The following is a 57,671-nucleotide window of genomic DNA, read 5'->3' as shown; positions in this document are numbered from 1 at the left end:
TCCGGTTCCGGGCGCGAAGGCCGGATCGAGGCTGTCGACGTCGAAGCTCAGATAGGTCGGCCCGTCGCCGACGACCGTCCGGACGCGTTCGACGATGCCGTCGAGGCCGATGGCGTCCATCTCTTCGGCATGAATGACATGCATGCCGGATTCATAGGAGAACTCCCACAGATATTCCGACGAACCGCGGATGCCGATCTGGATCGTGCGTTCGGGATCGAGCACGCCGTCGAGGACCGCGTTGCGGAACGGTCCGCCATGGTGGAACTTCGTCTGGTCGAAGGCGCCACCCGTGTCGCAATGGGCATCGATATGGACCAGGCCTACCGGCCGGTCGCGTCCGACCGCCTTGAGGATCGGGTGGGTGATCGAATGATCGCCACCGACCGACAATGGTACGACGCCGGCATCCACGATCCGTTGGATATGCGCCTCGATATCCGCATGGCACGCCTCGAGCCGATAGCGGCTGGCGAACGGCACATCGCCGATGTCGGCAACGCGCAGATCGAAGGTCGGCGCGCATTCGAGGACGTGATTGTACGGCCCGATGCGCTCGATCGCGCGCAAGGCACGCGGCCCGAAGCGCGATCCGGGTCGGTTGGTCACGCCGAGATCCATCGGCATGCCGCTGATGGCGACTTCAAGATCGCCGAAATCGGGCGCGTCGGGCACGACTGCATGCAGGGGCGCATCGAGGAAGGTGGGCACGCCACTGTAGGGAGCCGAGCGCGTACCGCCTTCCGAGAAGAGCTTGTCGGCAACGGTACGGAACTTAGGATCGAGAACGCTCGCGCTATCGTTCCCATACCGCTGGCGCAACCCTTCCAGCGTATGTTTGTCCATGGCCATTCGATCCCGTCCTTTTCTACTCATCATTCGCAAGACGCAGTCAGCGACGAACCTATCACATGCGAGCAGTATTGCTCGATATCCGCCTCGTCTGTTGTCGATGATCCGATGGCTGCTCGCGATTTTCCCGTACCGTTTCGCCCGGAGACGACCGTCATAGGTCGATCGCGTGGGCAACACCTGTGAGCGCGGGAACGTCGTGATGGGCGGCGACGACGACGATGCGTTCGCGCAGATGCTCGGCCAAGCCCTTCAGGATGCGCTCGCCCTGGCCCGTGTCGAGGTGTTCTGCCGGCTCGTCGAGCAGAACGATAGGCTTCGTGGACAGCCAGGCACGGGCAAGATTGAGACGTTGCGCTTCACCGAGCGACAACGTGTCCTGACGCAGCCATGCGTCGAGGCCGCCGGCCGCCTTTATGCGCGCATCGAGTTCCGTCGCTTCGAGCGCTTGCCAAAGCAGCACGTCCGACTGATCGGTCGCGAAAAGATTGGCCCGCACGGTATCTTCGAGCACGGCGGCGTCATGGAGGACGAGCGTCGTCACGGCGCAGCGCGCATAGGCATCGAGGATGCCCCCGTCAAAGGCGAAGCGATCTTCACCGATCCAGCCGGCGATCTGCTTGAGAAGGCTCGTCTTGCCCGATCCGCTGGCGCCCTTGAGGATCGTTGGTACCCCTGCCGTCAGCGACAATGCCAGCGGTGCAGTACCGAGCGGCAGGCCGGCCGGCGAAAGCCGCTGCAAGCCCGCATGTCCGAGCCGGCATAAAGAGGCGGTGGTCGGCTCGGGCAAGACGCACACCGCTTCGTGTTTCGTTTCCGACCACAAGTCGAGCGCTTCAGCCGCGGCCTTCCGGCGCAGAAGCGCGACGACGATGCGTGACGCGCCGGTCACGCTCTCCCCGAAGGCCAGCCACGCGAAGGCAAGGAAGGCGGATGCCAGCAGCGCTCCGCCCCGCAGGCCGGCGAACCAGGTAGCGAGCATGGCACTCGCGCCGACCAACGGACCGGCAAGGGCGGAGAGCGTGTCGAGCGGCACTTGGGCACGGCGCAGGGCGCCCGTCGCGTGCTCACCCGTGTCGAGCGTGGCGAGGGCTTCGTGCGCGCAGGCCGCCCACTGCCCTTCCGCCTTCAGCGGCACGCCGGCGGCCAGCGCAGCGCCAAATTCCTGCGCACCGGCGTTTCGCTTCGCCCGTGCCGTGGCAAGCGCTGCCGTCCCTTCCCGCTTCAGCCGCCGCACAAGGAACGCCCCTGCCGCAAGGAGAACGCCGACCGGCACGAGCGCCAGCGGTGCGAGCCATGCCGTGGCGAGGATCAGCGCCGTAAACCCGACGGTCAGTGTGCGAAAGGGCAAGCCTGCGCGCAGGCGGGCGTAGTCCACGTCCTCGACATCGTCGAGATAGTCGGCGAGACGCGCCGGATCGCCGAGCTGCCAGCCGGCGCGGCGAACGCCCGGTGCGGCGGCCATGCATGAAAAGAGATCGACGCGTCGCGCCACCTGATCGCCGAGCGCGGCCCTGTGCCCCACCAGCCTTTCGCCGTAGCGCGCTGCGACGCGCCCGAGCGCGAAGAGGCGCACAAGCGCGGCGGGAATATGGAAGTTGAACGTCAGGGCCGCGGTGGTCAGGCCGGCGAGCGCCACCGATCCCAAAAACCAGGCCGAGAGCCCGCCGAGCAGCACGGCGCAGCCGAGCGCCGTAAAGGCGAAGGTCGTCGCCAGCCGCCAGTCGCGCCGGCGCGTCTCGAGCGATCGCGTGTTCATGCCGCGGCCTCCCGTTTCACCGTCCGGTCGAGATCGATGGTACGCATCGCCGCTGATGCAAGCGCGCGGTCGTGCGTCGCGACCACGACGCAGCGGGTCTGCGCGAGCGTGCAGAGTGCTTCGCGCACCCTCGCGGCCGTCGCGTCGTCGAGTTTGGCGGTCGGCTCGTCGGCAAGCACCGGCCGGTCCGCGATCAGCGCGCGGGCGACCGCGAGGCGGACCCGCTGCCCGCCGGACAGATTGCCGCCGCCGGCGGCCACATGTGCCGAAAGACCGCCCGGCAGAAGCCTATCGTCGGCAAGCCCGAGCGCATGGCCCACTTCCTCAATACGCGCGGGCGTCGCGGACGGGCACCGCCATGCCATCGCATCGGCGAGCGAGCCGGCCGGCACGAAACCATCGGTCGAGACCCACGTCGCGCCGGCAAGCGGTGGCGCGCCTTGCCCTGCTTGCGCGTCGGCGCCAGCCAGCCGGCGCAACAGCGTCGTCTTGCCGGAGCCGCTGGCACCGACGATCGCGACCAGCCCGCGTTCGGGTAGCGCGTGCAGGTCGCCTTCGATCGCTTCAATGTGCGGTTCAGTCGCCGGTTCGCGATCCATGAGCCGGTCGAGGGCCGCTGCGGCCGCAACCCCCTGCGCCTTCACATGGTAGAGTTCGGAAAAGCGGCGGAACGGCGCGAAATATTCCGGCGCGACCATGAGGATGAAGAGGCTTTGCCAGAACGCCAGACCGGAAAATCCGGGCAGCGAAACGAGGCCGAGGTGGCCGAGCCCCAGGAAGACGGCGAGCATGGCGATCGACAACGAGGCGAAGAAGTCGATCAGGCCGGCATTCACGAAGGCGATGGAAAGGACGCCCATCGTCCGGCCCGCATGGGCGTCGAGCCGGCGCGAGAGGGTGTCGCGCTCGCGCGCGAACGCGTGGTTGGCGAAGATCGTCGGCAGGGTGCGGATGCGGTCGGCGAACTGGCGTGCGAGATGGGCGAAGGCGCGTTCCTGATCGTCGGCGCGCCGGCGGATGGTGGCACCGACAAGCACGAAGAAGACGATCATCACCGGCGTCAGGCCCATCACGAGCAGCCCGGCCTGCCATGACACGAGCAAAAGCGCTGCCGCCGCGAGAAGCGGACCGAACCCCATCATCGTCATCGCCGCCTTGTGACCGACGGCAAGTGCGGCCACGGCGCCGGGGTGGCGTTGCAGGGCAACGATGGTCTCGCCCGCCGGCATCGCCTGCAGGCTGCGCGCGCCGAGGGTGGCGAGACGGTTGCCCGCCCTTTCCCGTAATGCGCAGGCAATGCGCGTTTCCGCGAACGCTTCGCGCCGTTCCGCACAAGCGCCGGCGACAGCGGAAGCGATGAAACTGCCGAGCGCGATCAGCGGCAACGCGGGATCAACTGGCGTGCCCATGACCAGCCGACCGACGGTCGCGGCGGCCATGGCGGCGAAGCCGATCCGAAAGACGGTGCGCGCGATCTGCAGGCCGACGAGGACGCGCAACGCGTTGCGCCCCAGCGCCTGCGCGAAGGGCAGCGCAGCGAAAGAGCCCGGAGGGCGATCGGTCCGGCACGGATCGGCTTCGGTGGCCGGGTTGTCCTGGAGTTCCGTTGTCATGGCGGCGTTGTGGCACCGCATTCGGCTTCCGGCATTGATCCAGATCAAACCGCCGGGCTGCGAGGGCCGGTAACAGGATGGCGAACGAGAAAGGACTCTTCGCCATGTTCGATCCGCTGCTCGTCGATCTGTCGCGTCTCCAGTTCGCGCTGACGGCCCTCTATCACTTCCTCTTCGTGCCGTTGACGCTCGGCCTTTCCGTCATGATCGCCATGATGGAGACGGTCTACGTCATGACCCGCCGGACGATCTGGCGCGACATGACGAAGTTCTGGGGCGTGCTCTTCGGCATCAATTTCGCCCTCGGTGTCGCCACCGGCATCACGATGGAATTCCAGTTCGGCATGAACTGGGCCTATTACTCGCACTATGTCGGCGACGTCTTCGGCGCGCCGCTCGCGATTGAAGGGCTGATGGCCTTCTTTCTGGAGGCGACCTTCGTCGGCCTCTTCTTCTTCGGCTGGGAGCGGCTTTCCGCCCGCGCCCACCTCGCCGTGACCTGGCTGACGGCGCTCGGAACGAACTTCTCCGCGCTGTGGATCCTGATCGCCAATGGTTGGATGCAGAACCCGGTCGGCTCGACCTTCAATCCGGACACGATGCGCATGGAAGTCACCGACTTCATGGCGGTCCTCTTCAACCCGGTGGCGCAGGCGAAGTTCGTCCACACGGTCTCCGCCGGCTATGTCTGCGGCGCGACCTTCGTACTCGCCGTCTCCGGCTGGTATCTTCTCCGCCACCGGCACGTCGCGCTCGCCAAACGCTCCTTCGTGATCGCGGCGGCATTCGGCCTCGCCTCCTCGCTTTCCGTCATCGTGCTCGGAGACGAGAGTGGCTACGCGCTGACCGACAACCAGAAGATGAAGCTCGCCGCCATCGAGGCGATGTGGGAAACGGAGGACGCGCCGGCTTCCTTTACCCTTTTCGGGCTGCCGAGCCTTACGAACCACGACACCGCCTACGGCATCCACATCCCGTGGATGATGGGCCTGATCGGAACCCGTTCGATCGACAAGCAGATTCCCGGCATCGACCAGCTCGTCGACAAGGCGAAAGGCCGCATCCGCAGCGGCATCGTTGCGTACGACGCGCTCGAAACGCTGAAGCAGAACGGCACCGACGCGGACGCGCGGTCCGCCTTCACCCGGCATTCGGGCGATCTCGGCTACGCGCTGCTGCTCAAGCGCTATCTTGAGGATCCGCGCCAGGCGAACGACCAGCAGATCGACCAGGCCGCATGGTCGGTCGTACCCGGCGTCGCCCCGCTTTTCTTCTCCTTCCGCATCATGGTGCTGTGCGCGATCGTGCTGCTCGCGGTATTCGCCATCTCGCTGTGGCACACGATGCGCGAGGAGGAAGCGCCGCGCTGGCTCTTCCGCATGGCGGTCCTCGCAGCACCCCTTCCGTGGATCGCCATCGAACTCGGTTGGTTCGTCGCGGAATTCGGACGCCAGCCCTGGATCATCGAGGGCGTGTTGCCGACCTTCCTCGCGACCTCCGCGCTCGGCGTGCCCGATCTGCTCCTGACCATCGCCGGCTTCACCCTCGTCTACAGCGTGCTCGCCGTCATCGAGGTGAAGCTGATGCTCGCCGCCATCCGCAAGGGGCCTGAAGTCGCCGGCGTGATCGAAGGCTGGCATCCGGGCACGGCCGAAGACGTGGCTCTTTCCCCGCAGGCCGGCGAATAGCGCCGAACAAAGAGGATCAAACCGATGATCGATTTTCTCTTCTCCTACGAAACGCTTCGCTTCATCTGGTGGGGCCTGCTCGGCACGCTCCTCGTCGGCTTCGCCGTCATGGACGGCTTCGACATGGGCGTCGGCGCCCTTCTGCCCTTCGTCGCAAGGACCGACATCGAGCGGCGCGTCGCGATCAACACCATCGGTCCGGTCTGGGAGGGCAACCAGGTCTGGTTCATCCTCGGCGGCGGCGCGATCTTCGCGGCCTGGCCGGCGCTCTATGCGTTGAGCTTCTCCGGCTTCTACCTGGCGATGTTCCTCGTGCTCTTCGCCCTTATCCTGCGCCCGGTCGGCTTCAAGTATCGCTCCAAGCGGGCGAGCCGCACCTGGCGCACGCGCTGGGACTGGGCACTCTTCGTCGGTGGCGCCGTGCCGGCACTCATCTTCGGGGTCGCCGTCGGCAACGCGCTGCAGGGCGTGCCCTTCCACCTGACGCCGGATCTGAGGCCGATCTACGACGGATCGTTCTTCGGCCTGCTCAACCCGGTCGCGCTCTATTGCGGCCTCGTCTCGCTCGCCATGCTCGTCATGCACGGCGCCGCCTGGCTCGCCTTCAAGGCGGACGGAACGGTCGGCGCGCGTGCCCGGACGATCGGCCCGAAGGCGGCGATCGTTTCGGCGGTCCTCTTCGCCGGCGGCGGGCTGCTCGTCTGGACTGGTCTACTAGGCGGCTATCGCGTCACCTCGCCAATCGTCTGGGATGGCCCCTCGAACCCGCTGCGCAAGAGCGTCGTCGCCGATGGCGGTGCGTGGCTCGCGAACTTTCAGGCCCATCCGGTCCTGTGGCTCGTGCCGGCACTCGGCATCCTCGCGCCGCTATCCGCCGCCGCGGGGTTCCGGGCCGGCCGGGAAGGTTTGACGTTCCTCGCCTCGAAGCTCGCCGTGGCGATGATCATCACCACCGCCGGCATCGCGATGTTCCCGTTCCTGTTGCCTTCGAGCACGGCACCGGACCACTCGCTCGCTGCCTTCGACGCCTCGTCGAGCCGCGCGACGCTGCGCACCATGCTGCTCGCCGTCGGCATCTTCCTGCCGATCATCCTCGCCTACACCGCCTGGGTCTACCGCGTGCTGTGGGGAAAGGTGAGCGAGAAGAGCATCGAGCAGGCCGGACACTCCGCCTACTGACACTTCTTCGAAAGGAGCACGAACCATGTGGTATTTCGCCTGGATCCTCGGCCTTGGGCTCGCCAGCACCGTCGGCATCCTCAACGCGCTTTGGTACGAGCTTCGCACGATGCGCGATCGCCCCGCCAACGAAACCGTCTCCCTGCCGACGCCTTGAGGGAGGACGCGCCATGGCGACGGTTGATCTCGACCACTCGGGACCCTGCGACCGGCATTACCAATGCCCGGTCGCAGGCGCCTGCGATCCGGCGCGCTTCGTTCCACGCACCGCCATTGCGCAGGCCTACGGTCATCATGGAACGATCCCGAATGCCGAAGCCTTCGGCTACATGCTGAGGGCGCTCTTCGAATCCCTGCGGCGGCACATGGCGGTGGAACGTCATATGATGCTCACTTCGGCGTAATACCGAAGGGCCCTGTACGATCTAACCGCCTGCCCGCGCGGCAAGCCTCGAAACGTCTTCGACGACGACGTGCCGGGTATTTTCGATGCGGATGACGCCTGCCGTCCGCAAACGCGTCAGCTGCCGGCTCACCGTCTCGATGGTGAGACCGAGAAAGTCCGCGATCTCGCCGCGCGACAGAGGAAGATCGAAAGCCTGAGAGCGGTCGGCGCCCTGCCCCTCCGTCGCGGCCGGATCGATATTCTGCGCGATCATGAGGAGGAAGCTTGCGACCTTCTCCGCGGCCGTCTTGCGACCGAGCGCCACCATCCAGTCGCGCGCCTCGTCGAGCTCGCGCAGGGTCTGCTGAAGCAGGCGATGTTCGAGGCCTGGCTGTTCGGCCATCATGCGCTCGAGCGTCCTGCGCGGAAACGAGCAGACCTCGACGCCGGTCGCGGCTTCCGCGCTGACGCTGCTTTCCGAACGAAACGGACGCCCGACGAAGTCCGGCGCGAACTGAAGCCCGACGATCTGCTGGCGTCCGTCCGAAAGCGTCTTGGTGAGCTTTACCACGCCGGAGAGAACGTTGGAGAACCGCTCCACCTCGTCCTCGTCGCCGACGAGCACCTTCCCGTCATCCGCCTTCTGCCGCATGGTACTGCGAGCGAGTTCGACGAGCTGATCATCGCTCAGCGCCCCGCACAGCCCGCGATGGCGCGCCTCGCACGAGGCGCACAGGACCGGAATGCCCTTCGTGTGGATGTCGTCGCGCATGGCGCCAATGTAGGCGGTATACGCTTCGCTGTCACACGGGATGCGCGAAAGGGCAGCATCCGATCGCCGAATCCATCAGCGGGAAGAGCAGTTCATACCTTGCCGCGCTGGGCCGGTCCCTTTCCCCGGAAAAAGCCCTGCTTTCTGCGGAATCGCGTCTTAGCCGGCCCGTCTTCGAGGACGGAATTCTAAAGCTCGTATCCCGGCTTCTTATAGAGGATATCGGACCGGCCGACGATTTCCGGATCGTAAACGGCTTCCTTCCAGCGCGCCTTCGGAAACTCCTCGATCGAGACCGAGATCTCGTCCTCGCCGTTTCCGAAGCATTCCGTAACGTCGTCGACGATTTTCCGGGCGAGACGGGCCTTGGCTTCTTCCGATTTGCCTTCGACGACCTTGACCATGACGTGCGGCATAACGGTTTCCTTTCGATGATTGGAGGCGGCATTCCCGCCGGAAACTATCCCGGCGTTAGCGGCAAACGCGTTTCCCGAGCGACCGGCGGCATGACGACCATCACCGCCAACACTCCGCGAACGCGCTGCGGACCTGCCAGGAACGGCAGCGGCGGTGGGCGAAACCGGTCTGCATGCTCGCTCGCCTCGATGCGGTTCGGCTGCGGTCGAGCCGGAACGCGGCGCCTGCGAGAGTGCTCGCCACCGTCAAAGCGGGCCGGTGCGTCGATGTACACCGGCCCCTTGCGTCGGTCGTCAGCCGTCATACTGCTCGTCGGTGACCTTCTCCATCCATGTGACGGGGCTGCCGTCGATCGCTTCCTGGATGGCGATGTGCGTCATCGCGATCTCCGGCGAGGCGCCGTGCCAGTGCTTCTCGCCGGCCGGGAACCAGACGATGTCGCCGGGGCGGATCTCCTCGATCGGACCGCCTTCGCGCTGGACGCGACCGAAGCCGGCGGTGACGATCAGCGTCTGGCCGGCGGGATGCGTGTGCCACGCCGTGCGCGCGCCGGGCTCGAAGGTGACCGACGCTCCGGCGACGCGGCCGGGATCTTCCGCCTGGAACAGCGGGTCGAGACGGACGGTACCGGTGAAATACTCTTCCGGCGGGCGGGCGGAGGTGCGTTCTTCGGGGCGGGTGATCTTCATGGGTCGTTCCTCATGGGTCGTTTTTTTCGGGGCCGTGCGTGGCGATACAGGAGACAACCTAAGGCGCCGCAGCCGCGCTGTTTAGAACCTCGTATCTTCAACAGTTATGAGCCGTACTCATGAAACCGGCCGATCCGTACGGAAGGCCGGGCACCGCAGCGCTCATGAACGCGCTTCACCTCTCTTATCGCAGTGGCCGACCGAACCCGCCGCAGGCCGCGCTTTTCTGCCTCGGCGATCGGCCGACAACTGATCCGCCCAAGGCCGTCGAGGCCGGTCGTCGATCGCCCCGTCTTCGAACCACCATCCGGTCATTCGCGATGGCGCAGCGCGTCGAGGATGACCTTGAAGGCGGGGGAGTGTTCGCGACGATGCGGATAGTAGAGGTAATAGCCCGGAAAAGGCGGGCTCCAGTCCTCAAGCACGGCGACCAGCCGTCCGGCCTCGATATGCGCGGCGACGAGATCCTCCGGCAAGTAGCCGATGCCATAGCCGTCGAGCGCGGCCTGGATGACCGGGCCGGTGGCGTTGAACGTCATCTGGCCGTCCACCTTCACCCGCAACTCGCGGCCGTCCTTCTCGAACTCCCAGGCGTAGAGCCCGCCATGGGTGGAAAGGCGCAGATTGATGCAGGCGTGGTCGGTCAGGTCCTGCGGCGTCTCGGGTGCATCCCGGCCTTCGAGATAACCCGGCGCGGCAACGGCGAGCATGCGGAAATCCGGCCCGACGCGCACGGCGATCATGCCTTCCGAAAGCTGTTCGCCGAGCCGAACGCCCGCATCGAAGCGCTCGGCGACGATGTCCGTCAGCGCGTAGTCTGTGACGATCTCGACCTTGAGGTCGGGATAGTCGCCGAGCACCGGCGCGAGCTTGGGCCAGACGAGCGTCTCGGCGGCGTAATCGGTCATCGTCAGCCGGATCGTGCCGGCCGGCCGGTCCTTCGCCTCGATGAGGGCGGTGAGCTCGCTCTCGATCTCGCCAAAATACGGCGCGATCCGCTCCATGATGCGTTCGCCTTCGGACGTCGGCGTCACCTTGCGCGTGGTGCGTGTGAGCAGGCGCAGGCCAAGCCGCTGTTCCAACCCGCGCACGGAATGGCTGAGCGCCGATTGGGAGACCCCGATCTGGGCAGCAGCCCGCGTGAAGCTGCCTTCCCGCGCGACGGCCACGAAAGACATCAGATCGATGACGTTCTCACGTAGCATTGATGAGACACCCTCATGAAACTTACCGATCGTAGCACTCGATGCTTGGCCGGAAACGTCCTATCGAAGCGACGAGACAGCCGCTCGTCACGTACGCCGCTCTACCCGGTCGAGCTCCGCAAGCACTTCGTCGGTGTGTTCACCGAGGCGCGGGGTGCCTTGCTTCGAAACGGCGCGACGCGCGACGGCGGATCAACCGTCACCGACGGACCGGCCTTCAGGAAGCCGCTTCGTGGCGACGCGTTTCTCCAGCCGTGCCTGATACTGCCGACCCGTTCAATACCGATTGAGGATGCCTTCGAGATATTCCTGTAGGCCGGATACCGGTTGCGGATCGAGCGTGCGGGCCCGCTCGGCGATCTCTTCGAAGGTCCGCTCGCCGGCAAGCGTCGCCTGCGCTTCGGCCGTGTCCCAACCGGCGTAGCGCTTTGCGAGCGGGCCTTCCAACGCGCCCTCTTCCAGCATGCGCGCGGCGCCGAGCAGGCCCTGCGCGCAAGCGTCCATCGAGGCGATATGAGCGTGGAGAAGATCGTCCGGATCGATCGACTGACGGCGGATTTTCGCGTCGAAGTTCAGCCCGCCCGTGGTGAAGCCGCCGTGCTTCAGCAGTTCGTGGAACACCAGCTTCAGTTCGCCGACATCCATGGCGAACTGGTCGGTGTCCCAGCCGAGAAGATCGTCGCCGCGATTGACGTCGAGCGAACCGAAGAGATCGTTGGCGAAGGCGTAGCGGATCTCGTGCTCGAAGGAATGCCCGGCGAGGATCGCATGGTTCTGTTCGAGGTTGACGCGCACTTCGCCGAGGAGGTCGTATTTCTGCAGGAAGGCGTGCACCGCCGCCGCGTCGAAATCGTACTGGTGCTTCGTGGGTTCGCGTGGCTTCGGCTCGATGAGGATCGGCCCTTCGAAGCCGATCTTGTGCTTGTAGTCGACGAGCATCGTGAAGAAGCGGCCGAGCTGATCGAGCTCGCGCTTCATGTCCGTATTCAGCAGCGTCTCGTAACCCTCGCGGCCGCCCCAACAAACGTAGTTCGCACCACCGAGACGGTGCGTGGCATCCAGCGCCGCCTTCACCTGCCCGACGGCGTAGGCGAAGACGTCCGGATCCGGGTTGGTCGCGGCACCGGCCATGTAGCGGCGATGCGAAAAGAGATTGGCCGTTCCCCAGAGCAGTTCGACCCTGGCGGTCTCCATCTTCTGCGCGAAGAGATCGGTGATGGCCTTCAGATTGTCGTTGAACTCGGCGAGCGAAGCGCCTTCCGGCGCGACGTCGGCATCGTGAAAGGTGAAGAACGGCACGTCGAGCAGGCGGAACATCTCGAAGGCGACATCGGCCTTGCTGCGGGCCATCGCCATGGCGTCGTCGCCGTGCATCCACGGGCGCAGGAACGTCTCGCCGCCGAACGGGTCGCCGCCCGGCCAGGTGAAGGAATGCCAGTAGCAGGCGGAAAACCGCAAATGGTCCTCCATGCGCCGGCCGGCGACTTCCCGGTCCTTGTCGTAATGGCGAAAGGCGAGCGCCGTGTCGCTGTCGGCGCTTTCGAACGCGATCGGCCGATCGATGCTGAAAAACCGGGAATCGGACATCGGGTCTCCTCCTTACCCTTGATATCGTGCCTCGGCGCGCCCGTCGGAAGGCTCGACGCCTACTGATCTACCTAGAACAAAAGCCGCGAAAAGACCATCGGCGGACGTCTTTCGGATGGCGCACGGGCTCCCCGCGCGAACATGCGCCATGCCGCGTCTTGCAGGCAGGCGCGTTCCGGCCTTGAGTCCCGGAGCTGGTCCAGCGTATGAAGCCGCCCTGCCACCCGTTCGCAGCGCGCATCGTCGTGCGCGCCGATGCGCACGATGCCGGAATCGAGGGACGCATGACCGATCCGACACGCCCCTGCCTTCTGGCGATCGGCGGTGCCCATGTCGACTATCGCGGCACCGTGGCCGGGGCGACCCGTCCGGGCGCCAGCAATCCCGGCACCTGGCGGGCGGAAGCCGGTGGTGGTGTCCTCAACGCCGCATCGAGCTTGGCCCGGCTCGGCCATTCGGTTCGCCTCGTCGCACCGCGCGGCGGCGATCCGGCCGGCGAGATCGTTGCCGAGGCAGCCGCTGCGGCAGGGATCCTCGATACACCTCTGACGTTTCTAGACCGCGCGACCCCGACCTATACGGCCATTCTCGGCGCCGACGGCGACCTCGTGGTGGGGCTCGCCGACATGGCGCTCTACGACCGTTTCGGCCCGAAACAGATCATGCGCCGCGACCTGCGCGATGCGATCGCGGCCGCCCCGGCGGTCGTGACGGATGCGAACCTTCCCGGCGAAACGCTGAAGGCGCTTGCCGCCGCTTGCGCCGGCGCGGACGTACCGTTATTCGCGATCGCCATCTCGCCGGCAAAGGTCGTCCGGTTGCGGCCGGTCCTTGGAAGCCTTTCGGGGCTCTTCATGAACGCCGCCGAGGCCCGAACGCTCGGCGATACTGGACAAACCGCACCCGGCGCGCTCGCCCGCATCCTTTCCGAGAAGGGCCTCGCGCGCGGGGTGATCACGTTCGGCAGCGAAGGCGCCTGCGCGTTCGACGGTGGCGGATGCTGGCACGTCCCGCCCGCACCTCTCGACCGGGTGGCGGACGTGACGGGGGCTGGCGATGCGCTTGCGGCCGGCTTCGTCCACGCGACGCTCGCCGGCTCCTCGACTGCCGAGGCGCTGCGCTTCGGCACCGCCGCGGCAGCCTTCGCCGTGTCCTCGCATGCCGCGGCACCGACGACCATAGACCGCATGGCGCTTGAAGGGGCCGACGATGCCGTTCCTCCCGCCGAACGCCTGTTTTGAAACGAGACTTCCCCTCCCTGCCGATCGATTGGACCTAATACCCGTGAGCGAAGAGACCGCGAATTTCCATGTTTCATGCGAGGTGAACGATGCCCTGCGCGCCGGCAAGCCGCTCGTCGCCCTCGAATCGACGATCATCACCCACGGCATGCCGTGGCCCGGCAATCTGGAGATGGCGCGCGGGGTCGAGGCTCTCATCCGCGAGGAAGGTGCCGTGCCGGCGACGATCGTCGTGATCGACGGTCGGCTGCATATCGGCCTGGGAGACGACGACCTCGCAGCACTCGCGCAGACGAAGGACGCCCTGAAGCTTTCGCGCGCCGACCTCGCCTACGCGATCGCCGAAGGCCGGACCGGCTCGACCACCGTCGCCGCGACGATGATCGCGGCCGAGATGGCAGGCATCCGCGTCTTCGCGACGGGGGGCATCGGCGGCGTCCACCGCGGTGCGGAGGAAAGCTTCGACATCTCCGCGGATATCGACGAACTGGCACGTACGCCCGTCCTCGTCGTATCGGCCGGTGCCAAGGCGCTTCTCGATATTCCGAAGACGCTCGAAGCGCTCGAGACCCGCGGCGTGCCGGTCGTCACCTGCGCGAGCGAGACCTTTCCGGCGTTCTGGTCGCGTGATTCCGGGCTGCCGAGCCCGCTGACCCTGCCGGATGCGCCGGCGATCGCACGTTTCCAGGCGACGCGTGAACGGCTCGGCATCGAAGGCGGCATGCTGGTCGCCAATCCGGTGGACGCGGCCGACGAGATCCCGCGCAGCGAGATGGAAGCGCATATTGCCGCTGCGCTCGATACGGCGAAGCGTCAGGGCATCGCGCGCAAGGAAGTGACGCCCTTCCTGCTGTCCGAAATCTATCGTCTGAGTGACGGTCGAAGCCTCGCGACGAACATCGCGCTGGTCCGCAGCAATGCGCGCCTTGCCGCACGGATCGCCGTGGCGCTCGCCGCCTGACGAAAGATGCCCGGACGAACCGGGCATCTTTCACGCTTGCACTGATCGTTCGCGTCTGTCGCCCTTCGGCTCAGCTTTCGCGCAGCGGCGCGATCTCGATCTCGACGCGACGGTTCTGGGCACGCCCGCTTTCGGTGTCGTTCGAGGCGATCGGCTGCGTTTCGCCGAAGCCGCGCACGTCGAGGCGCCGCGGATCGATGCCTTGGCTCGAAAGATAACTGCCGACCGACTGCGCCCGGCGCTGCGACAGATCGTAGTTGTAGGAATCCGAACCGGTCGAATCGGTGAAGCCGTAGACGTTCACCAGCGAACGGTCGAACTTCTGCAGCACCCGCGCGACCGAATTGAGCGTCGGATAGAAGCCGGACTGGATGTCCGCCTGGTCGGTCTGGAAGGTGATGTTCGACGGCATGTTGAGGATGATCCGGTCGCCCTCGCGCGTGACGGATACGCCCGTGCCGCGAAGCTCGGCGCGAAGCTGGTCCTCCTGCCGGTCCATGTAATTGCCGACCGCACCGCCGGCGAGCGCGCCGATGCCCGCACCGATCAGCGCATTGCGCCGGTCGTTGCCGCCGGCAAGCAGGCCGAGGCCCGCACCGGCAGCGGCGCCGAGTGCCGCGCCGCCGGCCGTGTTCGAAATCTTCTGCTGGCCCGTATAGGGGTCGGTCGTGCACGCGCCGAGCAGCGCGAGCGAAGTCGTCAGCGCGATGATCGACTTGTACCTGACCGGCTTCATGATGAGCGTGTTGAACGTGATCGGCTTGGACATGGGCAGATTTCCCTCGCTTTGTGACCCGGAACGCCTTTATCGCAACAATTGCGGCGGCTTGATGATGCTACTGGGGCAGGACTAGTCCAGGATCTCGCGCACCGATACCGCCAGCTGCTTCAGCGAGAACGGCTTGGCAAGAAAGCCGAATTCGGCGTCCGCAGGCAGGTTCTTCGCAAAGGCGTCCTCGGCATAGCCGGAAACGAAGATGAACTTCAGGTCCGGATAGTCCTTGCGCAACTCGCGCAGGAGGCTCGGGCCGTCCATTTCCGGCATGACGACGTCCGAAACGACGACGTCGACCTGGCCGTCGAGTTCGCGCATCACCTCCAGCGCCTCGACGCCCGACGTCGCCTCGTGCACGACGTAGCCGCGGGTTTCGAGCATGCGCTTGCCGCCGCGGCGCACCGCCTCTTCGTCCTCGACGAGCAGGACGACGGCCGAGCCGCCGGTGAGGTCCGTGGGCTCGTCGTCGGTGTCCGCAATGGTCGGCACCGTTTGTTGAGGGGAGCCCGCCGCTCCATCCTCGCCTTCCGGCAAGGCTTCCTCGATGTGACGGGGAAGGTAGATGGAAAAGGTCGTGCCGCGGCCGACCTGCGAATCCGGATAGATGTAGCCGCCCGACTGCTTGACGATGCCGTAGACCATCGAGAGGCCGAGCCCGGTGCCCTTGCCGACTTCCTTGGTGGTGAAGAACGGTTCGAAGATCTTTTCCAGGACCTCGGGCTCGATGCCGCTGCCCTCGTCCTCGACCTCGATCAGCACGTAGTCGGCTTCGGGCAGATCGCGCAGGCCGAGTTCGCGCACCTCTGCGGCCGGCCGGTTGCGCAGCCGGATGGTCAGCGTGCCGCCTTCGGGCATGGCGTCGCGTGCGTTGACCGAAAGGTTGATGACGACCTGCTCGAACTGGCCGATATCGGTCTTCACCGACCAGAGATCGCGGCCGTAGTCGATCACCAGGCGAACGTTCGTGCCCGTCAGCCGGTCGACGAGCATCCGCAGGTCGCCGATCACGTCCGTCATCTGCAGGACCGTCGGGCGCATCGTCTGCTTGCGCGAGAAGGCCAGCAACTGGCGCACGAGCACGGCCGCCCGGTTGGCGTTGCGCTTGATCTCCATCAGGTCGGCGAAGCTCGCGTCCGACGGGCGCAGGGACAACAGCAGATGATCGGCGGAAAGCAGGACGGCGGTCAGCACGTTGTTGAAATCGTGTGCGATGCCGCCGGCGAGCGTGCCGACCGCGTTCATCTTCTGCGTCTGCGCCATCTGGTTTTCGAGCGCCTTCTGCTCCGTCGTCTCGACGGCGTAGATGATCGCGGCCTCCTCCGGCTCGCTGCCGGCCCGGTCGATCACGGCGTTGACGTAGAAGCGCACGTGGCGCTCGTCGTTTCCGGGATGGCGCGCTTCGACGGGGGCGATCTCGCCCTGCCCGTCGCGGGCGGCGGCGAGCGCCGTCTCGAACGCGTCGAGGGAGGTGCGGCCGACGACGATCTCGAACTGCGCGCCGTTGTCCATCTCGTCGAGCGAGATGACGCCGGAAAACATCTTCAGGAACGGCGCGTTGGTGCGCAGGATCCGCCCGTCCGCGTCGACCGATGCGATCGCCATCGGCGTGTTGTTGAAAAAGCGCGTGAAGCGCATCTCCGCAGCGCTTCCGCCGGCCACCGCCGAGCCCGTCTCGCCGCGGCCGAGCACGATGGTGCGGCTTTCGCCGGGCGCCCCGTCCCGCGTCGCCGAAACCCGGTGGAGAAGCGTCACGGGCAGGCTCTGGCCGCTCGCCTTCAGCATGTCGAGGTCGAGCATGGCCGTGCGGTTGGCGCCGGGTTCGGCGCGCACGCTGTCGATCAGCGACATGCCCTCGCCGGCGACCAGTTCGTCGAGCGAGATCGCGCCGGGGCGGAAGCGGGCGAGGTCGATACCGAGCCAATCGGCGAGCGTCGCGTTCAGATAGACGATGTCGCCGCGCTCTCCGGCGGAGAAGAAGCCGGCCGGCGCGTGGTCGAGATAGTCGATCGCGTGCTGGAGTTCCTTGAAGAAGCGCTCCTGGTCTTCCCGCTCGCGCGTGATGTCGGAAAGCTGCCATGCGCGCAGCGGTTCGCCGCGACGGCCGGTCTCGAGCGGGCGCGCGCCGAGCCGATACCAGTGCGCGCCCTCGCCCCGCGCCTGGACGTCGAGCGAACGCATCAGGCGGAACTCTTCCTGGTCCGCCCTGCCGTCGCGAAGCGCATTCGTCAGGCGGTAGACCGCTTCCGTCGATTCCTTGAAGCGCGAGAGCATGCCTTCGACGGTCTGGAGTTCGCGCGCGTTCGAGGCGCCGGTCAGCCGTGCGTAGGCTTGGTTGGCGTAGATGACGCGATCGCCGGCATCGGTGATGACGATGCCGTCCGGGTGCGCGTCGAGATAGGCGCGTGCCAGCGGGTCGGACCCCGAATGCGGCATCACCTGGATGAAGCCGATGACGGCCGAGACGAGGAAGAAGATGCCCATCATGGCGAGCACGCCGAGGAGCGCGAGCATCGCCTCGTTGTCGAGCCGGTCCTGATAGACGATGAAGGCGCCTGCCGCGGCGATCAGGATGATCGCCAAGAGGACGAGGCGCGGCGCGGTACGCGGATGCGTGCCGCGATCGACGATCGGCTCGGGCCGTGCCGTGCCCTTCTGTGCGGTTTCACGCGCCATCAAGAGGCCCGCCGAAACCCTGGCGATCGGCGCGCAGGCGTACTGCCGGTCTTTCCGCAAATCGGAGCGGGCGAAGTTTCGAGTCCGGACATGGGCGCGCCGTGCACTCCGATTCGCGTTGGTCTGCCGTTCACCGTTATTCCCATTTTCGCACGCCGCTCACCACTGTGTAGCTTCGAAAATCTGTGCAATGACGCCAAAAAAGAGCCTCAAAGGCTCTGGAGGGTTTACGAAAGGCTTCATGGGCACCCCATGGGCACCCGGTGCAGGCGGCATTCGGGTCGCGCGATCCGGCGCTATGGAGACGGCATGTTCCCCGACCTCGACGCATCCCTCGGCATCAAGCTCGTCGCCGCGACCATCGTCGTCGGCCTCGCGCTCGTCGCCTTCGCACTCGCGGCGCGGGCCTGGCGCGGGCGCGTCGGGCCGGGGATTCGCCGCCGCGGCGGACGCGACCGGCAACCGCGCCTCGCCGTCGTCGATTCCGTTGCGGTCGACCAGCGACGCCGCCTTCTGCTGATTCGGCGCGACGACGTCGAGCATCTCGTCATGGTCGGCGGACCGGGCGACCTCATCGTCGAAAGCGGTATCCCTGCAGCGACGCATGCGGCCGACGACGAGATCGTCCCGGCGTCGCGCGAGCGGGTGGCGGATACCGACCGGCAGGCGCTGCCGGCGAATGGCGCGGCCCGGGATGAAAGCTTCCGTTCGGTCGCCGCATCGAGCGACGCATCGCAGCCGGAGGTTCGGGAACGAAGGACCGGTGAAAGGCGGGAGGCCGCGAACCGGGACGAGAACGCTTTTGAACCCGCCCCACTTCCCCAGGACGTCGCCGGCGTTCTCGAAAGCCAGCGCTCGCGTGTCTTCGGTTCGAACGAGGACGGATCGCACATGACGGACGCCCGGCCGGGCCATTCACCGGCTCCGGTGCATGCGCAGGCCTATGCGGAGACGGAAAGCTTCGGCTCGTCCGCAACGGATACGAGGCCGCGAGGACGGAACGAACCGGGAGACGAACGGCGCGAAAGGCAGGCGCCGGATCGCGCCTTCGAGGATGTTCTTTCCGACGCGAATGCACGCCAGGCGCGTGCGGGTTCCGCGCCGAACCCGAAACCGGAGGGACGCGAGCGCACCGCATCGAAGGGAACGGGCGACGAACGCGACGACGCCGTCGATGCCGAAATGTCGAAGCTGCTCGGCGAAATCACCAACCGCAGGTAGGGCGGACGAACGCCCCGCCCGCGCTCGGCATCATTCGTCGCGATAGACCTTCTCGCGTCGCTCGTGGCGTTCCTGCGCTTCCAGCGAAAGCGTGGCGATCGGCCGGGCGTCGAGGCGCTTGAGGCTGATCGGCTCGCCGGTCTCCTCGCAGTAGCCGTACGTCCCTTCCTCGATGCGCTGGAGCGCGGCGTCGATCTTGGCGATCAGCTTGCGCTGCCGGTCGCGGGCACGAAGCTCGATCGCCCGGTCGGTTTCGGAAGATGCGCGATCGGCGACGTCGGGATGGTTCGAGTTGTCGGTCGCGAGATGCCCGAGCGTTTCGCGTGCCTCACGCAGGATATCTTCCTTCCAGGCATAGAGCTTCGCACGGAAATACGCCCGCTGATCGGCGTTCATGAACTCCTCGTCGTCCGAGGGAATGTAGGAGGAAAGATCCCTGTTTTCAGCCAACACAACTCTCCCGCTCACACAGTTATCTTTTTTGGGCGGTGTATAATCTTCGCCCGGGTGCCTTACAAGCGCAAAAATGCGCCTTTCCCGTTGCCTGACGATCTCAGGTTTTCGGAATATCCCATTCTTTACGCTGATAAAAATATGACAGCTTCGTGATGGCGCGCGGATAGGCAGCAATGCCCGCTCTGGCTGCATTGCCGGAAGGGTTCGCCTTCTCAAAAGCGTCAACCGGGGCGCGCAGCGTGTCGCCGGCTCCTTTTCAGCGCGCCCGGGCGGTCTTATATGCGCGCGACCGTGTCGCACGATGCGGGTGCCCCGCCTTGCCGTTTGCCCCGATACCGGAGCCGCCCCCGAATTGCCTGCCTCGCTGACGAGTTTTTCCGACGACGCCCGGATCGCCTTCGACAACCTCGCCGACCGAACGGCGGGGCTCGTTCAACCGACCATGCGCCTTGGCGTCACGGGTCTTTCGCGCGCCGGCAAGACGGTCTTCATTGGCGCGCTGGCGCACAATCTGATCCATGGCGGGCGCCTGCCGATGTTCCGGGCGCAGCAGTCCGGGCGGATCGCCAGGGCCTATCTCGAACCGCAGCCCGACGACGCGGTACCGCGCTTCCAGTACGAGGATCACGTCTCGGCGCTCGTCGACAAGCGCATCTGGCCGGACTCCACACGCGCGATCTCCCAGTTTCGCCTGACCGTGGAATACGAGACGGCGCGCGCCTGGGGCCGGCTGCTTTCCGGCGGCAAGCTGTCGATCGACATCGTCGATTATCCCGGGGAATGGCTGCTCGACCTGCCGCTCCTCCGGCAGGACTTCCGGGCCTTCAGCGAGCAGGCGACGGCGCTCGCCCGTTCCTCCGCGCGGGCCGATCTTGCGGCCGACTGGCTCGCGCTCACGGGCCGGATCGATCCGAAGGAAGCGGAAAACGAAGGGCAGGCACGTGCACTCGCCGAAAGCTTCGCGGCCTATCTCGCCGCATGCAAAGCCGATTCGCGCGCACTCTCGACGTTGCCGCCCGGCCGGTTCCTGATGCCCGGCGACCTCGAAGGGTCGCCCGCCCTCACCTTCGCGCCGTTGCCCGATCTGCCTGCGGGCAAGGCACCGCGCGGCTCGCTCTGGGCGATGATGGAGCGACGCTTCGAAAGCTACAAGACCCATGTGGTGAAGCCGTTCTTCCGCAACCATTTCGCGCGGCTCGACCGGCAGATCGTCCTCGTCGACGCGCTTCAGGCGATGAACGCCGGCCACGAAGCCGTCGTCGACCTCGAACGCGCGCTCGCCGACATCCTCTCGTGCTTCCGTCCGGGACGGTCGAGCTGGCTCGCCTCGCTGCTTACGCGACGCATCGACCGGGTCCTGATCGGAGCGACGAAGGCCGATCACCTGCATCACGAAAGCCACGACCGGCTGGAGACGATCGTGCGGCGTCTGGTTCACCGTGCCGGCGAGCGGATCGATTTCGCCGGGGCCGACCTCGAGGTCATGGCGCTTGCCGCCGTGCGGGCGACGCGCGAATCGGAGATCGAACGCGACGGCGAGCGCCTGCCGCTCATCGTCGGAACACCGCTTGCCGGGGAGAAGATCGGCGGCGAGACGTTCGACGGCCATTCGCGGACCGGGGTCTTTCCCGGCGACCTTCCGGCAAATCCCGATTTCCTCTTCGCCGATCCTCACGGTGACGAACACGCGCCGCTCGTGCCCGATCTCAACTTCGTGCGCTTCCGCCCGCCCAAGCTCGAACGCACGGCCGAAGGCGCGACGCTTTCGCTGCCCCATATCCGGCTCGACCGCGCGCTCGAATTCCTGCTCGGAGACTGGCTGGCATGAGCGACGACCCGAACCGCCGGCGCCCCGCCGCCTTTCGCCTGGACGACACCGACCGCGACACGCGCGAGGCCGCGAACAAACCCGCGGCCGAAGCCGTACGGCCGGACGCCGAACGGCCCGAATATCATCCAGCGCGCCGGCCGATCGCGGTGGTGCCGCCGGAGATCGTCCCGGACGAGGACGACCCCTTCATCGGCTCGGACGAGGATGCGTTGTCGCCGGCTGCGCTCAGGACCCCACGCAAGCGTTTCTCCTTCGCCAAGCTCGCTGCCGGCGCCTTTTCGATCGTCGTATCGATCGCGGTCGGCCTTTGGATCGACGATCTGATCCGCACCCTCTTCGAGCGGGTACCGGCGCTCGCATGGGCGACGCTGGCGCTCGTCGCGATCGGCCTTGCCGCCCTCCTCGTCGCGATGGCACGCGAAGTGATCGCGATCTACCGACTGCGTGGCATCCAGGCGCTGAAGCGATCCGTGGAGGAGGCGACGCTGGAACGCTCGGCACGCAAGGCGCGCCGGGCGAGCGACGAGGTCGCGGCCCTGCTCGCCCATCGGCCGGAAACCGCTTCCGGTCGCGCGACGCTGCGTGATCTCGCCGACGAAGTGGTCGACGGCCCTGCCCTCATCGACCTCGCCGAGACCGAGCTTCTCACGCAGCTCGACCGCGTGGCGCGAAAGCGCATTCTCGAAACGGCCCGGCGCGTTTCGGTCGTCACCGCCGTCAGCCCGCGCGCCGTCCTCGACATTCTCTACGTCGCCTACGAGGCGGTTCGGCTCGTGCGTGCCATGGCGACGCTCTATGGCGGACGACCCGGCGCCTTCGGCATGGTGAAGCTGATGCGCGACACGATCGCCCATCTCGCCGTGACCGGATCGATCGCCATCGGCGACGGCATCGTGCAGCAGATCCTCGGCCACGGCGTCGCGGCGAAGCTGTCCTCGCGTCTCGGCGAAGGTGTGGTCAACGGCATGATGACGGCGCGCATCGGCATCGCGGCGATGGATCTCTGCCGGCCCATGCCGTTCCGTGCGCTGCGCCGTCCGAAGGTCGGCGAATTCATCGGCGATCTGGCGGCGAGCGCCGAGGCCGAGCGGGTGCGCGAGGAACGGCGCGCACGCCGTGGCGCAGGCCCACATGGCGATCGGCAATCAACCGGCCGTTAACCATTCCGGCCGATGCTTGCCCGCATCGACAAACGATCGGATGGATCCCATGCTGTCAGCGAAGCGGTTCGCAGCGGTCGGCCTTTGTGCGGCCGGCCTTCTGGCGCAAGGCCACGGCACTCCTGCGCATGCCGCCGGGACCCACGACACCGACGCCGCGTTCTTCGATGCCGTCGCCGGCACCTGGACCGGGCCCGGCCGCATCGTCGCAGGAAAGTACAAGGGAACGCGCTTTACCTGCTCCCTCGACGGCGACACGCTCGCCGACGGCCGCACCGGCATCGCCATGGGTGGCAAGTGCCGGGTCGGCCTGTTCGATCAGGACATGAAGGCCGTGATCATCCATGGAAGCAATGGCTACGAAGGCCAGTTCATGGGCGGCGGCGGCGATGACGGCCTCGACGTGATTTCCGGCCGGGTCGAGCCGGAAAAGGTGGTCGTCGGCATCAATCGGCGGGATCTCTACGGCGCCATGGTCGCAAGCCTCAAGGGTCCCGATACGCTGAACGTTACGGTTTCCGTCAAGGTCGGGCAGCAGATGGTTCCCGTCATCGGCATGACGCTCAAGCGCATCGGCGCCTCGCCCGCGCTTGCGAACCGGTAGGCGAAGTCCGGCCGACGAGGCGGCGTTCTATCCGTCGGACGCGCCCTTCCACCACTGCGCGTCGTCGCTTGCCGGTTCGATACCGGCGCGCTCCGCATGCTCCGCCCATTCGGCGACCGTCCGCCCATCGACCACGAGGTCCGGGGCGATCTCGGCGAGCGGAACGAGGACGAAGCCACGCTCCGTCATGCGCGGATGCGGGAGCGTGAGGCCGGACATGGCGAGCGCCGCATCTCCGTAGGTCAGCACGTCGATATCGATGGTCCGCGGTCCCCAGCGCTCGCCGCGAACCCGCTTTAGTGCCCGTTCGATCTCCAGGCACGCTTCGAGCAGCACGAGCGGTTCGAGGCGCGTTTCCAAGAGTGCGCAGGCGTTGACGAACCACGCCTGATCCGTTTTCCCCCAAGGGGGCGTACGATGAAGGCGCGATACGGCCGTGATCGCGCAGTCCGCGCGGGCATCGAGCATCGCAAGCGCGCGGGCCATCGCCGACGGCGGATCGCCGACATTGCCGCCGAGGCCGAGCGCGGCCTGCGTCCAGCCCGTCATCGGCGGCATTTCACGCGGAGCATTCCACCGTCACCGCGACATGGTCGAGGATGCCCGGTACCGGCGCGTTCGGCTTTCTGATGGTGACCTTCGCCCATGTCACCGGTTCGAAGGCGGCGCACAGGCCCCTGGCGATGTCGTGAGCGAGCGTTTCGATCAGCCGGCGGCGTTTGCCCGTCATGATGCGCTGGATCTCGGCGAAAGCCATCGCGTAGTCGAGCTTGCCTTCGATCGTATCGCTCGCAAGCCCGTCGCCGCATTCCACCGAAAGCTCGGCGTCGACGAAGAATCGCTGGCCGAGCACCTCTTCCTCGTCGTGCACGCCGTGGCGCGCGAAAAACACGCAGTTCGAAAGGGTGATCGTGTAGGTCGCCATCAGCTTTCGCCCTCGCCTTGGCACTCGAGAGCCGGTTCGTCGTCGGCGACGATCGCATCGGCAACGGCCAGCGCATCGCGGTTGGCCGCGACGTCGTGAACGCGAAAGATCGCCGCGCCGGCAAGCCGCAGCGCTACCGAAACGGCGGCCGTCGCCTGATCGCGCTCGCCGGCAGCGCGGCCGGTCAACGCGCCGAGAAAGCGCTTGCGCGAGGGGCCGACGAGAAGCGGCAGACCGAACCGGTGGAGTTCACCGAAACGACGCATCAGCGCGACGTTTTCCTTCGCGGTCTTGGCAAAACCGAAGCCCGGATCGAGGACGATCGCCGTATCCGCAAGGCCGGCGTTTCGCGCGATTTCCAGCGAGCGGTCGAGATAGGCGTACTGGTCCTCGACGACGTCGGCCATGCGTTCGCGCTCGCGCCCGTTGTGCATGACGACGCAGGCGGCCCCCATCGCAGCCGCGATCTCGGCGACCTGCGGGTCGCGCTGGAAGCCCCAGACGTCGTTGACGATGTGCGCGCCGGCCTCGATCGCGCGCCTTGCAGTCTCGCCGCGATAGGTATCGACGGAAATCGGCGTCGGCGTCTGCGCTGCGATGCCCTCGATTACCGGCAGGATGCGCGCCTGTTCCGCCTCGGCGGAGACCGGCTCGGCGCCCGGCCGGGTCGATTCGCCGCCGATATCGAGGATGTCGGCGCCCGCTTCCGCCATGCGCAGGGCCGCCTCGACGGCAGCCTCGGTCGTCGCGAAGCGCCCGCCGTCGGAAAAGGAGTCCGGCGTGGCGTTGACGATCCCCATGACGAGCGCCTTCGGCCCGAGCGTCAGCGTGCGCTCGTGCGCCAGATGCCAGATGCGTGGCGCGAAAACCTGCTCTTTCATGGTCGTCGTCCTTTACCCGTCGTGCCCACGATGCCCGAGCGTCAGGCCGTCTTAGCGCACGCCGAGCTTTTTCTGCAGCTTGGTCGAGGACGTGGTGTACTGAAAGACCACGCGCTCGTCGGGATGCACGATCCGCTTGGCGGCCTGGGTCATCAGCGCGGCCTCGTGGAAGCCCGAAAGAATGAGCTTCAGCTTGCCGGGGTACCAGTTGATGTCGCCGATCGCGAAGACGCCGGGCGTCGACGTCTCGAAGCGTTCGGTGTCGACGACGACGGTGTTCTCGTGGAGGTTCAGCCCCCAGTCGGCCACCGGCCCGAGCTTCATCGTCAGGCCGAAGAAGGGCAGCATGCGCGTGCACGGCAGGTCCATGGTGCCGTCGGCTGTCTTGATGGTCGCGGCGGTCAGCTGCCCGCCCTCGCCCTTCAGACCGGCGACCTGCCCCACCTGGAAGCCGATCACGCCACGCTCGTGCATGGCGTACATCTTGTTGACGTTGTCCGGTGCGGCGCGAAACTCGGGCCGGCGATGGACCAGCGTCAGCGAGCGTGCGACCGGCTGCAGGTTCAACGTCCAATCGAGCGCGGAATCGCCGCCGCCGACGACGAGCACATCCTCGTCCCGGAACGTCTCCATCTGGCGAACGGCATAAAAAACGGACGTTCCCTCATAGGCCTCGATGCCGGGAATCGGCGGGCGCTTCGGCTGGAACGAACCGCCGCCGGCTGCGACCACCACCACCTTGCATCGCAGACACTCGCCTGCATCCGTCTCGACCTCGAACCAGCCGTCCTCGCCCTTTTCGAGGCGCGTGACCATGCGGGCGAGATGGAACTGGGGATCGAAGGGCTCGATCTGCTCCTTCAACCGCTCCACGAGATCGAGGCCGCTGATCTCCGGATATGCGGGAATGTCGTAGATCGGTTTTTCGGGATAGAGCTCGGCACACTGCCCGCCGGGACGGTCAAGGATGTCGACCAGATGGCATTTCATGTCGAACAGGCCGAGTTCGAAGACGGCGAAGAGCCCGACGGGGCCCGCCCCGATGATGACCACGTCGGTTTCGACGGTTTCGCTCATGCTGCGCGTTCCCCTGTCGCCCGCACCCTCGTTCAGCCCTGCCGCTCGGGAACGGAGACGACGAGACCTTCGAGTTCGTCGGAAACCGCGATCTGGCAGGAAAGCCGCGACGTCGGGCGCACGTCGTAGGCGAAGTCGAGCATGTCCTCTTCCATCGCCTCCGGCTCGCCGACCACGTCGATCCAGCCCTCGTCCACATAGACGTGGCACGTCGCGCAGGCGCATGCGCCGCCGCACTCCGCCTCGATGCCCGGCACGTTGTTGCGGATGGCGTTTTCCATCACGGTCGAGCCGTTCTCCGCCGCAAGCTCGTGCCGCGTGCCGTCGAAGGCGACGATGGTGATCTTTGTCATGAAACTCCCCAGGTATCGGCAGGCCGATCCGCGGCTGACGACGCATGGTCGACGTGCATGACCGACGACCATGGCCAACGATCGGGGCCGACGATCAGGACCGGCGACCCCGCAGGGCGCCGACACATACACGTTCGGCCATGCGTGACAAGGCCCGCGCGGGCGGTCACGCGCGAGGATCGACCGGGGACGCGCGGACGATATCGGGAGCGCACGACGTTCAGGAGGTCGATTCGCCCGTCCGCTCGTCGATCGCCTGCACCACGGCGTTGAGATCGCGCTTGACCGCGTCGAGGGCGGCGGCATCGTGCGGGTTGTCCTCCAGCTCCGCCGCGGACTGGGCGAGCGCGAACGCGCCGACGCCGCGCGCGGCCCCCTTCAACCGGTGCGCCAGGGCACCGCGCTCCGGCCCGGCCGTGTTCTTGAGGCGCGTCATGCATTCGCGAGCCTCGTCGAGAAAGATGTTGAGAACGTCGCGTTCGAACGTCGCGTCGCCCATCGTCTGGCGTTGCAGATGGCGAAGGTCGAGCGGGCCGGCGGCCTTCTCGCCGCCGTCCTCTACCGCCGGAGCACGAAGCGCTTTCGGCAAATCGATCATGGTCCTGCCTTTAACTGGAAGCCGGTGCCCCATGCCGGGACGGCAACCTCTTCATATGGTTAACGCGCGGTAAATGTTCCGCCACTCACGCCTTTTTTCCACCACGCGCGCGGAAAGTCGTTCATAACGCGATAAGCATGCCGCGAGGCACTGGCTATGCGAATTGTCTCGCGTACCCTTCTGTGTCACTACGGAACGTAGCCTGCCGCGGGCGAAGTGCGTCGACACGCCTTCTCGCCTGAAATCACGGCTAAAAGCGGGCTGCCGCTCCCATAGAGCGCGGGATGACGAAGTACGAGGCGTAGATCCGAATGGCACCCAAGAAGGCGAGCAGATCGGTCGACGAGGAGGCTTTCCAGGCGCTGGAGAATGCCTTCAACGAAGGCGAGGCGCAGCGCGAACGCAGGGAGAGCGGCGAGTCCTCGGACGACCTGGAAGCGCAGGTCTCCGACGCCGCCCGCGAGCTTGCCGAAGCCGGGCGCAGCACGAATTCCGCGGAGGAGAAAGCCGAGGCCGAGCGCGAGACGGATGCCGGCGCCGCCGCACGCGAACGCACGAACAGGACTGCAGCCGCCTTCGCCGCGGCCAACGACGACGCCCGGGGCGTGCCGCCTCACCTTCTGAAGGCCTTCGAGTCGCGCAGCAGCCGCTGGCCCTTCCGCAACGCCTTCATCGTCTCGCTGCTGTGGATCGTCGGCGGCATCGGCCTCGCCAACCTCGTCGACCCCGGCATATGGCAGGTTTCCTCGTTGCAGGACCTCGCCTCCGCGCCGATGGCGATCGCGTTTGCCGTCGGGATCGTCGTGCCGATTCTCTGCTTCTTCGGGTTCGCGGCGATGATCGCGCGGGCTGCCGAGATGCGCTCCGCCGCCCGTTCGATGACGGAAGTCGCCATGCGGCTCACCGAGCCGGAAAACACCGGCGCCGAGCGCGTGGCGACCGTCGGCCAGGCGGTGCGCCGCGAAGTGGCGGCCATGAACGACGGCATCGAGCGCACCATCGCGCGGGCTTCCGAACTCGAAATGCTCGTGCAGTCAGAAGTCAACGCGCTCGAGCGCAGCTACAGCGACAACGAGATCCGCGTGCGCGGGCTCGTCGAAAAGCTCGGCGACGAACGCGAGGCCATCGTCACCCATGCCGAGCGCGTTCGCGCATCCATTTCGAGCGCCGGCGACCAGCTCCACGAACAGCTCGACGCGGCGTCGGACACCGTCGGCCAACGCCTCGAAATCTCCGGCGAAGCCTTCGCCTCGATGATGGACACGCGCGCCAGCGCCCTGTCGCAGACGAGCGAGACGCTCGGCCGGTCGATCGACGCGATCCTGACGGCACGCACCGAAGCGCTCCAGTCCTCGATCGACGAGACCGCCGAAACGCTCGGTGCCGTCTTCGACACGCGCGCCGAGGCGCTGAACCGTCAGCTTAACGATCGCGGCGAGACGCTGCTCGCCGCCTTCGAAACGCGCGCCTCCACCCTCGACGCCAACACGGAAAAGCTGAACGCGGCGCTGAACGAGCGTGCCCGGCAGCTGAACGAGACGCTGGTCGAGCGCACGCGCGAGATCAGCCGCAACCTGACCGAGGGCCAGGACGCGATCACCGGCGGGCTCGACGAGGCGCTCGCTCGGCTGAACGGGACGCTCGAGGAGCGCTCGGCAAGCTTCAGGCAGGTCATCAGCGACCATTCGGGCGAGATCGTCACCGAGCTCGACCTGCGTTCGGGCTTCTTCGAAGAGCGCCTCGACGCGACGATCCGCAGCGTGACATCGGCCTTTGACGAGCGGATCGCCGGCTTCGCATCGGCCTTCGACGCGCGCAGCGGCACCCTCGACGGGAAGCTCGCCGACGCGATGAGCCATATCGACCACAGCCTTTCCGGCGGCACGAGCGCGATCGAAGGGATCCTCTCCACCAATCTCGACCGCATCGGTTCCAGCATGCGCGAGGGGTCGAGCGATCTGGACCGGCGCCTCTCCGGCGGCCGCGAGCGCATCGAGGCGACCTTTGCCGAGCGCACGGACGCCGTTTCGAACACGCTGCGCGAGCGCCACGACGCGATCGCCGCCGAATTCGCCGGAGCGCAGGAGCGCATCGAGACGGGCGTTGCGACCCATGCGGGCCGGATCACGGAGGCGCTCGAAGGCGGCAGCCGTGCGATCGACACCGCAACCATAGCGGCCGGCGAACGCCTCGACGCGACGCTCAGCCAACATGCGGCCTCCTTCGCCCGCACGATGGACGACCGCCACGACGCGATCGCATCGGCCGTTTCGTCCGCGCACGAGCGTTTTTCGACGACGCTCGATGCCGAGGCCGCAGCGATGGCGCGTTCGCTCGAAACCCGCCACGAAGCGATCCAGTCGGTCGTCGAGGCCGGTCGCGGGCACATGGACGAAGCCCTTGCCCGCCACGCCGAAACGCTTTCGGCAACGCTGGATGCCGGCCACCGCGCCATCGAGACCAGCGTCAGCGCCGGTCACGAACGGTTCGCGAATACCGTCGGTGAAAACGCCGATGCCCTCCGGAACACCGTAGAAGGCGCGCATATCGCGATCGAAGAGGCGGTCTCCGGGGGACGCGACCGCATGGACGAGACACTTTCCAGACATACCGAGGCCTTGTCGGGCACGCTCGACGAGCGCCATCGGGCATTCGAGGCAACGGTATCGTCGAGCCACGACCGGTTCATGGAAACCGCCGACCGGCAGAGTTCCGCGCTCGCCGCCTCGATCGATGCCGGCCGCCAGACGATCGAGACGGCGATCGGTTCGGGCCACGACCACCTCACCGATACGCTCTCGCAGCATGCCGAAGCGATCGAACGCGCGATGAGCGCCGGCAACGCCGCGATCGGCGGCACGCTTCAGACGAACGCGCAGTCGATCGAAACCACCCTTTCCGACGGCTACGCGGCCATCGAGGGATCGCTCGGCGTTCGCGCCGACGCGTTGATCGGCGCCCTGGATGGCACGGAAGGCCGCCTGACGACACGTCTCGACGAAGGCGCGCGTGCGATCACGGCAGCGCTCGAAAGCGGACAGGCCCGTGTCGACAACGCCTTTTCGGGCCATACCGAAGCGCTCTCGCGCACGCTGGAAGGCGGCACGGAACGGCTCGAACATACGCTCGGCGAAAGCACGAGCCGCGTCAGCCGGACCTTCGAGACGGGCACCGGTCAGCTGACGGCCGTCTTCGCCGAACGCGAGACGACGATCACCACCATCATCGATTCCGGTCGCGGCGCGATCGACAGCGCGATCCGCACCGTCGAGGAAGGGCTCGGCACCACGCTCGGCCAGGGACGCGAACGCCTCGACGCGACGCTATCCGAACGTGCGGGCGAGATCGAAAGATCGAACGAAGCGGCGGCAACGCGCATCCTTTCCGGGCTCGACGAGCGCACGCAGCGCATCGACGAGCGGTTCGCGACCATGGACGGCGCGCTACGTGGCGGCCTCGAAAACGTCAATCGCACCATCGAGGGCAGCGCCGGCGATCTCGTCGGCCGCCTGCGCGACGCCGTCTCGCAGACTGCGATCGAGATCGACGCGCGCGCCGAGCGCATCGGCGACAGCCTGACTAGCGTCGGCACCGCCTTCGCCCGTTCGCTCGACGAGACGGGCGAACGCTTCGCCGGGACGCTGCAGGCACGCATCGAACTGCGCGGCGACGAGCTGACGGAGCGCGTCGATCGCATTGCCGGTCGCCTGGACCACAGCGTCGACGCCCTTTCCGAACGCGCGGAGACGACCGCAAGGACGCTTTCGCAGACCGGCGAAACGGTCGCCGCGCAACTGGCGTCGAGCAGCGAGCGCTTCTCGACGAGCATCGAGACGAGCCTGACGGAACGCGGCGACGCCCTCGCCGCACGCATCGAGACGATCGCCGAGCGCATGGACAGCTCCGCGGCAAACCTCGAAAACAGCGGCGGTGGCCTCGTCGAACGCGCCGAGACCGTTTCGGCGAGCCTCTCGCGCACCGGCGACGACTTCGCCGAACGCCTCGACCGTACGAGCGGCGATTTCGCACGCACGGTCGGCGAACGGGCCGAAGCGCACGAGCGCGCCCTCACCGAGCAGGCCGAAGCGCATGGCCGAGCGCTGAGCGAAAACGCGGACGCGCTGGCCAGACGCCTTGAGGAGAGCCGCGAAGCCTTCCATGCGCGGGCAAACGAGATCGGCGGCGTGCTCAGCGAAAGCGGAAACGCTTTCGCCCGCTCGATGGACGAAACCGGCACGCGCTTCGCCGACACGCTTTCCGACAGGCTTGACGAGCGCAGTCGCGATCTCGTGGCCCGCGTCGAAAGCGTCAGCGGCCGGCTCGACGAAACGTCGGCGAGCTTCGCGGCGCGCGCGAATGAAGCCGGTGAAGCACTTTCGGGCACGGGCGATGCCTTTGCCACGCGGATGGAGCGCACCGGCGAGAACTTCGCGCAGTCGCTCGACGCACGCATGGCCGAGCACAGCGCCGACCTGACGACACGCGCCGACACGCTTTCGAACGAGCTTGCCGCCACGCGCGACGCCTTTACCGCGCAGAGCGACGAACTTTCCCGCGCGCTCGGCGAAGCGCAGAGCCGCCTCGCCGAACAGGCCCGTTCGCTCGTCGGCGATCTCGACCGCGCCGAGACGACGCTCGACGCGCGCCACGCGGCGGTGCGCGACGCGCTCGACGAGCGCACGCGCGAACTGAATTCGATGCTCGCCAGCCGCTCGAAGGAGCTGACCGGCCTTATCGACGAACGCGCGCGTCCGCTCGTGGAACGCTTCGGCGAGGAAGGGGCCGAGGCCGCTCGCGAGATCGAACGGGCCGCATCGAGCCAGGCCGAACGGCTGCGCAGCGAGAATGCCGCGCTGATCGAGGCGATCTCGGCGCGCACGCAGGAAACGCTTTCCTCCATCGAGACGGCCGAAACCGGCCTTCGCGACCGCGTACTCGCCCTTCTCGAACAGCTCGGCGAATCGAACAGCTCCATCGCCTCGACCGTCGAGCAGGCGACGAGCGGCCTCGTCGCGATGCGCACCGAACTTAGCGAAGCGAGCGAGAATTTCGGACGTTCGACCGAGGCGGCAGCCGCGCGCATGGCCGAATCGACCGATGCGCTTGAAACCCGCGTCGACCGCCTTTCGGACGTTTCCGGCGGAGCCCTTTCGCAGGTTTCGCGGATCGCCGAGCGCTTCGACGAGCATTCCCACATGCTCGCCGCCGCCTCCGAACTCCTCGGCTCGACGCAGTCCGGGCTCGCCAGCACGCTCGAAGAACGCCGCGAAGCCCTCGATGCCCTCTCGCGCGGTCTGGTCGCGCGTTCCGAGGACGTGCAGCGGACGATGCACGCGCTCGAAGGCATCGTCGAAGAGGCGTTCGGCCAGGCCGAGACCCGTTCCGAACGGACCGTCGAACGTTTGCGCGGCGCCTTCGCCGAAAACCTGGACGATCTCGCACGTCTTGCCGAAAAGACGGGCGAACAGGGCGACGCCGCGGCCGGCCGCCTGCGCGAGACGGTCGCCAATGCCATGGGCGAGATCTCGCAGTCGCTCGAGGCGAACGAACAGCGCTCCGCCGAAGCCGCCGATGCGATGCGCGCGCGCTTCCGCACCGCGCTCGACGAAATGCTGGAGGCCTTCATCGGCGTGGAAAGCCGTGCCGACGCGGCCGGCGACACGCTGAAGGCGCGCTTCACGACGGTCTCGGAAGACCTTTCCAAGGTGCTTGCCGACGCCGACACACACTCGGCAGCTTCAGCGGCACGCCTGCGCGACGCCTTTGCCGGCGCCGTCGAGGAGATCGCGACGTCGGTTTCGCAGACGGAACTGCAGGCACGTTCGGCGGCAACCGACATCTGCGCCGTCCTCAACAACGCGCTCGAGGAGATCGAGGGAACGCTCGGCCGGACGGGCGAGCAGTCCGAGACGATCGCCCGTTCGGTCCGTCGCGACCTCGAAGGTGCCACGCAGGACTTCGAAGCCGCCCTCACCGCGACGGGCGAGAAATCCGCAACCGCGGCGGCCGATATCCGCGCCGTCCTCAACGAGGCGATCGACGATGCGGGTACGGCGCTCGCGACGACGGAACGCCGCTCCCTCACCTCGGCCGCCCGCATCCGCGAGGCGCTGAACGCGGCGATCGACGAGTTCGGCGAAGGGCTGACGAGCACCGAGGAACGCTGCGCCAGCGCCGGCGAGAACATGCGCACGGCGCTCACCTCGGTCGTGGAACAGCTCGGCCGGCAGATCGAGGATGCGGAAACGCGTTCGAGCGCGAGCGCGGAACGCGTGCGTGGAACGGTCGAGGCCGTCTCCGGCGAGATCCGCTCCATCCTCGACGACACAGAAAGCCTTTCGACGCGCAACACGCACCAGCTTCGCGAAGCGCTGCAGTCGACGGTTTCCGAACTCGACGAGATGCTGAAGGCAGCGCGCGAGCGGGCCGAAGGGGCCGCGGGCGAGCTGCAGGGCTCGGTGCGTACGGCGCTCGAAGACGCGATGCAGCGCTTCTCCACGGCGACGGAGACCATCCGCAAGTCGGCAGGCGAAATGCGCGAGGAACTCGACACGACCCGCGAGGAACTGCGTCGCGGTGCGTTCGATCTGCCCGAGGAGACGCGCGAGAGTGCCGGCGCCATGCGTCGGGCCGTCGCCGATCAGATCCAGGCGTTGAAGGATCTCTCGCGCATCGTCGACCAGTCCGCGGCATCGAGCGATCATGCGCCGGCGCCCGGGCGGCCCGAACCCGCTTCCGGCACACCGACGCAGGACACGAAGCCTACTCAGGCGCGGATCGACCAGGCGCCGACGTCTGGTGCTTCCGCATCGGCTCCCTTCAAGCCGAACACGGTGCGGGCGAGCGACCAGCGCGGTGGCTGGGTGAACGAGTTGCTGCGCGGAGCGTCCGCGACGCCGGACGATGCGGCATCGCCGGCAACGCAGAGCGACGGCGCATCCTCTGGCGCGTCTTCCCCCACCGCCGCACAGGCACCGGCGCAGAACACGGATCCACGCAACCCGAAACACGTAGTCGAATCGCTGAACTCGCTTTCTGTCGATATCGCTCGTGCCATCGATCACGAGGCATCGGTGGAGCTGTGGCGGCGCTATCAGCGCGGCGAGCGCGACGTGTTCACAAGGCGGCTCTACACGCTCAAGGGGCAGCAGACCTTCGATCGCATCAAGGAAAAGTACGAGCGCGAATCGGAGTTCCGGGAGGCCGTCGACCGCTACATCGCCGATTTCGAAAAGCTGATGGCCGACGTGCAGCGCCGCGAAAAGGATACTGCCGCCGCCGAAGCCTACCTCACCTCGGACACGGGCAAGGTCTACACGATGCTCGCCCACGCCAGCGGCCGCTTCCGCCGGCGGTAGAACACTTGCGGGACCACGGTTTCGCCGAATGACGGAAAGGCCCGCGACACCGGATGTCGCGGGCCTTTCTTCTTCACGGCATATGTCGGAGCGCAGGAGCGATCAGTGCCGAAGACGGATGCCACCTGAAGGAGGACGGCTTCGCCGCGGCAGTTTGCGATGTTTGGTCGATTGGATGGGAGGTCGATCGGTGACCGGTGTTGCCGTCAGGATCCTCCTACCCGTCGCTTCGAACAAGCGGCGTTCGGCTCGCACGCGCTACCGTCGAAAGACACCGGAGCATTCCAGCCAATACGGACGCGTTGCGATCGCCGATGCCTATTGGTTCATGGACGGGCGACCACGGTGCGCGCATCCGGACCCTGATCCAGCCGACTGGAGTGGTAACCGCAATTACCGAGGTGGCCGGCGCATTCGTGCGGGGAAAAGGTGTGGAACGGCAAGCCGATCCACCTCGATCTCGCGTCGACCGAGCACGCATCTGCCCCCTGAAGCAGCGTCTTCCACCGGCGGAGCCCTGTTCAATCGGATTGAGGTCCGGGCTGTTCGTCGGGGCCGGCGATGACGTCCGTAAAGCCGGAAGACGACGGCGCGTCAAGACGACCGTTTGGAGACGAAGAGCGTAAGCGGTTCGTCTTCGCGATACCGAGATGCATCTTTGACGAAGAGCGGCCGGCTCTACTTCGCTCGTGCGTTTTCGGCCGGCTCCATCGCCGTGAGATCGATACCTTCCGCAGGCACGTTTACCCCATCGAGCGATACCGCGGGGCTGCCGTCCTCGTTCCGCGTGACGACGATCCGGTGGGCCGTCCCGTCGTGGCGAAGTGTCGCCTCGAAGCCCGGCCAGGCCGTTGGGAGCGCCGGGCGGACGACGAGGCGGGTGCCGCGAAGCCGGATGCCGAGAAGTCCCTCGACGGCGGCGCGATAGAGCCATCCGGCCGATCCCGTGTACCAGGTCCAGCCGCCACGGCCGGAATGGGCGCCGTCGCCATAGATATCGGCGGCGACGACATAGGGCTCCACGCGGTACCGGTCGGCGGCCGCGCGGTCGCTCGCATGGGCGACGGGATTGAGCATCGAGAGGCAGCGATAGGCGTCGTCGCCGCGCCCGAGCTCGGCGAGCGCGTAGACGACCCACGTGGCCGCATGGGTGTATTGCCCGCCGTTTTCGCGCACTCCCGGCGGATAGGCGCGAATATAGCCCGGATCCGTATCGCCTTTGGAGAACGGCGGCGTGAACAGCCGCACGAGCGCGTGCTCGTCGTCGACCAGGTGTTCGAGCACCGCCTCCATCGCCGTGCGGGCGCGCTCGGGATCGCCACCACCCGAAAGGACGCTCCACGACTGGGCGATCGAATCGATGGCGCACTCGTCGTTTTCGGAGGCGCCGAGCGGCGTACCGTCGTCGAAGAAACCACGGCGATACCATGCCCCGTCCCAGCCATCGGCCTCGAGCGCACTGCGCAGTGCGGCGGCATGGTCTTGCCACCGCGCGGCACGTTCCGTGTCCGCCTCGGCTTCGGCAAAGGGCAGGAATGCCGTCAGCGCGTGAAGCAGGAACCAGCCGAGCCAGACACTTTCTCCCTCGCCGCCGATACCGACGCGGTTCATGCCGTCGTTCCAGTCGCCGCCGAGGAAGAGCGGCAGGCCGTGCGGTCCGGTGCGCGCAACCGCAAGGTCGAGCGCGCGGGCGGCATGCTCGTAGACCGAGGCGGCATCCTCACCGGTATCCGGCTTGAAGAAGGCGTCGTTTTCACCTTCGGAAAGCGCTGACCCGTGAAGGAACGGCAGACGTTCGGCGAGGATCGAGCGGTCGCCTGTCGCCTCGCAGTACTCGGCGATCGCATAGGCGAGCCACACGACGTCGTCGGCAATGCGCGTGCGCACCCCCGCACCGCTTTCCGGCAGCCACCAATGCTGGACGTCACCTTCGACGAACTGGCGCCCAGCCGCGTTGAGGATCTGCCGTCGGGCGAGAGAGGGATCGTGAAGGGTGAGCGCAAGCGTATCCTGCAGCTGGTCGCGGAAACCGTAGGCGCCGCTCGCCTGGTAGAATCCGGTCCGCGCCAGGAGGCGGCAGGAAAGGTTCTGGTAGACGAGCCAGCCGTTCAGCAGATGGTCGAGCGCGCGATCCGGCGTGCGCACCTGAAGCGTGTCGGTGAACGAACGCCAATGCGCGTCGATGGCTGCGAGTGCCTTTTCGCCGTCGCCGGCGCGGTGGGTGTTCGCGAGCGCGACCGCCTGCGCCTCGTCCGCGCCGTCGCCGAGCACGAAACGCACCTCGCGCGTTTGCCCGGCTGCAATGGTGACGTCCACCGCTATTGCGGCGCACGGGTCGCCATCGACGGCAACGCCGTTCGAAAGCGCGCGGCCCGACAGGACGGCGTCCGGCCGGCGGCTGTCGCCCCGGCCGATGAAGGAACGTCGATCGCTCGTGAAGGAGGAAAGAGGCTCGCTGGCGGCGAGGAAGGCCGTGCGCTCGCTATTGGCAAGATCGAACCGGTTCGCCGCCACCATCACTTCGCCCTCGGCCATGGCCGGCAGCACGAATGGCGCGGCGAAGGCGCGGCGGCTGCCGAGCACCCATTCGGCGTAGGCGTAGACGCGCAGCCGTCGTTCGCGCGTTCCGTGGTTGGTGAGCCGAAGGCGCGAGATCTTCACCGGGTCCTCGGGCGCGACGAACTGGGTCAGCGCGATGGCGATGTCGCCGTGCCGGCTCGTGAAGGTCGTGGCTCCCCTCGCGTGGCTCGCCTCGTAGACGATGCCGTCGTCCTTCTGTGCGAAGCCGGCGCAGGGCGGGAGAAGCGCGCCCGTCTGCCGGTCGACGATATGGATCGCCTCCCCGGGCCGGTCGGTGACGGGGTCGTTCGACCAAGGCGTCAACTGATGGTCGCGGGAATTGCCGCTCCAGGTGAACCCGCCGCCTTCCGCGCATACGTGAAAGCCGAATGCGGCGTTGCTGACGACGTTGATCCAGGGAGCCGGCGTAAAGGTGCCGCCGGCAAGACGCACGACGTAGCGCCGTCCGTCGTCGGCAAAACCACCGTAACCGTTCCAGAATTCGAGATCATCGTGCGGAATGGAGGTCGCTGTCGAACCCTGGCGCGCGGTCGAAGGTAGCGCCGGACGACGGGGCTGTGCCGCCTTCCGCGGTGCCAGGCCCCTGCCTGCCTTCGTGCCGCGCTCCACCAGGGCGACGGCGCGCACGAGCTGCTCGGCAAGCTGACCGTTGCGGGTGTGAAGCACGACCCTTGCCGCGGCGAGCAACGCGCCGTGCGTGCGTGCATCCATCAGGTCGCGGCGCAGCGCGAAGATGTGCCGGCCCGAAAGATGCGCGCGGCTTCGCGCTTTCGCGGCATCGCATGCCGCGTCGATTTCCTGCTGCAGTTCCTGCACGTAGGACGTGGGCTTTTCGTTCAGCACGACGAAATCGGTGATCAGCCCGCGCTCTGCCAGATATTCCTGTGCGAGCAGCGAACGCTCGACGATTTCCATGTCGACCGAATCGTTGATTCTCAGAAGCACGATCGGGCAATCGCCGGAGATCGAAAGCGGCCATAGCGCGCTCTGCGGAGCGAGACCGGCGCGCACGATCTTTTCCTCCGCACGAAGCTGCAGGTCCGGGTAAAGCAGGTAGCGCGCGAGGTCCTGGAAGACCGCCGCCTCCTGCGAGGAGATGCCGAGATAGCGAAGCTGCACCTGCGAGCGGGTCCAGGCGTGCACGGCTTCGTCGCGGTAGCTGCCGGCGTATCGGTAGCGCTCGATGGCGCGCTCCGTCGTCGCCCGGTCCGGTGCGGCGAGCGTCCAGAAGACGAGGCCGGCCTTCTTGCCCGGCGGAATGCGAACGACGCGGCGTAGCGAGAAGATCGGATCCAGCGTGAAACCGTCCGTGCCGGAAAGGGTGGCGCCCGGATCGAATGCGGCGGCGTCGGGCAGCGAGCGCCCCCTGCCGATGAAGCGCCGGCGGTCGGTCTCGGCAGTGGTCTCACGCCCGCCTTCGGGCGCAACCGCGTCGATCACCATATGGGCGACGTGCATGTCCGGATCGTCGGCGCTGCGCTTGCGCCGCCACGCATGGATGACGTCGCCGCGCGGACCGATCTCGGTCCCTACGAACATCTTGGCGAAGGCCGGATGTGCCGTGTCCGCCTCGGGCGGGCCGACGACCACCTCCATGTACGACGTGACCTCGACGGTACGCTCGACTTCGCTGTCGTTGTGGATCGTCAGGCGGCGCGCTTCGCCGTCATGTTCCGTGGTGACGAAGCATTCGAGCTCGGTGCGCAGGCCGTTGGCGACCTTGTGGAAGACCGCCTTGTCGTCCGAAAATTCGGTACGCGCCGTTTCTCCCGGCGCGCTGCGCGGCTCGGCGGTCGCCGACCACCAGGCACCGCTTTCGACGTCGCGCAGGAAGAGGAAGTTGCCCGCGCGATCCTCCGCCGGGTCCGGCTGCCAGCGTGTCACGGCCTGGCCGTTCCAGCGCGCGTAGCCGGCACCCGTCGCCGTCATCATCGCCGAATAATGGCTGTTGGAGAGCAGGAGCGTCGAGCGTTCCGCCGCGATCGGTTCGGATGTCACGCGCAGTTCCTGGCCGACGAGCTGTTCGGCCTCGGTCGGCTGGATTTCCTCCGGCTCGCTATGGACGGTCAGGATGGGGATCTCGCGCGGCGCCTTTTCCTGAAGCAGCAGTTCGGCCGCCTCGATCACCGGATCGGCGTGGAAATGCTCGCGCAGCCTTCCCTTGAAGACGAGATCGGCGACTGCCGTGATCGACATGCCGTGATGGTGGGCCATGTAGTTGCGCACCACCGCGCAGCGCTGGCCTTCCGGCACGCGCGAGGGCGTGAAGTCGATCGCGTCGTGGAAACCATAGCGGCCGAGCGCGCCCATGGTTTCGAGGTGGGCGAGGTTCGCCGCCGCCTCTTCCGGCGCGTACTGGCAGGCAAGCAGCGATGCGTAGGGCGCGATCACCGCGTTCTGGCCGAGCCCGCGCTTCAGGCCGAGCGAGGGAACGCCGAAGTTCGAATACTGGTAGTTCAGTTCGTGGTCGCGCGCATTGAACGCGGATTCGGAAATGCCCCAGGGCGTGCCGAGGCCCTTCGCGTAGGTGATCTGGCGCTTGATCGACAGCCGGCCCGACTGGTTGAGGATGCCGCCCGGCCGCTCCTGCATGACGAGCGGCGGCATCAGATACTCGAACATCGAACCCGACCACGACAGGAGTGCCGCGCGCGTGCCGACCGCGACGACCGAACGGCCGAGCCGGAACCAGTGCTCGGTCGGCAGATCGCCCTTGGCGATCGCGAAGAGGCTCGTCAGTCGCGCCTCGGAAGCGAGCATGTCGTAGCAGGATTCGTCGATTTCCGCGTCCTCGACCCGGTAGCCGATCGAAAGCAGGCGACGGTGCTCGCGGTAGAGGAACGAGAAGTCCATCTCGAAGGCCAGCGCACGAGCGCGCTGCTGGAGATCGCGGAAGCGCGTGCGAAGGGCGTCGATCGTTGCCGGCTCGATCATCGAATCGCCGACATAGGCCTCGCAGGTGTCGAAGAGCGCGTTGGCCCACTCGACGATCTCGTGGCTTTCGTCCGTGTCGATCTCGTGGTCGAGATTGACCGCGAGCTGTCGGATCTCGCGCGCCAGCACCGTCAGGTTGATCGAGCGGATCGACGTGAACTCGGGCTCGCGCCGCATCGTCGCGATCGCCCGGTCGAAGCTCGCGACGCGTTCGCTGAGCCTGCGATGCAGCGACTGGAAGCTCCTACGATCTTCCGAAAGCGCTTCGATCGTTTCGGAAAGGATGGCCGCGACGTCCGCAATCCCGTCGACGCCGACGTCGAGATGGGCAGCGGGTGCCTGCGCCCACTGATCGCACGCCGCGGCGACGGCGACGAGATGACCGGCGAGATTGCCGCTATCGACGCTCGAGACGTAGCGCGGCATCAGCGGCTCGAGCGTGCGCGTGTCGTACCAGTTGTAGAGGTGGCCGCGATGCTTCTGCATGCGCCCGCACGTATCGAGCGTGTCGCTCAGCCTTCGCACCGTCTCGGAAAGGCCGATCCAGCCGAAGTCGCGCGCCGAGACCGTCGAAAGCAGGTAGAGGCCGATATTGGTCGGCGACGTCCGGTGCGCGACGCGTTCCTCCGGATCCTCCTGCATGTTGTCGGGCGGAAGGTGGTTGTTTTCCGCGTTGGCGAAGACGGCGAAGTAGCGCCAGGTCCGTCGTGCGTAGCGGCGAAGCTTCTCCCGCGTCGCTTCGCTCGCATGGACCGCGTCCTCGCCTTCGGCCGGCTGGCTGACGGACCAGGCCGCGATCGGCGCGAGCGCCCAGAGCACCGCGAAGGGTACGGCGACGACGATGCCGGTGCCGCCTGTCAGCGCGGCGACGACGAGGGCTGCGAGCGCCACTAGCGGCGCCTGCCACATATTGGCGAAATAGTCGCGCACGAGGCGGTGCGCGCCCTGCTGCGCCTGTGCCGCCGTTCTCCATTCGAGAAGGTGCCGGCGGGAGACGAACATGCGGTAGAGCGCGCGGCAGATCGCGTCGCCCATGACGTAGGCGCTATGGCTGACGAAGACGATGCGAAGGGCGGCCTGCGCATTGGCCGCGTTGATCTCGCTGAAGACGGAATGCAGGTGGGCGCCGGCGACGATGTCGGCCTGGCGCGGCAGCGCGCCGACGACGAGCGAGAGCGTCTGGCCGACGAACAGGCTGAAGATGAGGATCGCCTGCCAGACGAGCGCCGGTACGGCCGGAAGCACGCACCAGCCAGCGACGGACGCCGCCAGCCAGGCGATCGGCGTCAGCGAGCGGCGCAGATTGTCGATCATCTTCCATCGGCCGAGGCCGGAAACCGGCGATTTCGGCGAGAAGACGAACGGCAGGAGCTGCCAGTCGCCGCGTGTCCAGCGGTGCTGACGCGAGACCTCGACCTCGTAGCGCGTCGGGAAGTCCTCGACGAGCTCGACGTCGCTGGCAAGCGCGCACCGCGCGAGAGATCCCTCCAGCAGATCGTGGCTCAGCACCGCGTTCTCGCCGATGCGGCCGGCGATCGCCGCCTCGAACGAGTCGACGTGGTAAAGACCCTTGCCCGTAAAGGAGCCTTCGTCGAGCAGGTCCTGATAGACGTCGGAAACGGTGAACGCGTACGGGTCCAGGCCGCGGTTGACGGAAAAGATGCGCTGATAGGCCGAGGCTTCGTCGCCGGTCGTCAGCGAAGCGGTCACGCGCGGCTGGAGGATGCCGTAGCCTGCCCGGACCCGCCCGTCGCCCGGTATCGTGACGGGGGCGTTCGTCGGATGGGCCATCTTGCCGACGAGCCGGGTCACGGCGTCGCGCGTCAGCCGCGTGTCGGCATCGAGCGTCATGACGTAGCGGATATCGGCCGGCGGCACCTGCCCGTCGGCCATGATGGTCGTGTCGGGATCGCCGCGCAGAAGCCGGTTCAGTTCGTGCAGCTTGCCGCGCTTGCGCTCCCACCCCATCCATTTGCCTTCGGCGGGATTGTGCAGACGCCGGCGGTGGAAGACGAAGAAGCGCCGTTGGCCGTCCGCCGCGTAACGGGCGTTCAGGGCGGCGATGCCCTCGCGCGCTGCCGTCAGTACCGCCGCGTCCTTCGCGTTTTCCTCGACGTCGCTGTCGGGCCAGTCGCTGAGGATCGCGAAGAAGACTTCGCCGGGCGTCGTGGCGAGGTAGTGCACCTCGAGATTGCGCAGGAGCTCGGCGACGCCGTCGCGCGAACTGATGAGGCACGGGACGACGACGAGCGTGCGCGATTCGGCCGGCACGCCCTCCAGATACTCGTAGCCGATCAACCGGCTCGGCGCGGTGAAGAGGCCGGCGAGCGTGTTGAACAGTCCGCTCGCCGCCTCGGATGCCGGCAGGACGAAGAAGACGAGGAGCAGGACGATCCCCAACGGCGCGACGCCGATCGCACCGAGCAGCCCGCCGACGATCACGAGGAAGACGGCGGTGAAGGCAAGGATCGGCACGGCGACGCCCAGCCAGTCGAGCCGACGATAGGCACGCCGCACGCGCTCCTTGAACGCCGGCCCCTTGCCAAGGCGCGCTTCGAGACGCGGCTTGCGATTGCCCGCGAGATAAAAGCCGATGTCGCACGGCCCCTCGCCGCGCTCCGGCTCGCCCCCTTCGGCCAGTTTCTTGGCCGTGCGCGCCACCTCGATCTCCGACGTCCCGCTTCGCCGCGCGAGCACCTCGACCGTCTGCCGGTAGCGATCGCGCGAGGCGAAGTCGAGCGCAGCGAAAGCGGGTGTCTCGCGAAGGATGGCGTCGACCGCGCTCGTGTCCTCGAACCACTCGCTCCAGTCGATATCGTCGATCAGCCGCAGGCTCGTGACGGTGTTGCCCGCCGTAACGTTGTCCTCGGCAAGCCGGTTGTGCTCGGAAAAGAGCACCTGCTCGATCCCGCTGTCGCGCGCGGCAAGCGACGCCTCGAGCCAGTTCATCGCTTCGCCGGAACGCACGCCGCCATCGCGCAGGCGGTAGAGAAGCTGCGCGGCGAAGGCGTCGTCGGCGGTCAGGTCTTCGTAGCCTTCCAGAACGTCGACGACCGATTCGCCCTCTTCGAGCGAAAGCAGACGGTCGGCGAGTGCATTCGCCCGCCCGCGCATCTCGCGCGCCTGGCTGACACGCGCCGATATGCGGCGCATGTTCTCGATCAGCACGAAGCGCAGCATCGAAGGCAGCGCCCAGAGCTCGCCGATGCGAAGCGTGCGGACGCGCTGATAGCCCTCGACGAGCGGCGTCAGCGTTTCGAGCGAGACGGAGCTGTGTGCGTGGGCGACGTAGAGCCAGGCGAGCGCCAGACCGCGCGGCACCGAGCCGCCGTCGATGGCAATGCTCGGCAGTTCGCGAAAGAAGCGCGGCGGCAGGTCGCGCTCGACCTGGCGCACGTTCTTTTCGAGGATGTAGTGGTTGTCGGCGAGCCATTCGGCAGCGGAGGTGATGACTTCGCCCGCGCGCACCGCTGCAAGGCTCGCCCGGTAGGCCCGGCGGATCGAACGCTCGTTGTCGCGCTGGCGTGCGGTGAAGTCGAAGGTTCCACCACCCGGCAGCGTCGTGCGCGTCTGGCCGGCGAGGTGTTCGCCGAGACGGGCGAGATCCTCGGCGGAAAGATAGGCCTCGCGCAGCGGCTCGCCGGAACGCTCGTCTTCCGCACGATCGACGGCCTTCAGCATGTCACGAAAACTCCCGACGGACGACGCGGATACGCCGGGCGCTCAACGAGCGGCCGGCCGAAGCTCGATCGGAGGGAACCCGCCGGCCGCAAGGGGTCTTCCCCGGCCCGCCTTCCTGCCGGCCGCACGGTCCGGCGTACGGCGTCACCAGTCCTCGTTCGCATGTGCCTCGCATGTCCGTCGCCCTTGCTACGCCGATCTCCGACCCGGTAGGCCGTCCATGGCCATACGCGGGATCCAGCACTATAAACCCCGCAAGCCGATTGCTAGCATACGTGGTGCAAACGCTCGAACTTTGTCGGGCCCCGATCCGTTCCGGCGGTAGGCGATCCGGACGGGCCGACCACGAATCGCGCGGCCGCGACGGCTTGCCGGATCATGCGAAGTAAGTGATCGTCAAAGTAATGCATGGGTGTTTATTACGCGGAGTTCATGTTTTTCCAATGGCGGAACGGCTTCTATTTTCGCAAGGCGCTTTCAACGGGCGTTTCTAGGTATTAAATTTTGGTAACGACCTGAATTGGCCCTAACAATTTCGTTTTTGCCGTTTTATGTTCGCCTCATCGACCGACGGAGCGGAGTGGGTCGCGGCGGACGCCTCACCGTCGCATAGCCCGCTCGACGAACCGAGCGGCGAAGAATTTTTGCCAAGTCCAGATCGGAGTCCTACCATGAAAACGTCCAAGGTCACCCGCCGTCACAAGGCATTCGCGCTTGCTGGTGTCACGGCCGTCGCGCTGCCGTTGGCGCTGACGCCCGTACTCAGTTCCGGTTCCGCGCATGCCCAGACCAACACCGGCAATCAGGCAACGCAGTCGACGCAGTCGAACACCGCCAACCAGGCGCCCGTCGGGTCGTTCGCGCCGATCGTCGCGAAGGTCAAACCCGCCGTCGTGACGGTCACGACCGAGATCAACGGCAACAACGCCTCCGATTCGGACGACGACGACGATCAGGACCAGGGCATGACGCCCTTCGAGCCCGGTTCGCCGATGGACCGCTTCTTTCGCCAGTTCTTCGGTGAGAACGGGCCGAACGGACCGAACGGGCGCAGCGGACCGATGCCGCAGATGCCCCACGGCCGCGAGGAAGCACTCGGCTCCGGGTTCATCATCGACCAGAACGGCACGATCGTCACCAACAACCACGTGGTGAAGAACGCGAGTTCGGTCGAGGTGACCCTGGACGACGGATCGCAGTACAAGGCCAAGGTGCTCGGCACCGACGAGAAGACGGACCTCGCCGTCCTCAAGATCGACGCCAGCAAGCAGCTTCCGACCGTTCAGTGGGACGATTCGAACCACCTGAAGCTCGGCGATCCAGTACTCGCGCTCGGCAACCCGTTCGGCATCGGCACCACCGTCACCTCGGGCATCATCTCCGCCCGCGGCCGTGACCTCCACAACGGCCCCTACGACGACTTCCTGCAGGTCGACGCGGCGATCAACCACGGCAATTCCGGCGGTCCGCTCGTCGACATGAACGGCAAGGTCGTCGGCATCAACTCCGCGATCTACTCGCCCAACGGCGGCAATGTGGGCGTCGGCTTCGCCATTCCCTCCAACCAGGCGTCGCAGATCGTCTCCAAGCTGATCAAGAGCGGCTCGATCGAGCGCGGCTTCATCGGCGTCCAGATCCAGCCCGTTACCGAGGACGTCGCCAACGCCATCGGCCTCGACAAGGCGAGCGGCGCGCTGGTCGCCTCCGTCGGCGACGATTCGCCCGCCAAGAAGGCCGGCATCAAGACCGGCGACGTGATCACCAAGTTCCAGAACAAGGACATCTCCGGACCGCGCGATCTCGCCCGAAAGGTGGCCGACGTAACGCCCGGACAGGAAGCTTCGATCACCGTCTTCCGCAACGGCGACACCAAGCAGCTTTCGATCGACATCGCCAAGTACGCCAACAACGTCGAGGCGATGAACAGCAAGAGCAGCGAGCAGCCCAAGCCGGACCAGCACGGCAGTGCGGAAGTCTCCAGCCTCGGCTTCAGCCTCGCCAACCTGACGCAGGAACGGCGCCAGCAGTATCAGATCGACAGCGACGAGAAGGGTGTCGTCGTCAGCAACGTGAAGGACAACGGTTCGGCGGACGAACATGGCCTGCGCGAAGGCGACGTGATCCTCTCGATCAACCAGCAGTCGGTCGACAGCGCCAACAAGGCCAGCGAACTGATCCAGAAGGCGAAGAAGAGCGATCGCAAGTCGGTCCTGCTTCTCGTCGATCGCGGCGGCCAGCAGACGTTCATCGCCCTGCCCTTCGATCAGGCCTGATCGAAGCCGTTCCAAGGCTCGAACACGACGACGCCCGGCCCTCGCGCCGGGCGTCGTCATATCTGCCTTTTGCCGAAAAACCTTCCGTCGCGGCATTCCATCGCAAGGCCCGATCGGCTATCGCAAGGCGAACAAGGGTCGGTTTCGGCAAACGGTCGGTGCGGCGGCCGGCGGCCATGGCAAAACGGTGGGCGGCCGGCGCGATCGCACGCGGGATCGAGCGAAACCTTCGCCGTGCCGGGAGGTTGCTACCGGACGCGGGACACTGCGGGTCGTCGTTTCCACTTCGGGAGGTCTCGTGTTCGCTGAAAGACGGAGGCGCACCGCTCCATGAGCGCGGTCGAAGCCATACGCGGCTGGAGCCTGCGAACCTGGCATCGCCTGCCCACGCATCTGATCGGGCCGGTGGTCGCCATCGGCGTCACGCTCGTGGCCTTCTACATGCTTCACGGCATGACGAGCGAGCTCAGCCTCGGCGACCTCGATCGGGCGTTTTCCAATCTGCCGACGATCATCGTTCTGTGGTCGCTTGTGGCGACGGCCGCGAGTTATTGCGCACTTGCCACCTACGACATCAGCGCGACGCGCATTGCCGCTCCCGGCAAGGTCAGCTGGCCCGTAGCTTCTGTGGCCGGGATGGCCGGGTTCGCCTTTTCGAACTTTCTCGGCTTCCACCTCGTCACCGGCGGCGCGGTCCGATACCGCATTTACGCCCGCCTCGGCCTCGACGGGGCCGAGATCGCCAAGATCATCCTTCTGACATGGTCGGGCCTTTGGCTGGCGATCACCGGCCTCATCGCGACGGCGGTCATCATCTCGCCGGCGGGCATCCCGTTCATCCACCTCCTGAACACGACGGTCGATCGCGTCGCCGGAACGCTGGCACTGATCGGCCTCGTGGCGCTCTTCGTCTATGCAGGGCGCGACGGACGCGAATTCAGGCTGTGGAACTGGCAGCTCATCCTGCCGGGGCGCGGACCGCTCTTCCTGCAACTCGTCGCCGGCCTGCTCGATATCGCCGGCGCGACCTACGCGCTCTACGTCCTCATTCCGCCGGACGTGCAGCCCGGCTTCGCGCCATTCGTGGTCATCTATCTCTCCGCCGTCGTGCTTGCCGTCGTCAGCCACGTCCCGGGGGGCGTCGGCGTCTTCGAGGTCACGATGATGGCCGCACTCGGTGCCTCCGGGCGCGCAGACGTACTCGCGGCGCTGATGGTCTACCGCATCATCTACTACGTGCTGCCCTTCGTCGTCGCGGCCGCCATTCTCGCCGTCACCGAAGTCGGCTGGCTCAAGCAGCGCTTTGGCGGCCGGTTTTCCAAAGCCTCGCGCTTTCTCCGGCCGCTCGTGCCACCGGTCGCAGCCGTCGTCGCATCGCTCGCAGGCCTCGTGCTCGTCTTTTCCAGCGCGGTCCCGCATGCCCCCTTCACGCTGGCGCTCCTGCACCGTTGGGTCCCGCTCGCCGTATTGGAGGGCGCGCATTTTGCCGCGAGCCTTATCGGCTTCAGCCTCATCGTCGTAGCATGGGGGCTCCGCCGGCGGCTGAAGAACGCGTGGCGCATTGCCGTCGGCCTGCTCGTGGCGGCGATGATCCTCGCGCCGCTCAAGGGCCTCGACTGGTACGAGGGCGCCGTCATGCTCGCCTGCCTCGTCGTCCTTGTCATGCTGCGCGGCGCATTCCAGCGGAGCCGTCCGGAACGGCTGATGTCGGTGTCGACGAACTGGCTCGCCTTCCTCGTCGGCAGTGTCGCGGCGACGATCTGGCTCGGCGTCTTTTCCTACCAGCACGGCATCTATCATTCGCAGATGTGGTGGCACTTCGGCTGGCAGATGCAGGAGGGCCGTTTCCTTCGCGCCTCGGCCGGCCTCGTCCTCGCGCTCGTCGCCGTCGGCGTGCTTTCCCTTCTCCATCGACCGAAACGCGAAGTCACGACCGTCTCGAAGCGCCTTCCGAGCGCCGCGCGCCATCTGATCGAGCGCGCCAACGAGGCGCGTGCGAACGCCGCATGGACCGGCGACAAGACCTTCCTCATCGCCGAGGACAATGCGGCACTTCTGATGTATGCGCGAAGCGGACGCTCGCTCGTCAGCCTCGGCGACCCGATCGGCGACAAGAAGGCCTACGAGGAACTCGTGTGGCAATTGCGCGAGCTCGCCGAGCGGCAGGCGCTGCGCGCGGTGTTCTACGCCGTGCGCCCGCGCAGCCTGCCGATCTATCTCGACATGGGCTTTGCGATCTTCCGCACCGGCGAGAGCGCGCGCGTGCGCCTTGCGACCTTCGCCGTCGAAGGACCCGGCCACGAGGAATTCCGCTATGTGACGAACCGGCTGACGCGGGAAGGCCTTACCTTCGACGTGGTGCCGGCAGCCGGGTTCGAAACGATCTCCGCCGAACTCGAAAGCGTCGCCACGGCCTGGACCCGGCGATACGGACCGCACGACCGGCGCTTTTCCATGGGTTCGTTCGATCCCGCCTACCTTTCGCGCTTCGACACCGCAGTACTGCGCAAGGAGGGCCGGATCGTCGGCTTTTCCAATATCTGGGTTTCGGCGAACCGCAGCGAGATCGCCGCCGATCTCGTGCGTTACGAACCGGACGTGTCGAAGGTCGTCATGGAAGGCCTCTTCGTGCACATGATGCTCTACGGCCGGGCACAGGGCTACGCCTATTTCGATCTCGGTGCCGCACCGATGGACGGCCATGCCGACCATCCGCTGGCATCGACCTGGGCGCGGATCGGGCCGGATCTCTTCCAGCACGGCTGCCATTTCCAGCATGCCGACGGCCTGCGCGCCTTCAAGGCCCGTTTCGATCCGGTCTGGACGCCGCAATACCTCGCATGCCCGCGCGGACTGGCGATCCGGCAGGTCCTCCTCGACGTCGAGGCGCTGATCACCGACGCGCGACCCGCCGCGGGCAAGCCCGGCACTCTGGGAGAAAAGCCGTCGACCGAGCGTTCGGACCCATCTTCGGCGCGCTTGACATAGCGCGCGCCACGCGGACCTATCCGCCGTTGCCGGTCCGGCTCACGGCAAGGAGACCGTCGATGTCGAGATGGGTTTCGAGGGCTTCGGCCAGGGCATCGAGCGCCGCCTCGACACCTTCGCGATGGCCGCGTGCGCCGGCGGTCGCACCGAGTTTTCCGAGGAAGCTTCGTCTGAAGGCGTCGGCACCGAAAAGACCGTGCAGGTAGGTGCCGAAAACCCGACCGTCGGGCGAAACGGCACCGTCCGGACGCCCGTCGATCGTGACGCTCGGCCGCGCGCAGCCCGGGCCCGTGGTCTCGCCGACATGGATCTCGTAGCCTTCGAGCGGCAGGTCCCCATCGGCCGTGCGTGCCGTCACGTTGCGGACGTGCTTTTCCGGCACCATCACCGTTTCGACGTCGAGAAGGCCGAGCCCTTCGACCTCGTTCGGAGCCCCTTCGATGCCCATCGGGTCGGCGAGCCGGCGGCCGAGCATCTGATAGCCTCCGCATATTCCGACGACATGCCCGCCGCCCTCGTGATGGACGGCGAGGTCGCGGTCCCAGCCGTTGGCGCGAAGTGCCGCGAGATCGGCGATCGTCGCCTTCGAGCCGGGGATGACGACGAGGGCGGCATCGGCCGGCAGCCGCTCTCCCGGCGCAACGAAGACGAGTTCGACGTCGGGCTCCGCCCGGATCGGGTCGAGATCGTCGAAATTCGCGATACGCGGTAGCCGCGGTACGGCGATCTTCACCGTTCCGCCGCCGGGTCGCGCCATCCGATCGAGCGCGACGGAATCTTCCGCCGGCAGCCGCGCCGTCGCCTCGATCCATGGCACGACGCCGAAGCACGGCCAATCGGTGAACCGCCCGATCGCCGCAAGCCCCTCGTCGAAGAGCGATGCGTCGCCGCGGAACTTGTTGACGATGTAGCCGGCGATCATGCGCTGGTCGGCCTCGGCGAGAATCGTCGAGGTGCCGACCAGAGACGCGATGACGCCGCCACGGTCGATATCGCCGACCAGCACGACCGGCACGTCGGCACGCGTGGCAAAGCCCATATTGGCGATGTCGTTGTCCCGAAGATTGATCTCGGCGGGCGAGCCCGCACCCTCGACGAGCACGAGATCGGCGTCGGCCGCGACCCGGCGATAGCTTTCCAGGACGGCATCGAGAAGGTGGCTGCGGAAGGTCGCATAGTCGCGACCCAGCGCCCGGCCGCGAACCATGCCCTGGACCACGACCTGGCTGCCGGCCTCGCCTTCCGGCTTGAGGAGCACCGGGTTCATGTGGATGGAGGACGGCACGCGGCAGGCGAGCGCCTGGAGCCATTGCCCACGGCCGATCTCGCCTCCGTCCTCGGCAACGGCCGCGTTGTTCGACATGTTCTGCGGCTTGAAGGGGCGCACCGCGATACCGCGGTTTGCGAACAGGCGGCAGAGACCCGCCACGAGCACCGTCTTGCCCACGTCGGAGCCGGTGCCCTGAAGCATCAGTGCCTTGGCCATGGATGATCCCGGTACTGCGAAAGTACCGTGTTCTATCATGCCGTGCGCGGATGACCAGCGAGCCGATACGAGGTCGCTGTGCCGAAACCGAGAACAACGCGCTCCCCGGAAGGGGCGGCGCTCCGGTACGCAAGAACCTGATCCGGAGCTTCGGCATCACTGCCTGCCGCACGATCAACAATAATCGCGCGTGGTTACTCGGCAGTTACCGAAACACCGGATCGATGAAAAAGTCCCGAAACGGGACCGGACACTAGAGCCTTTCAGGTTTATACGGAAACACTCTGCGCTTCCGTATAAACCTGAAAGGCTCTAGGAAGTCCGATCCCGAGACTGCCTTACTGTGCGGCCTGGTTGACGTCGCGACCCGCACCTTGGGTCGCATCGACGGCGTTCGCCGTGTCGCGACCCATGCCGCGGATGGTGTTCGCACATGCGCTGAGCGAAGCGAGCGCGACGAGAACGAGAGCCAGACGAGCAGTTTTGGATACGGGCATGGTCGGTTTCCTGAAGAGATCCGCAGATCGCGTAACGGTGGAAATGATACGCCCATGCAACGCACGGCGAGCCAAAAAGTTCGTCCCGTTATACGGGTACAATGACCCGTTGTCTTACCCGGGGCGTCACCGCGATCTCATATCCGACGCAATGCGGTGTCAATCGACGGGCGATAGACCTGCCCCCGTAATCGAAAGGCCCTGCCATGAGCCGAGGAAGCACATCGCCGCTCGCGGACATCGCGACGCTCTGGTTCCAGGCGCCGCTCGTCATCGCGACGCGCGCCAACATGATGTGGACTTCGCCGTTGCATTCCGCGCGGATGCAGGCGGAAACGACACGCATGGTTTCCGAAAAGGTCGCCGCTTCCACGGAAGCGATGATAGCCTGGCAGTTCGCGATGATGCGCGAACTGATGCGCCCGCGCACATCCGTCTCGTCGAAAGCCATCGAGAAAGCCGGCGGACGGATCGCGGCCTCGAGCGTGCGACCCTACGCAAAGCGCGTTCGCGGCAACGCCAAGCGGTTGGGCTAGATCTTTTCAGGTTTATACGGAAACCCTCTAAAGCCGCCCGAAAGCTGCCGGCGAGCGTTTCCACCGCCGGCAGTGCGTTCGCCATTCCGGATCCGGACAGGCCTCAGCCCGTGGGCTGCTTAACCTTGCGCAGATAGGGCAGCACCGGATCGAAGGTGCCGTACTTGCCCTTGATGTCCTCTTCCGAAAGCGAGGCGGGAACGATGACGTCCTCGCCGTTCTTCCACTGGACCGGCGTCGAGACCTGGTGCTTGGCCGTGAGCTGGATGGAATCGAGCGCACGCAGGATCTCGTCGAAGTTGCGGCCCGTCGTCATCGGATAGGTGAGGATCAGTTTGATCTTCTTGTCGGGGCCGACGATGAAGACGGAGCGAACCGTCGCGTTGTCGGCCGGCGTCCGGCCGCCCGCCTCGCCTTCGGCGCTCGCCGGCAGCATGTCGTAAAGCTTGGCGATCTCCATGTTCGGATCGCCGATCATCGGGTAATCGACCGTATGGCCGGACATCTTCTCGATGTCGCTCTTCCACTTTTTGTGGCTGTCCACCGGGTCGACCGAAATGCCCAGGATCTTCGTGTTGCGCTGGGCGAAGTCGTCGGAAAGGCCCGCCATGTAGCCGAGTTCCGTGGTGCAGACCGGCGTGAAATCTTTCGGGTGGGAGAACAGGACGGCATAGCCGTCGCCGACCCATTCGTGGAAATGGATCGTTCCGGCCGTCGTCTCCGCCGTGAAGTCCGGTGCGGTATCGTTGATTCTCAAGCTCATGCTAGCCTCCTGACTGTATGGGCGAACGGGCTTCGACGTCATCTGCGCCGAAGCGATGCCCCCTATGTGCGAAGGCCGTGGACGCTCGACAAGTTCCGACACGTCGTTTTCGCCCGCTGGCGAAAGCGACCGGCCGGCGCGGCATTTCGCCGCCCGATCGGAAATGTTCGGTCGCGGCACCTGCCGGGAAAAAATCCCGCTTCACACGCATTTCGGCCCATGACAGTGTCGATTCGCGAGACATCCCGAGATCGTGGCCGCGGGGTTCAAGGCCCGAATTGTGCTGTGTGTTACGGTATGACGGCAAACCTCAAGCCGGAACGGCGTTCGATCGTCTTCTTCCTCACCCCAAACTTTTCGATGATCGCCTTCGCGAGCGCGATCGAGCCGCTGCGCATCGCCAACCGCATGCTCGGTTACGAGGCGTTCATCTGGCGCCTTTCGTCCTTCGAAGGTCATCCCGTGATCGCCTCGAACGGCGTCGAGATCTCGGTCAGCCTCTCGCTCGAAGGCGAACGCCGTGCCCTTGCCAGCGATTCTCGCCCGTCGATGATCTTCGTATGCGCAGGGCTTCGCGTGGAAGATTTCGTCAACCCGGCCGTCAACACCTGGCTGCGCGAGAGCCATCAGCGCGGCGTGATGGTCGGCGGGCTGTGCACGGGCGCCTACATCCTGGCGAGCGCCGGGCTGCTTGCCGAAAGGCGCTGTGCGATCCATTGGGAGAGCCTGCCGGCTTTCGCGGAGACGTTTCCCGATGCGCACGTCTTCGCCGATCTCTACGAGGTCGACGACAACCTTTACACCTGCGCCGGCGGAACGGCCTCGCTCGACATGATGCTGACGATCATCGGCGAAGACCACGAACAGGGGCTCGTCAACCGTATCTGCGAACAGGCGCTGACGGATCGCGTGCGGGGGCCCCACGACCGGCAGCGCCTGCCCCTTCGCGCGCGCCTCGGCATCCAGAACTCGAAGGTCCTCTCGATCATCGAACTAATGGAGGGCAACATCGCCGAGCCACTTTCGCAGGGCGCGATCGCGCAGCATGTCGGACTTTCTCGCCGCCAGGTGGAACGGCTTTTTCGCCAGGAGATGGGACGCTCGCCGGCGCGCTACTATCTCGAAATCAGGCTCGACCGTGCTCGCCACCTGCTGATCCAGTCCGCGATGTCGATCGTCGAGGTTGCGGTCGCCTGCGGCTTCGTCTCGGCTTCGCATTTTTCCAAATGCTACCGCGAACTCTACGCGCGCTCGCCACAACAGGAGCGCGCCGAGCGCAGGCAATTGCTCAGCGCCGCCGCCTAAAGCCTTTCAGGTTTATAGAGCGCTGTCACTGGTTCCAGCGCTCCCAGCGCTTGCGCCAGATCTTCTCGCCGATCATGCAGTCCGCACCCGCCTTCCCGGCGTTTTCGTCAGCGACCTCGATGACGGGAAAGTCGTGCGGCGCGCGGTATGCGGCACGCTCGGTCGGGGTGCCGGCCAGCTCCAGCACCAGCTTGCGCCGGATCGCCTCGGGAAACTCCTTCCAGCTCGTCACCGGAATGACGAAGGACTGGCCGCCGCCGACGACGCAATCACCGTAATAGTCGTCGAGATTTTCGATCGAATAGCCGAAGCCGTCCCGCGCGCTCGTCATCAGCGGAAGGCCGTTGATCGTGATGCCGCGTGCGACGGCTTCGTCGCGCGCCTCGGTCACCGGTCGTCCCTCGTTGTTGGGCCCGTCGCCAGAAATGTCGATGACGCGCCGCATCGGCGTCATTCCCGTCTTGTCCAGAAGCTTGCTCGAAAAGTCGATGGCGCCCGAAATCGAGGTGCGGCGAAGCTGTGCCGGCTCCTGCATCGATAGCGCGTCGGCGAAACGCTGCGAACCGGCCTCGTCGTCGATGATCGTCCAGGGCACGACAACGAGCTGCATCGTGCTGCCGGCCCATTCGACATAGGTGACCGCGACCCGGCCGTAACCGCCCTCGCGGATCGCGTCGATCACCTCCTTGGAGCGGAAGGCGGCGGCGTAGCCGTCGCGCTGGATGCGCTGTTCTTCCGTATCCATCGACCAGGAAACATCGACGGCGAGCACCAGCGCGACGTCGATCTTCTGGTCGCCGCCTTGTGCTCCGGCGGCCCTGGCGGGTACCCCGGTCGCAAACCATGCCGCAGCGCAGGCCGACGCGAGAAGTGCCCCGGTTCGCCTGAACCGATGGCTGCGGAAAGAACGCGAAGAAAGGCCATAGCGCATTTCAGCCATCCCCTTTTCTACGCGGCATCGCCGTGGCGGGGCGGTCCATCGAACGGGCCGCCGTCACGCAACGCCTCGATTAAGGAAAGGATGAACGCTTTTCCCCGCTTGGCAAGAGCACAATCGTGTGACGCCGGACATGATCGGTCCGACCGGAAGATGCTCCGGCCGCCGCGGACATCAAAAGCCGGAGTCGCTCGTCGAGAGATAGGCTTCCTCCGCGCGGGTCGAAAACCGGCCCAGGATCGGGTTTCGATGAGGAAACCGTCCGAACCGGGCGATCACCTCGCGGTGGCGCCGCGCGTAGTCCAGATATTCCGCATGGTCGAGTGTCGCGATCAGTTCGACGGACCATTCCTGATCCTCGAGCGCTTCCGAATGCTCGAACGGAAGGTAGAAGAAGACGCGACGCTCGGCCGGCACGAGTTGATCCATGCCCGCCTCGATCGCCGTGCGTGCCTCGTTGCGGGCGAGTTCGTCCGTCGCGAAGGCGAGCGGCGTCGCGCGGTAGATGTTGCGCGGGAACTGGTCGAGCACGATGGTAGCGGCAAGCCGGCCTTCGGGCGAGCGCCGCCACGCCTCCTCGATATGGCGTGCGAGCATCAGATGGGTCGCGGCGAAGCGCTGGCGGATGCGCGCGTCGATCTCCGCGGACGGCTTGAACCAGTGTTCGGGCGTCAGTTCCTCGAACCAGAAGGCAAGGACGTCCGCCGGGGCGGCGTACGCGTCGTCATACTGCATTCGTCTCCCTCTCGATCGGTGTGCCGGCAAGCGCGATCGTCTGCTTTCGGAAAGCGAGGGTCTGCCGTCCGTCCCCGATACGGGACGAAGCTCGAATACGCCTGACCGGCTTTTGGACTGTGCCATGCATGAAGCCTTTGGAGCGTTACTTCAACCGCTTGCGGTTATCACTTCGTGCAAGCGGCACGATTGCGCGCCGTCACCGGTCCCTGTCGACACCGGCATTGGCGTCGAATGCGCGGCGATGGTGGTCCGCACTTTCGGCGCTGAAACAGCAGAAGACGACCGATTCGATGGCATCGGCCTCGGCAAGAAACGCGGCGACCGTTTCCACCGCGATCACGGCCGCTCGCTCCGGTGGAAAACGGTAGAAGCCGGTCGAGATCGCCGGGAAGGCGACCGTGCGCACGCCGTTGTCGTACGCGACCTTCAGCGAACGGCGATAACATGCGGCGAGCTTTTCCGGCTCGCCGTGCGCGCCATCCTTCCAGACCGGTCCGACCGTGTGGATGACGTGGCGTGCGGGCAGCCGATACCCTGCCGTAAGCTTCGCATCGCCCGTATCGCAACCGCCGAGCCCGCGGCATTCCACGAGCAGTTCCGGACCGGCCGCACGGTGGATCGCGCCATCGACGCCGCCACCGCCGAGTAGGGAAGTGTTCGCTGCGTTGACGATCGCGTCGACATCCAGCTTGGTGATGTCGCCGGTTTCGATGCGCATCCGGTCCGTTGCCATGCGGCGCCCTCCTCTGCCGTTCGTATCCCTAATGCAGCAGCCCCGGGAAAAGCCCCAGCAGGCCGACGATGATGAGATAGATCGCCACGATATAGTTGAGCAGGCGCGGAGCGACGAGGATCAGGATGCCGGCGATGAGCGCGATGAGCGGTGCGATGCCGAAATCGAGGGTGACGGACTGCATGGGCAACTCCTTGCTTGACGACGATCGCCGGCGGGTGCCGGCATGAACGTAACCCGCGAGAACCCGTCCGGTTCTCGTCGAAACGGACCGTTCCCGTCCATGGATGCGGTTTGCACGGTTCAGGAAAAGCCGACGATCGGATGGGGAACGTAGGCTTCCTCCAGGCTTTCGATCTCCGCCGGCTCCAGTTGGAGCGACAGGGCGCCGACCGCGTCGTCGAGATGCTTTTCCTTCGACGCGCCGACGATGGGTGCCGTGACGCCCGGAACCTGCAACAGCCAGGCCAGCGCAACCTGTGCACGCGGCACGCCGCGCTTTTCAGCAATATTGCCGACGGCGTCGATGACCGCGCGATCGCTGTCGGCGGTCTTGGCGTAGAGCGATTCGTGAAGCGGGTCCGTCTCCTGCCGGTGCGTGCGTTCGTCCGACGTCTTGGCGAGGCGACCGCGGGCAAGCGGACTCCACGGCAGAAGGCCGATCCCCTGGTCGACGCAGAACGGCGCCATCTCGCGCAGTTCTTCGCGGTTCAGCAGGTTCAGATGGTCCTGCATCGTAACGAATTCGCTCCATCCGTTGGCGCGCGCGGTGAAGATCATCGTCGCGAACTGCCACGCATACATGGACGAAGCGCCGATATGGCGCGCCTTGCCTGCCTTCACCACATCGTGCAGCGCTTCCAGCGTCTCTTCGATCGGCGTCTGCGGGTCGAAACGATGGATCTGGTAAAGGTCGACATAATCCGTGCCGAGGCGGCGCAGGCTGTTGTCGATCTCCGCCATGATGGCCTTGCGCGAAAGGCCGGCACCGTTCGGGCCCTCGCGCATGCGGCCATGCACCTTGGTCGCGAGCACGATATCGTCACGCGCAACGAAATCCTTGAGCGCACGGCCGACGATCTCTTCCGAACTGCCGTCGGAATAGACGTTGGCGGTGTCGAAGAAATTGATGCCGAGGTCGAGCGCCTTCTTGAGGATCGGCCGGCTCTCGTCCTCCGGCAGCGTCCATTCGTGGCGTCCGCGCGCCGGATCGCCATAGGTCATGCAGCCGAGGCAGAGGCGCGAAACCTGAGTGCCGGTCGCGCCGAGACGTACGTATTCCATGCTTCGTTCTCCTTGCCTGTCGCCGCGAACATACAGCCTTCGCCCCCGCGCCGTCATCACGGTGCGTAGCCGAGCGCGCTATCTGCCGCAGGCGGCTACCGGCCGAAAGCTTCCTCCAGCGCATCGATCAGCGGGCGCTGCGAAGCGAGGATCTTCACCCGCGCCGCGTCCAGCGTCAGCCAGGCCGCGCGATCGATCTCGGGGAATGCCTGCCTCCGGCCGCTGCGCGGCGGCCATTCCATCTCGAAGGTGTTGCTCGCAAGCGTTTCCGCGTCGAGATCGCCCTCGGCGGCGAAGGCGACGACGGTCTTGCCGCCCTTCTGCTCGATGGTGGCGAGCGGGACCGGTAGCGTTTCGAGCGTATGCCCCGTCTCTTCGGCGAATTCGCGAATGGCGGCCGTCTGCGGATCCTCGCCTTCGTCGATTTCGCCCTTCGGTATGCTCCAGGCACCCTCGTCCTTGTTCTTCCAGAACGGACCACCGGGATGGGCGAGAAGCACTTCGAGGTGCCCTGCCCGGAAGCGATGAAGCAGGACCCCTGCGCTCTTCCTCTTTCCAGCCATCGGTTTGCCCTTTCCAGCTCGGCTAGGATCTGTACTCATAAACGGGATTCCGTTTGAGGCTGGATCGTGATTCAAAGATCCTCGAGGAGGAGCTTTGAATGGCCCGTTTCGAC

42 protein-coding genes (1 of these 42 running past the window's edge) are annotated in these 57,671 nt (G+C 66.4%); 15 read left to right on the top strand and 27 right to left on the bottom strand.

Annotated features, from left to right (window positions below; genetic code table 11):
• From speB to FJU11_RS01925, 3 genes are all read right to left on the bottom strand, one after another.
• Positions 1-852, bottom strand: partial view of an agmatinase gene (gene speB / locus FJU11_RS01935; protein ID WP_141165328.1) — the 5' portion only. 210 nt of this gene lie to the left of the window's left edge; the window shows 852 of its 1,062 coding nt (coding positions 1-852); the start codon lies at positions 850-852; the stop codon falls past the left edge of the window.
• Between the two features lie 154 nt (positions 853-1,006).
• Positions 1,007-2,611 (bottom strand): ATP-binding cassette domain-containing protein, encoded by a 1,605-nt coding sequence (locus FJU11_RS01930; RefSeq protein ID WP_141165327.1) that lies wholly within the window; start codon positions 2,609-2,611, stop codon positions 1,007-1,009.
• On the bottom strand, positions 2,608-4,224 hold the full coding sequence (locus tag FJU11_RS01925; RefSeq protein ID WP_141165326.1) for an ATP-binding cassette domain-containing protein: 1,617 nt from the start codon (positions 4,222-4,224) through the stop codon (positions 2,608-2,610). The genes FJU11_RS01930 and FJU11_RS01925 overlap by 4 nt, the downstream gene beginning before the upstream one ends.
• A 104-nt stretch (positions 4,225-4,328) precedes the next feature.
• On the opposite strand from FJU11_RS01925, the gene FJU11_RS01920 reads away from it, so the two are divergent.
• The 4 genes from FJU11_RS01920 to FJU11_RS01905 are packed head-to-tail and all read left to right on the top strand — an operon-like array spanning position 4,329 to position 7,495.
• A complete protein-coding gene (locus FJU11_RS01920) occupies positions 4,329-5,912 on the top strand; it encodes a cytochrome ubiquinol oxidase subunit I (RefSeq protein ID WP_141165442.1) in 1,584 nt (527 codons plus the stop codon).
• A gap of 24 nt (positions 5,913-5,936) precedes the next feature.
• Positions 5,937-7,091 carry a cytochrome d ubiquinol oxidase subunit II gene (gene cydB / locus FJU11_RS01915; protein ID WP_141165325.1) on the top strand — a complete coding sequence of 385 codons (1,155 nt, stop codon included), beginning with the start codon at positions 5,937-5,939 and terminating at the stop codon, positions 7,089-7,091.
• Between the two features lie 25 nt (positions 7,092-7,116).
• Complete coding sequence (cydX, locus tag FJU11_RS01910) at positions 7,117-7,248, top strand: cytochrome bd-I oxidase subunit CydX (RefSeq protein ID WP_141165324.1); 132 nt, start codon at positions 7,117-7,119, stop codon at positions 7,246-7,248.
• A gap of 13 nt (positions 7,249-7,261) precedes the next feature.
• On the top strand, positions 7,262-7,495 hold the full coding sequence (locus tag FJU11_RS01905; protein ID WP_141165323.1) for a hypothetical protein: 234 nt from the start codon (positions 7,262-7,264) through the stop codon (positions 7,493-7,495).
• A gap of 21 nt (positions 7,496-7,516) precedes the next feature.
• Here the strand turns inward: FJU11_RS01905 and FJU11_RS01900 are convergent, their stop codons facing one another.
• The 5 genes from FJU11_RS01900 to xylA form a co-directional block, all read right to left on the bottom strand.
• Positions 7,517-8,248, bottom strand: a complete 732-nt coding sequence (locus FJU11_RS01900) for a Crp/Fnr family transcriptional regulator (RefSeq protein WP_141165322.1) — start codon at positions 8,246-8,248, stop codon at positions 7,517-7,519.
• Positions 8,249-8,436: 188 nt separating this feature from the next.
• Positions 8,437-8,664 (bottom strand): tautomerase family protein, encoded by a 228-nt coding sequence (locus FJU11_RS01895; protein WP_141165321.1) that lies wholly within the window; start codon positions 8,662-8,664, stop codon positions 8,437-8,439.
• 294 nt (positions 8,665-8,958) lie between these two features.
• Positions 8,959-9,354, bottom strand: coding sequence for a (R)-mandelonitrile lyase (locus tag FJU11_RS01890; RefSeq protein ID WP_141165320.1), 396 nt, complete (start codon positions 9,352-9,354; stop codon positions 8,959-8,961).
• 311 nt (positions 9,355-9,665) lie between these two features.
• A complete protein-coding gene (locus FJU11_RS01885; RefSeq protein WP_141165319.1) occupies positions 9,666-10,559 on the bottom strand; it encodes a LysR family transcriptional regulator in 894 nt (297 codons plus the stop codon).
• A gap of 276 nt (positions 10,560-10,835) precedes the next feature.
• Positions 10,836-12,146, bottom strand: a complete 1,311-nt coding sequence (gene xylA / locus FJU11_RS01880; RefSeq protein WP_141165318.1) for a xylose isomerase — start codon at positions 12,144-12,146, stop codon at positions 10,836-10,838.
• A 284-nt stretch (positions 12,147-12,430) separates the two neighbouring features.
• Here xylA and FJU11_RS01875 point away from each other — a divergent pair, with 284 nt between their 5' ends.
• Both FJU11_RS01875 and FJU11_RS01870 read left to right on the top strand, forming a co-directional pair.
• A complete protein-coding gene (locus FJU11_RS01875) occupies positions 12,431-13,387 on the top strand; it encodes a carbohydrate kinase family protein (RefSeq protein WP_407946651.1) in 957 nt (318 codons plus the stop codon).
• Between the two features lie 43 nt (positions 13,388-13,430).
• Positions 13,431-14,348 carry a pseudouridine-5'-phosphate glycosidase gene (locus FJU11_RS01870; RefSeq protein WP_407946648.1) on the top strand — a complete coding sequence of 306 codons (918 nt, stop codon included), beginning with the start codon at positions 13,431-13,433 and terminating at the stop codon, positions 14,346-14,348.
• A gap of 70 nt (positions 14,349-14,418) precedes the next feature.
• On the opposite strand, the gene FJU11_RS01865 is transcribed toward FJU11_RS01870, so the two are convergent.
• Positions 14,419-15,084 (bottom strand): OmpA family protein, encoded by a 666-nt coding sequence (locus FJU11_RS01865; RefSeq protein ID WP_141165441.1) that lies wholly within the window; start codon positions 15,082-15,084, stop codon positions 14,419-14,421.
• Between the two features lie 114 nt (positions 15,085-15,198).
• The gene (cckA, locus tag FJU11_RS01860) at positions 15,199-17,796 is read right to left on the bottom strand and encodes a cell cycle histidine kinase CckA (protein ID WP_141165315.1); all 2,598 of its coding nucleotides are present in this window, start codon (positions 17,794-17,796) and stop codon (positions 15,199-15,201) included.
• A gap of 309 nt (positions 17,797-18,105) precedes the next feature.
• Here cckA and FJU11_RS01855 point away from each other — a divergent pair, with 309 nt between their 5' ends.
• Complete coding sequence (locus FJU11_RS01855; RefSeq protein ID WP_181408007.1) at positions 18,106-19,017, top strand: flagellar biosynthetic protein FliO; 912 nt, start codon at positions 18,106-18,108, stop codon at positions 19,015-19,017.
• Positions 19,018-19,047: 30 nt separating this feature from the next.
• Here the strand turns inward: FJU11_RS01855 and dksA are convergent, their stop codons facing one another.
• The gene (dksA, locus tag FJU11_RS01850; protein ID WP_141165313.1) at positions 19,048-19,467 is read right to left on the bottom strand and encodes an RNA polymerase-binding protein DksA; all 420 of its coding nucleotides are present in this window, start codon (positions 19,465-19,467) and stop codon (positions 19,048-19,050) included.
• A gap of 307 nt (positions 19,468-19,774) precedes the next feature.
• Here dksA and FJU11_RS01845 point away from each other — a divergent pair, with 307 nt between their 5' ends.
• From FJU11_RS01845 to FJU11_RS01835, 3 genes are read left to right on the top strand one after another with little or no spacing between them, the layout of a single operon-like run.
• On the top strand, positions 19,775-21,301 hold the full coding sequence (locus FJU11_RS01845; protein ID WP_181408006.1) for a YcjX family GTP-binding protein: 1,527 nt from the start codon (positions 19,775-19,777) through the stop codon (positions 21,299-21,301).
• Complete coding sequence (locus FJU11_RS01840) at positions 21,289-22,464, top strand: YcjF family protein (protein ID WP_407946650.1); 1,176 nt, start codon at positions 21,289-21,291, stop codon at positions 22,462-22,464. Before FJU11_RS01845 ends, FJU11_RS01840 begins: the two co-directional genes overlap by 13 nt.
• Positions 22,465-22,513: 49 nt before the next feature.
• On the top strand, positions 22,514-23,068 hold the full coding sequence (locus tag FJU11_RS01835) for a hypothetical protein (protein WP_235890757.1): 555 nt from the start codon (positions 22,514-22,516) through the stop codon (positions 23,066-23,068).
• A gap of 27 nt (positions 23,069-23,095) precedes the next feature.
• On the opposite strand, the gene folK is transcribed toward FJU11_RS01835, so the two are convergent.
• From folK to FJU11_RS01805, 6 genes are all read right to left on the bottom strand, one after another.
• A complete protein-coding gene (folK, locus tag FJU11_RS01830; protein ID WP_141165311.1) occupies positions 23,096-23,626 on the bottom strand; it encodes a 2-amino-4-hydroxy-6-hydroxymethyldihydropteridine diphosphokinase in 531 nt (176 codons plus the stop codon).
• A gap of 1 nt (position 23,627) precedes the next feature.
• Positions 23,628-23,993 carry a dihydroneopterin aldolase gene (gene folB / locus FJU11_RS01825; RefSeq protein ID WP_181408005.1) on the bottom strand — a complete coding sequence of 122 codons (366 nt, stop codon included), beginning with the start codon at positions 23,991-23,993 and terminating at the stop codon, positions 23,628-23,630.
• Positions 23,993-24,874 (bottom strand): dihydropteroate synthase, encoded by an 882-nt coding sequence (gene folP / locus FJU11_RS01820; protein WP_141165310.1) that lies wholly within the window; start codon positions 24,872-24,874, stop codon positions 23,993-23,995. Before folP ends, folB begins: the two co-directional genes overlap by 1 nt.
• 51 nt (positions 24,875-24,925) lie before the next feature.
• Positions 24,926-25,951, bottom strand: coding sequence for an NAD(P)/FAD-dependent oxidoreductase (locus tag FJU11_RS01815; protein WP_141165309.1), 1,026 nt, complete (start codon positions 25,949-25,951; stop codon positions 24,926-24,928).
• A gap of 32 nt (positions 25,952-25,983) precedes the next feature.
• The gene (locus FJU11_RS01810; protein WP_141165308.1) at positions 25,984-26,304 is read right to left on the bottom strand and encodes a 2Fe-2S iron-sulfur cluster-binding protein; all 321 of its coding nucleotides are present in this window, start codon (positions 26,302-26,304) and stop codon (positions 25,984-25,986) included.
• A 220-nt stretch (positions 26,305-26,524) separates the two neighbouring features.
• Positions 26,525-26,902, bottom strand: coding sequence for an Hpt domain-containing protein (locus tag FJU11_RS01805; RefSeq protein ID WP_141165307.1), 378 nt, complete (start codon positions 26,900-26,902; stop codon positions 26,525-26,527).
• Between the two features lie 311 nt (positions 26,903-27,213).
• Here FJU11_RS01805 and FJU11_RS01800 point away from each other — a divergent pair, with 311 nt between their 5' ends.
• The gene (locus tag FJU11_RS01800; protein WP_141165306.1) at positions 27,214-34,260 is read left to right on the top strand and encodes an apolipoprotein A-IV repeat region-like domain-containing protein; all 7,047 of its coding nucleotides are present in this window, start codon (positions 27,214-27,216) and stop codon (positions 34,258-34,260) included.
• 678 nt (positions 34,261-34,938) lie between these two features.
• On the opposite strand, the gene FJU11_RS01795 is transcribed toward FJU11_RS01800, so the two are convergent.
• On the bottom strand, positions 34,939-43,455 hold the full coding sequence (locus FJU11_RS01795; RefSeq protein WP_141165305.1) for a GH36-type glycosyl hydrolase domain-containing protein: 8,517 nt from the start codon (positions 43,453-43,455) through the stop codon (positions 34,939-34,941).
• A gap of 671 nt (positions 43,456-44,126) precedes the next feature.
• Here FJU11_RS01795 and FJU11_RS01790 point away from each other — a divergent pair.
• Positions 44,127-45,728 (top strand): DegQ family serine endoprotease, encoded by a 1,602-nt coding sequence (locus FJU11_RS01790; protein WP_141165304.1) that lies wholly within the window; start codon positions 44,127-44,129, stop codon positions 45,726-45,728.
• A gap of 330 nt (positions 45,729-46,058) precedes the next feature.
• Complete coding sequence (mprF, locus tag FJU11_RS01785; RefSeq protein ID WP_141165303.1) at positions 46,059-48,716, top strand: bifunctional lysylphosphatidylglycerol flippase/synthetase MprF; 2,658 nt, start codon at positions 46,059-46,061, stop codon at positions 48,714-48,716.
• Positions 48,717-48,732: 16 nt separating this feature from the next.
• On the opposite strand, the gene FJU11_RS01780 is transcribed toward mprF, so the two are convergent.
• The gene (locus FJU11_RS01780) at positions 48,733-50,202 is read right to left on the bottom strand and encodes a cobyric acid synthase (protein WP_141165302.1); all 1,470 of its coding nucleotides are present in this window, start codon (positions 50,200-50,202) and stop codon (positions 48,733-48,735) included.
• A 338-nt stretch (positions 50,203-50,540) separates the two neighbouring features.
• Positions 50,541-50,699: an entericidin domain-containing protein gene (locus FJU11_RS01775; protein WP_141165301.1), complete on the bottom strand. Its 159-nt coding sequence runs from the start codon at positions 50,697-50,699 to the stop codon at positions 50,541-50,543.
• Positions 50,700-50,905: 206 nt separating this feature from the next.
• Here FJU11_RS01775 and FJU11_RS01770 point away from each other — a divergent pair, with 206 nt between their 5' ends.
• Positions 50,906-51,235 (top strand): hypothetical protein, encoded by a 330-nt coding sequence (locus FJU11_RS01770; RefSeq protein ID WP_141165300.1) that lies wholly within the window; start codon positions 50,906-50,908, stop codon positions 51,233-51,235.
• A 103-nt stretch (positions 51,236-51,338) separates the two neighbouring features.
• On the opposite strand, the gene FJU11_RS01765 is transcribed toward FJU11_RS01770, so the two are convergent.
• Positions 51,339-51,998, bottom strand: coding sequence for a peroxiredoxin (locus FJU11_RS01765; protein WP_141165299.1), 660 nt, complete (start codon positions 51,996-51,998; stop codon positions 51,339-51,341).
• 297 nt (positions 51,999-52,295) lie between these two features.
• On the opposite strand from FJU11_RS01765, the gene FJU11_RS18820 reads away from it, so the two are divergent.
• A complete protein-coding gene (locus FJU11_RS18820) occupies positions 52,296-53,303 on the top strand; it encodes a GlxA family transcriptional regulator (protein ID WP_141165298.1) in 1,008 nt (335 codons plus the stop codon).
• A 25-nt stretch (positions 53,304-53,328) separates the two neighbouring features.
• Here the strand turns inward: FJU11_RS18820 and FJU11_RS01755 are convergent, their stop codons facing one another.
• From FJU11_RS01755 to FJU11_RS01730, 6 genes are all read right to left on the bottom strand, one after another.
• Positions 53,329-54,243: a DUF1194 domain-containing protein gene (locus tag FJU11_RS01755; protein WP_235890755.1), complete on the bottom strand. Its 915-nt coding sequence runs from the start codon at positions 54,241-54,243 to the stop codon at positions 53,329-53,331.
• Positions 54,244-54,414: 171 nt separating this feature from the next.
• A complete protein-coding gene (locus FJU11_RS01750; RefSeq protein WP_141165297.1) occupies positions 54,415-54,975 on the bottom strand; it encodes a DUF924 family protein in 561 nt (186 codons plus the stop codon).
• 199 nt (positions 54,976-55,174) lie between these two features.
• Positions 55,175-55,711, bottom strand: a complete 537-nt coding sequence (locus tag FJU11_RS01745) for an O-acetyl-ADP-ribose deacetylase (protein ID WP_141165296.1) — start codon at positions 55,709-55,711, stop codon at positions 55,175-55,177.
• Between the two features lie 28 nt (positions 55,712-55,739).
• Entirely contained in the window at positions 55,740-55,895 is a 156-nt protein-coding gene (locus FJU11_RS01740) for a DUF3096 domain-containing protein (protein ID WP_141165295.1), read from the bottom strand.
• 119 nt (positions 55,896-56,014) lie between these two features.
• A complete protein-coding gene (locus FJU11_RS01735) occupies positions 56,015-56,995 on the bottom strand; it encodes an aldo/keto reductase (protein ID WP_141165294.1) in 981 nt (326 codons plus the stop codon).
• 95 nt (positions 56,996-57,090) lie between these two features.
• Positions 57,091-57,558: an NUDIX domain-containing protein gene (locus FJU11_RS01730; RefSeq protein WP_141165293.1), complete on the bottom strand. Its 468-nt coding sequence runs from the start codon at positions 57,556-57,558 to the stop codon at positions 57,091-57,093.
• Between the last annotated feature and the right edge of the window lie 113 nt (positions 57,559-57,671).

The organism is Pararhizobium mangrovi (genome assembly GCF_006516965.1).
GTDB lineage: Bacteria > Pseudomonadota > Alphaproteobacteria > Rhizobiales > Rhizobiaceae > Pararhizobium_B > Pararhizobium_B mangrovi.
Note: the sequence above shows the minus strand (reverse complement) of the source record. Positions and strands in the feature narration are given on the sequence as shown.

Coding starts and splice junctions, on each gene's coding strand:
- FJU11_RS01930 (WP_141165327.1), bottom strand. CDS start 2,611: ATGAACACGCGATCGCTCGAGACGCGCCGGCGCGACTGGCGGCTGGCG.
- FJU11_RS01925 (WP_141165326.1), bottom strand. CDS start 4,224: ATGACAACGGAACTCCAGGACAACCCGGCCACCGAAGCCGATCCGTGC.
- FJU11_RS01920 (WP_141165442.1), top strand. CDS start 4,329: ATGTTCGATCCGCTGCTCGTCGATCTGTCGCGTCTCCAGTTCGCGCTG.
- cydB (WP_141165325.1), top strand. CDS start 5,937: ATGATCGATTTTCTCTTCTCCTACGAAACGCTTCGCTTCATCTGGTGG.
- cydX (WP_141165324.1), top strand. CDS start 7,117: ATGTGGTATTTCGCCTGGATCCTCGGCCTTGGGCTCGCCAGCACCGTC.
- FJU11_RS01905 (WP_141165323.1), top strand. CDS start 7,262: ATGGCGACGGTTGATCTCGACCACTCGGGACCCTGCGACCGGCATTAC.
- FJU11_RS01900 (WP_141165322.1), bottom strand. CDS start 8,248: ATGCGCGACGACATCCACACGAAGGGCATTCCGGTCCTGTGCGCCTCG.
- FJU11_RS01895 (WP_141165321.1), bottom strand. CDS start 8,664: ATGCCGCACGTCATGGTCAAGGTCGTCGAAGGCAAATCGGAAGAAGCC.
- FJU11_RS01890 (WP_141165320.1), bottom strand. CDS start 9,354: ATGAAGATCACCCGCCCCGAAGAACGCACCTCCGCCCGCCCGCCGGAA.
- FJU11_RS01885 (WP_141165319.1), bottom strand. CDS start 10,559: ATGCTACGTGAGAACGTCATCGATCTGATGTCTTTCGTGGCCGTCGCG.
- xylA (WP_141165318.1), bottom strand. CDS start 12,146: ATGTCCGATTCCCGGTTTTTCAGCATCGATCGGCCGATCGCGTTCGAA.
- FJU11_RS01875 (WP_407946651.1), top strand. CDS start 12,431: ATGACCGATCCGACACGCCCCTGCCTTCTGGCGATCGGCGGTGCCCAT.
- FJU11_RS01865 (WP_141165441.1), bottom strand. CDS start 15,084: ATGAAGCCGGTCAGGTACAAGTCGATCATCGCGCTGACGACTTCGCTC.
- cckA (WP_141165315.1), bottom strand. CDS start 17,796: ATGGCGCGTGAAACCGCACAGAAGGGCACGGCACGGCCCGAGCCGATC.
- FJU11_RS01855 (WP_181408007.1), top strand. CDS start 18,106: ATGTTCCCCGACCTCGACGCATCCCTCGGCATCAAGCTCGTCGCCGCG.
- FJU11_RS01845 (WP_181408006.1), top strand. CDS start 19,775: ATGCGGGTGCCCCGCCTTGCCGTTTGCCCCGATACCGGAGCCGCCCCC.
- FJU11_RS01835 (WP_235890757.1), top strand. CDS start 22,514: ATGCTGTCAGCGAAGCGGTTCGCAGCGGTCGGCCTTTGTGCGGCCGGC.
- folK (WP_141165311.1), bottom strand. CDS start 23,626: ATGCCGCCGATGACGGGCTGGACGCAGGCCGCGCTCGGCCTCGGCGGC.
- folB (WP_181408005.1), bottom strand. CDS start 23,993: ATGGCGACCTACACGATCACCCTTTCGAACTGCGTGTTTTTCGCGCGC.
- folP (WP_141165310.1), bottom strand. CDS start 24,874: ATGAAAGAGCAGGTTTTCGCGCCACGCATCTGGCATCTGGCGCACGAG.
- FJU11_RS01815 (WP_141165309.1), bottom strand. CDS start 25,951: ATGAGCGAAACCGTCGAAACCGACGTGGTCATCATCGGGGCGGGCCCC.
- FJU11_RS01810 (WP_141165308.1), bottom strand. CDS start 26,304: ATGACAAAGATCACCATCGTCGCCTTCGACGGCACGCGGCACGAGCTT.
- FJU11_RS01805 (WP_141165307.1), bottom strand. CDS start 26,902: ATGATCGATTTGCCGAAAGCGCTTCGTGCTCCGGCGGTAGAGGACGGC.
- FJU11_RS01800 (WP_141165306.1), top strand. CDS start 27,214: ATGGCACCCAAGAAGGCGAGCAGATCGGTCGACGAGGAGGCTTTCCAG.
- FJU11_RS01795 (WP_141165305.1), bottom strand. CDS start 43,455: ATGCTGAAGGCCGTCGATCGTGCGGAAGACGAGCGTTCCGGCGAGCCG.
- FJU11_RS01790 (WP_141165304.1), top strand. CDS start 44,127: ATGAAAACGTCCAAGGTCACCCGCCGTCACAAGGCATTCGCGCTTGCT.
- mprF (WP_141165303.1), top strand. CDS start 46,059: ATGAGCGCGGTCGAAGCCATACGCGGCTGGAGCCTGCGAACCTGGCAT.
- FJU11_RS01780 (WP_141165302.1), bottom strand. CDS start 50,202: ATGGCCAAGGCACTGATGCTTCAGGGCACCGGCTCCGACGTGGGCAAG.
- FJU11_RS01775 (WP_141165301.1), bottom strand. CDS start 50,699: ATGCCCGTATCCAAAACTGCTCGTCTGGCTCTCGTTCTCGTCGCGCTC.
- FJU11_RS01770 (WP_141165300.1), top strand. CDS start 50,906: ATGAGCCGAGGAAGCACATCGCCGCTCGCGGACATCGCGACGCTCTGG.
- FJU11_RS01765 (WP_141165299.1), bottom strand. CDS start 51,998: ATGAGCTTGAGAATCAACGATACCGCACCGGACTTCACGGCGGAGACG.
- FJU11_RS18820 (WP_141165298.1), top strand. CDS start 52,296: ATGACGGCAAACCTCAAGCCGGAACGGCGTTCGATCGTCTTCTTCCTC.
- FJU11_RS01755 (WP_235890755.1), bottom strand. CDS start 54,243: ATGGCTGAAATGCGCTATGGCCTTTCTTCGCGTTCTTTCCGCAGCCAT.
- FJU11_RS01750 (WP_141165297.1), bottom strand. CDS start 54,975: ATGCAGTATGACGACGCGTACGCCGCCCCGGCGGACGTCCTTGCCTTC.
- FJU11_RS01745 (WP_141165296.1), bottom strand. CDS start 55,711: ATGGCAACGGACCGGATGCGCATCGAAACCGGCGACATCACCAAGCTG.
- FJU11_RS01740 (WP_141165295.1), bottom strand. CDS start 55,895: ATGCAGTCCGTCACCCTCGATTTCGGCATCGCACCGCTCATCGCGCTC.
- FJU11_RS01735 (WP_141165294.1), bottom strand. CDS start 56,995: ATGGAATACGTACGTCTCGGCGCGACCGGCACTCAGGTTTCGCGCCTC.
- FJU11_RS01730 (WP_141165293.1), bottom strand. CDS start 57,558: ATGGCTGGAAAGAGGAAGAGCGCAGGGGTCCTGCTTCATCGCTTCCGG.